The 55,796-nt window shown below is 69.0% G+C and carries 55 protein-coding genes and 2 pseudogenes (2 of these 57 running past the window's edge); 28 read left to right on the plus strand and 29 right to left on the minus strand.

The window, feature by feature from the left end; genetic code table 11:
• Positions 1–249, minus strand: the beginning of a protein-coding gene (locus ABFX36_RS05845; protein WP_222111112.1) for an alkyl hydroperoxide reductase. Its footprint begins 291 nt before the window's first position; only the first 249 of its 540 coding nucleotides appear in the window; its start codon is at positions 247–249; the stop codon falls past the left edge of the window.
• A 55-nt stretch (positions 250–304) separates the two neighbouring features.
• Positions 305–892: a peroxiredoxin gene (locus tag ABFX36_RS05850; protein WP_006896288.1), complete on the minus strand. Its 588-nt coding sequence runs from the start codon at positions 890–892 to the stop codon at positions 305–307.
• Positions 893–1,030: 138 nt separating this feature from the next.
• Between ABFX36_RS05850 and ABFX36_RS05855 the strand changes: the two genes are divergently transcribed.
• Positions 1,031–2,017, plus strand: a complete 987-nt coding sequence (locus ABFX36_RS05855) for a hydrogen peroxide-inducible genes activator (RefSeq protein ID WP_346075371.1) — start codon at positions 1,031–1,033, stop codon at positions 2,015–2,017.
• Here ABFX36_RS05855 and ABFX36_RS05860 read toward each other — a convergent pair.
• Together ABFX36_RS05860 and ABFX36_RS05865 are read right to left on the minus strand one after the other, a co-directional pair.
• Positions 2,001–4,145, minus strand: a complete 2,145-nt coding sequence (locus tag ABFX36_RS05860) for a DEAD/DEAH box helicase (RefSeq protein WP_428832043.1) — start codon at positions 4,143–4,145, stop codon at positions 2,001–2,003. The genes ABFX36_RS05855 and ABFX36_RS05860 overlap by 17 nt on opposite strands.
• Entirely contained in the window at positions 4,142–5,158 is a 1,017-nt protein-coding gene (locus ABFX36_RS05865) for a proteasome assembly chaperone family protein (RefSeq protein ID WP_045540550.1), read from the minus strand. Before ABFX36_RS05865 ends, ABFX36_RS05860 begins: the two co-directional genes overlap by 4 nt.
• A gap of 142 nt (positions 5,159–5,300) precedes the next feature.
• On the opposite strand from ABFX36_RS05865, the gene ABFX36_RS05870 reads away from it, so the two are divergent.
• Positions 5,301–5,933, plus strand: coding sequence for a hypothetical protein (locus ABFX36_RS05870; RefSeq protein ID WP_052692473.1), 633 nt, complete (start codon positions 5,301–5,303; stop codon positions 5,931–5,933).
• Between the two features lie 110 nt (positions 5,934–6,043).
• Positions 6,044–7,156 carry a DUF4192 domain-containing protein gene (locus ABFX36_RS05875; RefSeq protein ID WP_006896293.1) on the plus strand — a complete coding sequence of 371 codons (1,113 nt, stop codon included), beginning with the start codon at positions 6,044–6,046 and terminating at the stop codon, positions 7,154–7,156.
• Positions 7,157–7,167: 11 nt separating this feature from the next.
• On the opposite strand, the gene ABFX36_RS05880 is transcribed toward ABFX36_RS05875, so the two are convergent.
• Positions 7,168–7,848: an iron-dependent transcriptional repressor DtxR gene (locus tag ABFX36_RS05880; protein ID WP_006896294.1), complete on the minus strand. Its 681-nt coding sequence runs from the start codon at positions 7,846–7,848 to the stop codon at positions 7,168–7,170.
• Positions 7,849–7,973: 125 nt separating this feature from the next.
• Here ABFX36_RS05880 and ABFX36_RS05885 point away from each other — a divergent pair, with 125 nt between their 5' ends.
• Positions 7,974–9,218 (plus strand): acetoin utilization protein AcuC, encoded by a 1,245-nt coding sequence (locus ABFX36_RS05885; protein WP_006896295.1) that lies wholly within the window; start codon positions 7,974–7,976, stop codon positions 9,216–9,218.
• Positions 9,211–12,003, plus strand: coding sequence for a bifunctional acetate--CoA ligase family protein/GNAT family N-acetyltransferase (locus tag ABFX36_RS05890; protein ID WP_006896296.1), 2,793 nt, complete (start codon positions 9,211–9,213; stop codon positions 12,001–12,003). Before ABFX36_RS05885 ends, ABFX36_RS05890 begins: the two co-directional genes overlap by 8 nt.
• Positions 12,004–12,067: 64 nt before the next feature.
• Here ABFX36_RS05890 and ABFX36_RS05895 read toward each other — a convergent pair whose 3' ends face one another.
• Together ABFX36_RS05895 and ABFX36_RS05900 are read right to left on the minus strand one after the other, a co-directional pair.
• A complete protein-coding gene (locus ABFX36_RS05895; RefSeq protein ID WP_006896297.1) occupies positions 12,068–13,066 on the minus strand; it encodes a sigma-70 family RNA polymerase sigma factor in 999 nt (332 codons plus the stop codon).
• Between the two features lie 120 nt (positions 13,067–13,186).
• Positions 13,187–13,777 carry a TetR/AcrR family transcriptional regulator gene (locus ABFX36_RS05900; protein WP_006896298.1) on the minus strand — a complete coding sequence of 197 codons (591 nt, stop codon included), beginning with the start codon at positions 13,775–13,777 and terminating at the stop codon, positions 13,187–13,189.
• A gap of 33 nt (positions 13,778–13,810) precedes the next feature.
• Here ABFX36_RS05900 and zapE point away from each other — a divergent pair, with 33 nt between their 5' ends.
• The gene (gene zapE / locus ABFX36_RS05905; RefSeq protein ID WP_233500081.1) at positions 13,811–14,884 is read left to right on the plus strand and encodes an AFG1/ZapE family ATPase; all 1,074 of its coding nucleotides are present in this window, start codon (positions 13,811–13,813) and stop codon (positions 14,882–14,884) included.
• Here zapE and map read toward each other — a convergent pair.
• Positions 14,871–15,656, minus strand: coding sequence for a type I methionyl aminopeptidase (gene map / locus ABFX36_RS05910; protein ID WP_006896300.1), 786 nt, complete (start codon positions 15,654–15,656; stop codon positions 14,871–14,873). The genes zapE and map overlap by 14 nt on opposite strands.
• Positions 15,657–15,734: 78 nt before the next feature.
• Between map and ABFX36_RS05915 the strand changes: the two genes are divergently transcribed.
• A complete protein-coding gene (locus tag ABFX36_RS05915; RefSeq protein WP_006896301.1) occupies positions 15,735–16,046 on the plus strand; it encodes a helix-turn-helix domain-containing protein in 312 nt (103 codons plus the stop codon).
• Positions 16,047–16,049: 3 nt separating this feature from the next.
• Here the strand turns inward: ABFX36_RS05915 and ABFX36_RS05920 are convergent, their stop codons facing one another.
• Positions 16,050–16,466, minus strand: a complete 417-nt coding sequence (locus ABFX36_RS05920; protein ID WP_006896302.1) for a DUF3099 domain-containing protein — start codon at positions 16,464–16,466, stop codon at positions 16,050–16,052.
• A gap of 35 nt (positions 16,467–16,501) precedes the next feature.
• On the opposite strand from ABFX36_RS05920, the gene ABFX36_RS05925 reads away from it, so the two are divergent.
• The gene (locus ABFX36_RS05925) at positions 16,502–16,732 is read left to right on the plus strand and encodes a DUF3039 domain-containing protein (RefSeq protein WP_006896303.1); all 231 of its coding nucleotides are present in this window, start codon (positions 16,502–16,504) and stop codon (positions 16,730–16,732) included.
• Positions 16,733–16,739: 7 nt separating this feature from the next.
• Here ABFX36_RS05925 and ABFX36_RS05930 read toward each other — a convergent pair whose 3' ends face one another.
• Positions 16,740–17,849: a YihY/virulence factor BrkB family protein gene (locus tag ABFX36_RS05930; protein WP_006896304.1), complete on the minus strand. Its 1,110-nt coding sequence runs from the start codon at positions 17,847–17,849 to the stop codon at positions 16,740–16,742.
• A gap of 188 nt (positions 17,850–18,037) precedes the next feature.
• Between ABFX36_RS05930 and ABFX36_RS05935 the strand changes: the two genes are divergently transcribed.
• Positions 18,038–19,786: a DEAD/DEAH box helicase gene (locus tag ABFX36_RS05935; RefSeq protein WP_006896305.1), complete on the plus strand. Its 1,749-nt coding sequence runs from the start codon at positions 18,038–18,040 to the stop codon at positions 19,784–19,786.
• Positions 19,787–19,836: 50 nt separating this feature from the next.
• On the opposite strand, the gene ABFX36_RS05940 is transcribed toward ABFX36_RS05935, so the two are convergent.
• Together ABFX36_RS05940 and ABFX36_RS05945 are read right to left on the minus strand one after the other, a co-directional pair.
• Entirely contained in the window at positions 19,837–20,022 is a 186-nt protein-coding gene (locus ABFX36_RS05940) for a DUF7455 domain-containing protein (protein WP_045538182.1), read from the minus strand.
• A 124-nt stretch (positions 20,023–20,146) separates the two neighbouring features.
• Positions 20,147–20,770, minus strand: a complete 624-nt coding sequence (locus tag ABFX36_RS05945) for a TetR/AcrR family transcriptional regulator (RefSeq protein WP_045538181.1) — start codon at positions 20,768–20,770, stop codon at positions 20,147–20,149.
• 164 nt (positions 20,771–20,934) lie between these two features.
• Between ABFX36_RS05945 and ABFX36_RS05950 the strand changes: the two genes are divergently transcribed.
• From ABFX36_RS05950 to ABFX36_RS06010, 13 genes are all read left to right on the plus strand, one after another.
• Positions 20,935–21,702, plus strand: coding sequence for an SDR family oxidoreductase (locus ABFX36_RS05950; RefSeq protein ID WP_006896309.1), 768 nt, complete (start codon positions 20,935–20,937; stop codon positions 21,700–21,702).
• Positions 21,702–22,532 (plus strand): SDR family NAD(P)-dependent oxidoreductase, encoded by an 831-nt coding sequence (locus tag ABFX36_RS05955; RefSeq protein WP_045538180.1) that lies wholly within the window; start codon positions 21,702–21,704, stop codon positions 22,530–22,532. Before ABFX36_RS05950 ends, ABFX36_RS05955 begins: the two co-directional genes overlap by 1 nt.
• Positions 22,529–23,605 (plus strand): NADPH:quinone oxidoreductase family protein, encoded by a 1,077-nt coding sequence (locus tag ABFX36_RS05960; protein WP_346075383.1) that lies wholly within the window; start codon positions 22,529–22,531, stop codon positions 23,603–23,605. The genes ABFX36_RS05955 and ABFX36_RS05960 overlap by 4 nt, the downstream gene beginning before the upstream one ends.
• On the plus strand, positions 23,602–24,357 hold the full coding sequence (fabG, locus tag ABFX36_RS05965) for a 3-oxoacyl-ACP reductase FabG (RefSeq protein WP_006896312.1): 756 nt from the start codon (positions 23,602–23,604) through the stop codon (positions 24,355–24,357). Before ABFX36_RS05960 ends, fabG begins: the two co-directional genes overlap by 4 nt.
• Before the next feature lie 2 nt (positions 24,358–24,359).
• Positions 24,360–24,812, plus strand: coding sequence for a MaoC family dehydratase (locus tag ABFX36_RS05970; protein ID WP_045538178.1), 453 nt, complete (start codon positions 24,360–24,362; stop codon positions 24,810–24,812).
• Positions 24,812–25,837 carry a phosphotransferase family protein gene (locus tag ABFX36_RS05975; protein WP_346075386.1) on the plus strand — a complete coding sequence of 342 codons (1,026 nt, stop codon included), beginning with the start codon at positions 24,812–24,814 and terminating at the stop codon, positions 25,835–25,837. Before ABFX36_RS05970 ends, ABFX36_RS05975 begins: the two co-directional genes overlap by 1 nt.
• Position 25,838: 1 nt before the next feature.
• Positions 25,839–27,059 (plus strand): acyl-CoA dehydrogenase family protein, encoded by a 1,221-nt coding sequence (locus tag ABFX36_RS05980; protein WP_346075388.1) that lies wholly within the window; start codon positions 25,839–25,841, stop codon positions 27,057–27,059.
• Positions 27,059–28,246, plus strand: coding sequence for an acyl-CoA dehydrogenase family protein (locus ABFX36_RS05985; protein WP_278127234.1), 1,188 nt, complete (start codon positions 27,059–27,061; stop codon positions 28,244–28,246). Before ABFX36_RS05980 ends, ABFX36_RS05985 begins: the two co-directional genes overlap by 1 nt.
• Positions 28,225–29,340, plus strand: coding sequence for an acyl-CoA dehydrogenase family protein (locus tag ABFX36_RS05990; protein WP_346075391.1), 1,116 nt, complete (start codon positions 28,225–28,227; stop codon positions 29,338–29,340). Before ABFX36_RS05985 ends, ABFX36_RS05990 begins: the two co-directional genes overlap by 22 nt.
• Before the next feature lie 186 nt (positions 29,341–29,526).
• The gene (locus tag ABFX36_RS05995; protein WP_045538174.1) at positions 29,527–30,912 is read left to right on the plus strand and encodes an MFS transporter; all 1,386 of its coding nucleotides are present in this window, start codon (positions 29,527–29,529) and stop codon (positions 30,910–30,912) included.
• Positions 30,913–30,963: 51 nt separating this feature from the next.
• On the plus strand, positions 30,964–31,593 hold the full coding sequence (locus tag ABFX36_RS06000) for a TetR/AcrR family transcriptional regulator (RefSeq protein WP_101841579.1): 630 nt from the start codon (positions 30,964–30,966) through the stop codon (positions 31,591–31,593).
• 31 nt (positions 31,594–31,624) lie between these two features.
• Positions 31,625–33,352, plus strand: a complete 1,728-nt coding sequence (locus tag ABFX36_RS06005) for an AMP-binding protein (protein ID WP_197078064.1) — start codon at positions 31,625–31,627, stop codon at positions 33,350–33,352.
• The gene (locus ABFX36_RS06010; protein ID WP_045538173.1) at positions 33,349–36,501 is read left to right on the plus strand and encodes a carboxyl transferase domain-containing protein; all 3,153 of its coding nucleotides are present in this window, start codon (positions 33,349–33,351) and stop codon (positions 36,499–36,501) included. Before ABFX36_RS06005 ends, ABFX36_RS06010 begins: the two co-directional genes overlap by 4 nt.
• Positions 36,502–36,598: 97 nt before the next feature.
• On the opposite strand, the gene ABFX36_RS06015 is transcribed toward ABFX36_RS06010, so the two are convergent.
• Both ABFX36_RS06015 and ppgK read right to left on the minus strand, forming a co-directional pair.
• On the minus strand, positions 36,599–37,996 hold the full coding sequence (locus tag ABFX36_RS06015) for an RNA polymerase sigma factor (RefSeq protein WP_062366856.1): 1,398 nt from the start codon (positions 37,994–37,996) through the stop codon (positions 36,599–36,601).
• Between the two features lie 179 nt (positions 37,997–38,175).
• Positions 38,176–38,982, minus strand: coding sequence for a polyphosphate--glucose phosphotransferase (gene ppgK, locus ABFX36_RS06020; protein WP_006896324.1), 807 nt, complete (start codon positions 38,980–38,982; stop codon positions 38,176–38,178).
• Positions 38,983–39,099: 117 nt separating this feature from the next.
• Between ppgK and ABFX36_RS06025 the strand changes: the two genes are divergently transcribed.
• Positions 39,100–40,002 (plus strand): inositol monophosphatase family protein, encoded by a 903-nt coding sequence (locus ABFX36_RS06025; RefSeq protein ID WP_045538171.1) that lies wholly within the window; start codon positions 39,100–39,102, stop codon positions 40,000–40,002.
• A gap of 24 nt (positions 40,003–40,026) precedes the next feature.
• Here ABFX36_RS06025 and ABFX36_RS06030 read toward each other — a convergent pair whose 3' ends face one another.
• From ABFX36_RS06030 to ABFX36_RS06065, 9 genes and pseudogenes are all read right to left on the minus strand, one after another.
• Positions 40,027–40,944 (minus strand): dioxygenase family protein, encoded by a 918-nt coding sequence (locus ABFX36_RS06030; RefSeq protein ID WP_045538170.1) that lies wholly within the window; start codon positions 40,942–40,944, stop codon positions 40,027–40,029.
• Positions 40,941–42,003, minus strand: a pseudogene (locus tag ABFX36_RS06035) (maleylacetate reductase). Before ABFX36_RS06035 ends, ABFX36_RS06030 begins: the two are co-directional and overlap by 4 nt.
• A gap of 2 nt (positions 42,004–42,005) precedes the next feature.
• Complete coding sequence (locus tag ABFX36_RS19035) at positions 42,006–42,623, minus strand: aromatic-ring hydroxylase C-terminal domain-containing protein (RefSeq protein ID WP_428832044.1); 618 nt, start codon at positions 42,621–42,623, stop codon at positions 42,006–42,008.
• Positions 42,624–42,710: 87 nt separating this feature from the next.
• Positions 42,711–43,795 (minus strand): annotated as a pseudogene (locus ABFX36_RS19040) (FAD-dependent oxidoreductase); the annotation flags it as partial.
• A gap of 65 nt (positions 43,796–43,860) precedes the next feature.
• Entirely contained in the window at positions 43,861–44,931 is a 1,071-nt protein-coding gene (locus tag ABFX36_RS06045) for an MBL fold metallo-hydrolase (RefSeq protein WP_006896330.1), read from the minus strand.
• Positions 44,932–44,977: 46 nt separating this feature from the next.
• Positions 44,978–45,787: an ABC transporter ATP-binding protein gene (locus ABFX36_RS06050; protein ID WP_006896331.1), complete on the minus strand. Its 810-nt coding sequence runs from the start codon at positions 45,785–45,787 to the stop codon at positions 44,978–44,980.
• A gap of 2 nt (positions 45,788–45,789) precedes the next feature.
• Positions 45,790–46,572 carry an ABC transporter permease gene (locus tag ABFX36_RS06055; protein ID WP_006896332.1) on the minus strand — a complete coding sequence of 261 codons (783 nt, stop codon included), beginning with the start codon at positions 46,570–46,572 and terminating at the stop codon, positions 45,790–45,792.
• Positions 46,572–47,438 carry an ABC transporter permease gene (locus ABFX36_RS06060; RefSeq protein ID WP_346075397.1) on the minus strand — a complete coding sequence of 289 codons (867 nt, stop codon included), beginning with the start codon at positions 47,436–47,438 and terminating at the stop codon, positions 46,572–46,574. The genes ABFX36_RS06055 and ABFX36_RS06060 overlap by 1 nt, the downstream gene beginning before the upstream one ends.
• Positions 47,435–48,436 (minus strand): ABC transporter substrate-binding protein, encoded by a 1,002-nt coding sequence (locus ABFX36_RS06065; protein ID WP_222111099.1) that lies wholly within the window; start codon positions 48,434–48,436, stop codon positions 47,435–47,437. Before ABFX36_RS06065 ends, ABFX36_RS06060 begins: the two co-directional genes overlap by 4 nt.
• A 121-nt stretch (positions 48,437–48,557) precedes the next feature.
• Between ABFX36_RS06065 and ABFX36_RS06070 the strand changes: the two genes are divergently transcribed.
• The gene (locus tag ABFX36_RS06070; RefSeq protein ID WP_346075400.1) at positions 48,558–49,460 is read left to right on the plus strand and encodes a LysR family transcriptional regulator; all 903 of its coding nucleotides are present in this window, start codon (positions 48,558–48,560) and stop codon (positions 49,458–49,460) included.
• Between the two features lie 20 nt (positions 49,461–49,480).
• Here ABFX36_RS06070 and cei read toward each other — a convergent pair whose 3' ends face one another.
• Entirely contained in the window at positions 49,481–50,170 is a 690-nt protein-coding gene (gene cei, locus ABFX36_RS06075) for an envelope integrity protein Cei (RefSeq protein ID WP_062366870.1), read from the minus strand.
• A 278-nt stretch (positions 50,171–50,448) separates the two neighbouring features.
• Here cei and ABFX36_RS06080 point away from each other — a divergent pair, with 278 nt between their 5' ends.
• On the plus strand, positions 50,449–50,748 hold the full coding sequence (locus tag ABFX36_RS06080; protein ID WP_006896337.1) for a DUF4193 domain-containing protein: 300 nt from the start codon (positions 50,449–50,451) through the stop codon (positions 50,746–50,748).
• 86 nt (positions 50,749–50,834) lie between these two features.
• On the opposite strand, the gene ABFX36_RS06085 is transcribed toward ABFX36_RS06080, so the two are convergent.
• Positions 50,835–51,413, minus strand: coding sequence for a DUF3093 domain-containing protein (locus ABFX36_RS06085; protein ID WP_346075402.1), 579 nt, complete (start codon positions 51,411–51,413; stop codon positions 50,835–50,837).
• Between the two features lie 42 nt (positions 51,414–51,455).
• Between ABFX36_RS06085 and dut the strand changes: the two genes are divergently transcribed.
• Both dut and ABFX36_RS06095 read left to right on the plus strand, forming a co-directional pair.
• On the plus strand, positions 51,456–51,938 hold the full coding sequence (gene dut, locus ABFX36_RS06090; RefSeq protein ID WP_006896339.1) for a dUTP diphosphatase: 483 nt from the start codon (positions 51,456–51,458) through the stop codon (positions 51,936–51,938).
• A 2-nt stretch (positions 51,939–51,940) separates the two neighbouring features.
• Complete coding sequence (locus tag ABFX36_RS06095; RefSeq protein WP_346075404.1) at positions 51,941–52,831, plus strand: DUF3710 domain-containing protein; 891 nt, start codon at positions 51,941–51,943, stop codon at positions 52,829–52,831.
• Here the strand turns inward: ABFX36_RS06095 and ABFX36_RS06100 are convergent.
• Positions 52,805–53,518 carry a hypothetical protein gene (locus ABFX36_RS06100; RefSeq protein ID WP_006896341.1) on the minus strand — a complete coding sequence of 238 codons (714 nt, stop codon included), beginning with the start codon at positions 53,516–53,518 and terminating at the stop codon, positions 52,805–52,807. The two genes, ABFX36_RS06095 and ABFX36_RS06100, sit on opposite strands and share 27 nt — an antisense overlap.
• Before the next feature lie 72 nt (positions 53,519–53,590).
• On the opposite strand from ABFX36_RS06100, the gene ABFX36_RS06105 reads away from it, so the two are divergent.
• On the plus strand, positions 53,591–53,965 hold the full coding sequence (locus tag ABFX36_RS06105) for an OB-fold nucleic acid binding domain-containing protein (protein ID WP_006896342.1): 375 nt from the start codon (positions 53,591–53,593) through the stop codon (positions 53,963–53,965).
• Positions 53,966–54,031: 66 nt separating this feature from the next.
• Here ABFX36_RS06105 and ABFX36_RS06110 read toward each other — a convergent pair whose 3' ends face one another.
• The 3 genes in view from ABFX36_RS06110 to ABFX36_RS06120 are tightly spaced (at most 10 nt apart) and all read right to left on the minus strand, a layout consistent with a single transcriptional unit that may run on beyond the window.
• Positions 54,032–54,472: a hypothetical protein gene (locus tag ABFX36_RS06110; RefSeq protein WP_006896343.1), complete on the minus strand. Its 441-nt coding sequence runs from the start codon at positions 54,470–54,472 to the stop codon at positions 54,032–54,034.
• Between the two features lie 10 nt (positions 54,473–54,482).
• Positions 54,483–55,643 carry a globin domain-containing protein gene (locus tag ABFX36_RS06115; RefSeq protein ID WP_006896344.1) on the minus strand — a complete coding sequence of 387 codons (1,161 nt, stop codon included), beginning with the start codon at positions 55,641–55,643 and terminating at the stop codon, positions 54,483–54,485.
• A 10-nt stretch (positions 55,644–55,653) separates the two neighbouring features.
• On the minus strand, positions 55,654–55,796 hold the final stretch of the coding sequence (locus tag ABFX36_RS06120; RefSeq protein ID WP_006896345.1) for an RrF2 family transcriptional regulator. Its footprint extends 361 nt past the window's final position; 143 of the gene's 504 nt are visible here — the last part of the coding sequence; its start codon lies beyond the right edge, outside the window; its stop codon occupies positions 55,654–55,656.

Raw genomic sequence — 55,796 nt, forward strand, 5'->3', positions numbered from 1 at the left:
CACGTTGTTCATACCCATGATCGAGGCGGCGCCGAGGGCGGCGTTGTACGCCTCCGCCGACAGGTTGTCGGCGGCTTCGTCGGCGATCTCACGCAGCACGGTGGCGTTGCGGGTCGCCGCGGCGGTGGCCAGCAGCGTGCCCCACAGCTGCTCCTCGTTCAGCACCGTGGTGCGGCTGATCGAGGAGAGGTTCAGCTTGAGATCCTTGGCGTACTCGGGGAGTGCGTTCTTCAGGTTGTCGATGCTCATATCGCTCGATCCCTTCGAGTGTGAGGTGGCGTGGAAGATCCGGGAACGGCCCGAATCAGACGCCCGCGCTCATGAGCTCGCCCGCGTTGATGGTCGGGTCGCCCTTGCGCCAGTTGCAGGCGCACAGCTCGTCGGACTGCAGGGCGTCGAGCACGCGCAGGACCTCGTCGACGTTGCGGCCGACCGAGCCCGCGGTGACCGACACGAACTGGATCTCGTTGTTCGGGTCGATGATGAAGGTGGCGCGATCGGCGACGCCGTCGGCGTTGAGGACGCCGGTGGCCTCGACCAACTCGCGCTTGAGGTCCGAGAGCATCGGGAAGGGGAGGGTCTTGAGGTCCTCGTGCTGGGCGCGCCACTGGAAGTGGACGAACTCCGAGTCGATCGAGGCGCCGAGCACCTGGGTGTCGCGGTCGGCGAACTCGTCGTTCAGCTTGCCGAAGGCGGCGATCTCGGTGGGGCAGACGAAGGTGAAGTCCTTCGGCCAGAAGAAGACGACGCGCCACTTGCCCGCGTGGTCGTCGCTGGTGACCGTGGTGAAGTAGTCGTCCGGCTGCTGCGCGTCGACCTTCGAGAGGTCGCCGCCGATGACGGCGGTGAGGTTGTAGGCCGGGAACTGGTCGCCGATGGTGAGCAGAGCCATGTGTGTACTCCTTCAATTCGGATTCATGTTGCGGGAGAGAAGATTCCGGCGGAGAAACGGTCGGTTTCCCGCCTGGAGTCCATTCTGCCCGAAACCCAGTGAAAAGCAAATGCGATAGTAGTCACTATATTAATAGGCATGACCGATCAAAGTTATCAGCCGCCCATCACCGCACTGAGGGCGTTCGTGTCCGTGGCGAAGCACTTGCACTTCGGCTCCGCCGCAGCCGAACTCGGGGTCAGTCAGCCCTCGCTGTCACAGGCGCTGGCCGGACTGGAGGCGGGGCTCGGACTCCGGCTCGTCGAACGGACCACCCGGCGGGTGATGCTGACGGCGGAGGGCCGCCGGCTGCTCGGGTCGGCGATCGCGGTGTGCGACGCCGTCGACGACTTCCTGCTCGATGCCGCCGGCGACCTCGACCCGCTGTCGGGGACTCTCCGGTTGGGATTGATCCCGACGATCGCGCCCTACATCCTGCCCCGGGTGCTGCACGGGCTCGCCGATCGCCGACCGGCGCTCGATCTGCTGGTGGTGGAGGATCAGACCGACCGTCTGCTCGGACAATTGCGCGACGGAGCCCTCGATGCGGCGGTCCTCGCCCTGCCCGCCGGCGCACCGGGGATCGGCGAGATCCCGATGTACGCCGAGGACTTCGTCCTCGCGCTGCCGCAAGGACATCCGCTCGCCGGACGGAAGCGGCTGTCGCCGAAGATGCTGGAGGATCTTCCGCTGCTGCTGCTCGACGAAGGACACTGCCTGCGCGACCAGGCTCTCGAGGTGTGTCAGCTCGCCGGCGTCTCACCCGATCTGCGTCAGACGCGGGCCGCGTCGCTCACGACCGCCGTGCAGTGTGTCGAAGGCGGTCTGGGAGTGACGCTGATCCCGCAGACCGCGGTGGCCGTCGAGACCGCGGCGGGTGGACTCGCCACGGCCGAGTTCGCGCGTCCGCGGCCCGGCCGCACGATCGGCCTCGTGTACCGGGAGTCGTCGGGCCGGGGCGAGGCCTACCGCGCGCTGGCCGCCGACATCGCTGAACTGGTGGCCGACGGAGGCGCGGTGACCCCGGCGGGCACGCGGTCCGGCGGCACCGACGGCACCGCCGTCGACCTCACATCTGAGCGGTGAGCTGCTCCCACTCGTCGATGAGGCTGGAGTCGACGTCGCGGATCAGATCGCCGAGTTCGTCGGTGATGTCCTCGATCTCGTCGGTGACCGCCGACATCGGCAACCCGCTGTTCAGTGCGCGGTAGCAGTCGGTCAGGTACCGCAGGACGACGCCCTCGCTGCGCGCGAGCCCGAGGTCGGAGATGAGCTCGGTGAAGGTCATCGACCGCTCCCGCATGTACCGCAGGACGGATTTGGGCGACGGGGGAGTGTTCGCCAGCCAGGGATGGCCCCGGCGATAGGTCTCGTATGCGAAACCGATCTCCTCGGCGAGCGGCTGCGGCCACGTGATCTGCTCGAGTCGCTCCATGCGCTCCTCGTACTCGATCCCGTCGGCCTTCATCTCGGCGACGGCGGCGTCGCGCGCCTGCTTGCGCTGCGCGACGAGCACGGGGCGCGGATCGTCGAGGGTGCATTCGAGTATCGAGATCACATCGAGCGCGTAGGTGTCCGAATCGGTGTCGAGGAGTTCGAACGCGGCGACCGCGAACGCCGAGAGCGGATTGGTGAGGGCGAAGTTCTCCGGCAGGTCGATGGAGAGTTCCACGTGCTTCCCGTCCGCCGCGGGCCGGTCGAGCTTCGTCACGATCCCGGTCTCGCACAGGTCGCGGTACAGCGCGATGGTGTGCTTGATGTGGCGCAGTTGCCGCGAGCGCGGTTCGTGGTTGGTCTCGAGCAGATGCCGCAGCGCCGCGAAGCAGTCGCCGGGCCGTTCGAGCACTTCCATCAGCATCGCGGTGGTCATCCGGAAATGCGACTTCAACTCTTCGTCGGGAGCGTCGATCAGCGTTTCGAAGGTCTTCTCGCCCCAGCTGACGAACCCCTCGGGGGCTTTGCGGCGCACCACCTTCCGCAGCTTCTTGGGGTCGTCGCCCGCCTTCGCCACGGCGCGCGCGTTCTCGACGTCGTGTTCGGGTGCCTGGGCCACCACGTAGCCGACGGTGTCGAAACCCGCCCGGCCGGCACGGCCGGCGATCTGGTGGAACTCCCGCGCTCGCAGCCGGCGCACCCGGTGGCCGTCGTACTTGGTCAGGCCCGCGAACAGCACGGTGCGGATCGGTACGTTGATGCCCACGCCGAGGGTGTCGGTTCCGGCGACCACCTTCAGCAGGCCGGCCTGCGCCAGCCGTTCGACGAGCCGCCGGTAGCGGGGGAGCATGCCCGCGTGATGCACGCCGATGCCCGACCGCAGGAGTTTCGACAGGGTGCCACCGAAGCCGGTCTGGAACCGGAAGTCGCCGATCGCCTCGGCGATGGCCGCCTTCTCCTCCTTGTCACAGATCTTCACCGACAGCAGCGCCTGGGCGCGTTCGACGGCCTGTTGCTGCGTGAAATGAACCACGTAGACCGGCGCCCGGCCGGCGTCGATCAGCTCGGCGATCGTCTCGTGGATCGGGGTGATCGCGTATCGGTACTGCAGTGGCACGGGCCGCTGCGCACCGGTCACCGGCACGGTGGTGCGGCCGGTGCGGCGAGTGAGGTCGTCGACGAAGAAGTCCATGCTGCCCAGCGTCGCCGACATTAGCAGGAACTGCGGCTGCCGGTCGACAGCGGTCTCGGGCGACGGATCCGGCAGTTCGATCAGGGGGACCTGCCAGGCCCAGCCGCGGTCGGACTCGCCGTAATAGTGGAATTCGTCGGCCACCAGGACGCCGACGTCGGATCCGGCGCCGTCGCGCAGGGCGATGTTGGCGACGATCTCGGCGGTCGCGCACACGATCGGCGCGTCGGCGTTGACCGACGCGTCGCCGGTGAGCAGACCGACATTGGCGGCACCGAACTGATCGCACAGATCGAAGAACTTCTCGCTGACCAGGGCTTTGATCGGCGCTGTGTAATACGCGCGCCGCCCCCGGCAGAGCGCGAAATAGATGGCGCCGGAGGCGACGAGCGACTTGCCCGATCCGGTTGGCGTCGCCAGGATCACGTTGCTGCCCGAGACGAGCTCGAGAAGCGCCTCCTCCTGATGCGGGTACAGGTCGAGCCCGCGAGACGCCCACCACGTCGTGAACCTCCCGAATGCGAGATCTTCGTCAGTGGTGGGCGTCAGCGGAACGGTGTCGCTCGGTTCCGTGGCCGGCGTCGTCAGCTCGGATCACGTCCTTGTGTGTCGTCGGGCCCGGTGTCGCTCTCGTCGTCCGGCTCCGGGAAGGCGCCGTCGCCGAGTCCGTCGAACTCCGCGGCGTGTTCGGCCAGGAACCGCTCGAACTCCGCACCCAGTTCGTCGCCCGAGGGGACATCCTGGTCGGCGGCCAGCAGCGAGGCCTGCTCGTTCTTCGCGCGCATGTAGGCGTCGTACTGGTTCTCCAGCGACGTGACGACGGCCGCGACCTCCGCATTGGACGCCACCTCGCCGTCGATCTGCTCGCGCATCTGCTCCGCGGCGTTCTCGAGCGCCGCGACCGGCAGTTCGAGACCGGCGACCTTTCCGATCGCCTGGATCAGTGCGGCGGACGCGCCGGGGTAGTTGGCCTGCGCCAGGTAGTGCGGAACGTGCGCGGACAGGCCCGCGGTGCGGTAGCCGGCCTGGCCGAGCCGCAGTTCGAGGAGCATCGACGCGCTGGCGGGCAGCTTCATCGGGTTGCCCCAGCGGTTCAGGTCGCCGAGAGCGTCCGAATCGTTGCCGTGCGCGGTGATCGAGGCAGGCCGCGTGTGCGGAACCGCCATCGGGATCGAGTTCAGACCGACCACCTGCGAGACGCCGAACCGCTCGGCGAGTGCGGTGATCGCGGTGGTGAACTGCTCCCAGCGCAGGTCGGGCTCGGGTCCGTCCAACAGCAGGAACGGAACCCCGGCGTTGTCGCGCACCGCGTGGACGGTGAGCTTGTGCATGTCGATCCCGTCGAACTCCACACCGCTGAAGGAGATCATCGGCCGCCGTGACCGGTAGTCGATCAACTCGTCGGTGTTGAACGTCGCGACCAGTTCGGAGTCGAGGGCCTCGCGCAGGTGCGTCGCGGCCAACGCGACGGCGTGTCCGGCGTCGGCGTAGCCCTCGAGGGCGTGGATCAGCACCGGTCCGTCGCCGTCGGCGCCGTACACGGCGGGAGCCGGGAACTCGAGATCGTAGAGCTTGCGGGGGTCGTCCTGCCGCTCGTCCATGGTCTCTCCCTTCGAATGTGACATCTCATTGTCCCGTACGGGACTCATCGCGTTCAACACGGCTCCGCGGCGGGTCATTCCCGTGTCGCAGCCGCGCGGATGGCACAGTGGTGGTGTGCGACTTGTTGCTGGAGTGAAGTCTGTGGCTGCCGTGTTGATGGTGACCGGGGCGGCGTCGGCGTGCGCCGTGACGGGAGAGGCAGTCCCGTCACTGGATCTCTCGTCGAAGTCGGTACCGAGTTCGGCGTTCCCCTACGGCCCCGGGCAGCCGGTCCCGTCCGCCCAGGTCCCGGGCATCCTGGCGGATATCACGTTCCGTCCGCTCCGCGGTGAGAACACCCCGGCCGACTGCACTCCGGCGCCGGTGGATGCGCCGACGGCGAGGGTGCTCGTGGGGCCGGGAGGGCCCGCGCAGGGGACGCTGACCACGATGGTGGTGCGCGCCACCGACAGCTTCGACGACTTCGTCGCGCGGGTCCGCCGGTGCGGGGAGTTCGCTCTCGGCGGAACGGTCGGCACGTCGGTGGCGACCGAGGTCACTCCCGTCGACGGCGGTGTTCCCGGAGTCCGGCTCGACCGCCGCATCCGAATGGGACCGGCCGATCAGCCCGCGCCGCCGCCGACGAGTTCGGTGACCGAGTTCGTGGCGCAGCAGGGGGACATCCGCATCTACGTGCAGAATCGGCGTCCGGGCGGCGACGATCTCGGCGCCGAGGAACTGGGCGCCACTCGCACGCTGTTCGACGCCGCACGGACACGCGCGTTCGGCGGCTGACGCACCACCGACGGGCAAACGCCCAGGTCGATCTGTGCATCGACGCCTTGTCGGTCAACATCGGCCGGCGGGGTCTTCCCGGCCGGCCGCGTCGAGGCCAGCGTGGGTGCATGACCAATTCACTCAGCATTCCCGCAGGCGGCCACACCGACGGTCGCTCCGATCCCGACAAGTTGCTCGCCGCGGTCCCGGGGCTGCTCGGCTTCGTGCCCGAACAGTCGATCGTGCTGCTGGTGTTCGGTGCCGACCGCACTGTCGTGGCGACCATGCGGCACGATCTGTGCCTGACCAAGAACGGTTCGCCGTCCGCCGGCATGCGGCAGCTGTTCATCCGGTTGGGGACGCTCGCGGCCTCCTACGGGGCCATCGGCACCGTCGCGGTGATCGTCGACGACCGCTACCCGCCCGACGACGACCGCTACCGCGCCGTCGCGGCGGCTGCGAACAAGGGCTTCGGCCCCGCGGGCGGACTGTCCGCGGCGTTCGCGATGGCACAGGCCGCCTCGGGCAGCCGGTGGCACACCGTGTGGCGACCGGCCGGGGGCCGAGCGGCGCCCTATCCGTTCACCGCGGCGGTGCCGGCCACCGGAGTGCTGTCGGACCCCAACGCCTCGCCGACCGCGCTGGAGCGCGCGGTCCACTCCGGCAGACGGATTCTGGCGCGGCGGTCGGAGATGCTTGCGCTGCTGTCGCCGGAACCGCACTGCGCCCGGGCGGGCTGCCGCGGCGTGTCACCGGTTCCGGTGCGGCACGAACCCGGCCGCGTCGACGCGCAGGGGCTCGCATTCGCGCTGGGAACGCTGGCCCGTTTCAGCGCCGGCGACACCGATCTGACGTGCGCGGACGTGAACACCCTCGCCGAAGCGCTGGTGTCGGTACATGTGCGCGACGCGCTGCTCGGACTCTCGCTCACCGAACAGCGCGGCGCGGCGGAGGATCTGTGGCGCACCCTGACCAGACGGCTCGACGGCCATGCCCGCGCGGCGGCGGCCACACTGCTCGGGCATCTGCACTACATGGCCGGGGAGGGCGCGTACGCGGGCGTGGCGTTCGGCGTGGCGCACGACGCCGACCCCGACTACCATCTCGCGAACCTGCTCGACACCGCACTGATCAACGGCATGCGACCGAGGGAACTGCGCGGACTCGCCGAACTCGCATACGAGATCGCCGAGAGCCTCGGCGGCCCTCTGCCCGCCCCGGTGCACGAGCCGGCCGGCTGACCGTGCGGTGATCAGGTCTTGTTGACGAAGATCGCGTGCGAGATCTCCGAGGACAGCGTCAGCCCCTCGTGTCCGGGAGTGTTGATGATGACCGCACGGGGTGTCACGTTCACCGACACGCGTGCGTTCGGCACCACGCCGGCCTGCCGCAGCTCGGAGATCAACTCCGGGTCGGCCTGCGCGTGCTCGGACATACGCGTGATCACGACGGTGCTCTCGCCCTGAGGGAGGTCGACGAGCCGCACCGAGGTGTCCTCGCGCGCACTGGCCTCGACCCCGAGCTGCTCCAGCCCGGGAATCGGATTGCCGTACGGCGACGTCGTCGGGTTGTCGAGGACCTCGACGATGCGCCGCTCGACGTTCTCGCTCATCACGTGTTCCCAGCGGCAGGCCTCGTCGTGCACCTCGTCCCACGGCAGACCGATCACGTCCACCAGCAGCCGCTCGGCCAATCGGTGCTTGCGCATCACTGAGATGGCCAGATTGCGGCCCTTGTCCGTGAGTTCGAGATGCCGATCGCCCGCGACGCGCAGGAGCCCGTCGCGCTCCATGCGGGCCACCGTCTGCGAGACCGTCGGTCCACTCTGTTCCAGGCGCTCGGCGATGCGAGCGCGCAGCGGGATGATCCCCTCCTCCTCAAGGTCGTAGATCGTCCGCAGATACATCTCTGTGGTATCGACAAGATCGTTCACGAAGCCTCAGTCCTTTCGCCTCAGTTCAGGTTACCTGTAAGGCAGGGCGTCAGGGGCACCTGATGCAGTCCCCGAGTGGCGTGAAACCGTTAGCGTGACAGGGTGATGCGAAAAGAGGCGAGGCGATGAGTGCGGCGATCATCTGGAGCGAGCACTTCATGGAGTACAAGTGGGCCTACACCCACCCGATGAGTCCGGTGCGCCTCGCCCTCACGATGTCGCTGGCGCGCAGCCTCGGTGTGCTCGACGACGTGGACACGATCGAGCCGCTGCCGGTGGACGACGGGCTCCTGACCACCGTCCACACGCAGGGTTACGTCGACGCGGTCCGGGCCGTCAGCTACGGCACCGCCTCGCTCAACGGCCCGGTCCTCGAGCGTCTCTTCGGCCTCGGCAGCGCGGACAACCCGATCTTCGAGGGCATGCACGATGCGGGAGCGATGCTGGTCGGCGGCTCGGTGGCCGCGGCCGCGGCGATCGCGTCCGGAAGTGTGCGCCGAGCGGTCAACATCGGCGGCGGCATGCATCACGCGATGAAGGGCCACGCCGCCGGCTTCTGCATCTACAACGACTGTTCGATCGCGATCCGCTGGCTGCTCGAGCACGGCTACGACCGGATCGCCTACATCGACGTCGACGCGCACCACGGAGACGGCGTGCAGGCCGAGTTCATCGGCGACCCGCGGGTGATGACGGTGTCGCTGCATCAGCACCCCGCGACGCTGTGGCCCGGCACCGGCTGGGCCACCGAAGTGGGCGAGGGACCGGCCACGGGCACCGCGGTGAACGTCGGACTGATGCCCGGGCTGCCGGACTCGTTGTGGCTGCGCGCCTTTCACGCCGTCGTTCCGTCGATGGTGGAGGCGTTCAAGCCGCAGATCCTGGTGACGCAGATCGGTGTCGACAGCCACCGCGACGACCCGCTCACCGACCTGGCACTGACCGTCGACGGCCACGCCGCCGCGGTCCGGGCGTTGCGCGAACTCGCCGACCGGTACTGCGAGGGACGCTGGCTGGCCGTCGGCGGCGGGGGATACGGCGTGATCAACGTGGTCCCGCGCAGCTGGACGCATCTGATCGGCGCGGCGCTCGATCGCGACGTGCCCGCGCAGACCCGCATCGGGGACGACTGGCTCGCCGGCGCGCAGGATCTGGCGAAGACGGTTCACCCCGACTACGCGCGGCCGCCGGAGGCCACGATGGGAGACGGCGGCGTCACCGACTTCGTCCGCTGGGACGGCGACGGCAGCGCAGAACCACCCGACGGCGTCTCGGAGACCGCCCAGCGGCAGACCGACAAAGCCATCATCGCCACCCGCCGAGCGGTGTTCCCGCTGCACGGCCTGGACCCGGAGGATCCTCGTGACTGACACGCCCGACACCGGATCGACGGACACCGCGAGCGATACGGAGGACACGCCGACGACCGAGGACGCGCTCCCGCGCGAGTACCCGCGGCAGTGGAGCGCCGACGTCCTCGCCTCGGACGGAGGCGTGGTTCACATCCGGCCCATCATGCCCGCCGACGCCGACCTGCTCGTCGAGTTCCACAACGGTCTCAGCGAACGCACCCGCTACATGCGGTACTTCGGTCCGACGCCGACGCTCCCGCCGCGTGAAGTGGTGCGCATGACGACGGTGGACTACCGCAACCGCGTCGCCCTGCTGGCCTTCCTCGGCGACCGGGTGATCGCGATGGGGCTGTACGAGGGGCTCGCGGCGGACGGTAAACCGACGTCCGCCGAGGTGGCCTTCGTGGTCGCCGACGATCACCAGGGCCGTGGGTTGGGTCCGATCCTGCTCGAGCACCTGGCGGGTGCGGCGGCGGAGAACGGCTTCACCCGGTTCGAGGCGGAGGTGCTGTCGGAGAACCCCAACATGGTGGCCGTCTTTCGTGATGCGGGATATCAGATCAGCCGGGCCTTCGACGGCAGCACCGTGCACGTCGAGTTCCTGATCGATCCCACCGAGGCGCTGACGGCGGTGCGCAACGCCCGCGAGCGTGCCTCGGAGGCACGCAGCATCGCGAATCTGCTGCGTCCTTCGTCGGTGGCCGTCATCGGTGCCTCCGCCGACCCCAAGAAGGTCGGCAACGTGTTGCTGGCGAATGTGCTCGCGGCCGGCTTCACCGGGCCGGTGTTCCCGGTGAACGGTTCGGCGGTGGCGTCCGAACCGGACGACGCTCAGCCGCGCCGCGGTCCCGGACGACCGCCGCGCACCGCACCGCCGTCGGTGCGCGGGATCCGCTCCTATTCGACGGTGCGCGACATCCCCGACCCGGTGGATCTGGCCGTCATCGCGGTGCCTGCCGCCCGCATAGACCAAGTGCTCGACGACTGTCTCGCCAAAGGCGTGCGGACCCTGGTGGTGGTGTCGGCGGGCTTCGGTGAGAAAGGCGAGGCCGGGCTGGAGAACGAGAAGCGGCTCGCCGAACAGGTCCGCGCCCACGGAATGCGCCTGGTGGGGCCCAATGCGCTCGGCGTGGTCAACAACCATCCCGACATCGCGCTGAACGCGTCATTGGCTCCCCGCATTCCGGGGGCGGGCCGCGTCGGATTCTTCTGCCAGTCCGGTGCGCTCGGCATCGCGATCCTCGACACCGCCGCCCACCGCCGGCTCGGCCTGTCGACGTTCGTCTCCGCGGGCAACCGCGCCGATGTGTCCGGGAACGACGTGCTTCAGTACTGGGACACCGACGACGACACAGACGTGGTGCTGCTGTACCTGGAGAGCTTCGGCAATCCGCGCAAGTTCGGGCGGATCGCTCGCCGGGTGGCGTCCAAGAAGCCGATCGTCGCGATCAAGTCGGGCAGCGGGGCGATGTCGCCGGTACACGCCCAGCGCACCGGTCCGGTGCGCGACGACCGCGTGGCACAGATGGTGCTGGAACAGGCCGGGGTGATCCAGGTCGAGACGATCGCGGAGCTCTTCGACTCCGCTACCGTGCTGGCCTACCAGCCGCTGCCCGACGGTCCCCGGACGGCCATCCTCGGAAACTCGTCGGTCATCGCGTCCCTGGCTGCCAACACCGCCCGCAGCTCGGGCCTCGAAGTGGTCTCGATCGTGGATCTGGGGCCGGCCGTGACACACGACGCACTGTCGGCCGCCGTCGCCGAGGCGATGAACGACGACGCGATCGACGCGGTGATCGTGGTGTTCGTCCCGCCGGTGGCCGTCGACTCGTCCGACTACGCGTTGGGCCTGCTGGAAGCGACCCGCCCGGCCGACGGAGGCGACGTTCCGACCAAACCGGTCGTGACGACCTTCCTCGCGGTGGAGGGTGTTCCGCCCGGTCTGTCGCGCACCGGACCGGACGGGCTGCCCGTGCGCGGGTCGATCCCGTCGTACCCGACGCCCGAGCGCGCTGCGAGCGCGCTGGCGCAGGCGTGGCGCTACTCCCGGTGGCGGTCGCGGCCGGCCGCCGCGCCCGCACCCATCCCGGATTCGCGGCCGGAGGACGCGCGCAGCTTCGTGCGAGAGGCGATGGCCGACGGCCCGCGCTCGCTCACTCCGCGCGAGGGGTCGTACGTGCTCGGGCACTTCGGCATCGAAGTGGTTCCGTTCCGGGACGTCCGGACGATGCACGAGGCGTCTGCGGCGGCGCGTGAGCTGGGATTCCCGGTCGTGGTGAAGTCCACCTCGCCGGCCTGGGTCGGTCGGGTGGACCGGGAGGGCGCCCGGCTGGACCTGTCCGACGCGACCGCGGTCATCACCGCGTTCAACGAACTGCAGACCCTCACCGGCGACTCGTCGCTCCAGGTGCAGCGGATGGCGCCGAAAGGCGTCGGGATGTACCTCCGCGTCTCCGACAGTCCGTCGTTCGGTCCGCTGATGTCGTTCGGCCTCTCCGGACGACTGTTCGAGGCGCTCGGTGACCGGAGCTTCCGGTCGATCCCGCTGACTGAGCACGATGCCAGGGAACTGGTCGACGAGCCGAGTGTCCGGACGCTGCTGGCCGAGGACCACACCGATCCGGACGCGCTGGTGGAGTTGCTGCAGCGGGTGTCGGCGCTGATCGACGACGTCCCCGAGATCCGCGAGCTCACGCTCGACCCGATCCTCGCCTCGCCCGACGGGATCTCGGTCCTGGGGTCGCACATAGATGTCGGCCCGGTGCCCACACTCGCGGACACCGGGCCGAGGCGGCTGGGTTGACTCGGGGGATCATCGACCGCAGCCGCCGGTCTGGGGCGGGACCGCGGCGCGGTCCCTCATCGGATCAGCTCGCGTAAGCGCGGAGCTTCTCGGCGCGGTCGCCCTGACGCAGCTTGGTCATGACCTCGCGCTCGATCTGGCGGACACGCTCGCGCGAGAGCCCGAAGGCGCGGCCGATCTGGTCGAGCGTGCGCGGCTGACCGTCTTCGAGGCCGTACCGCATCGTGATGACCTGCATTTCCCGCTCGTCGAGCGTCGAGAGCACCGAGCGGATGTCGGAGTGCAGGAGGTTCGCGATGACGACGGTCTCGGCCGAGGTGGCCTCGGCGTCCTCGATGAAGTCGCCGAGCGGCGCCTCCTCGTCGTTGCCGACGGGCATGTCCAGGCTCACCGGATCGCGGCTGTGGTCCATCAGATCGGCGATCTTCTCAGCCGGGATGCCCGATTCCAGGGCCAGTTCCTCGTCGGTGGCCTCCCGGCCGAGCTGCTGGTGCAGTTCGCGGCGGATACGGGCCAGCTTGTTGACCTGCTCCACGAGGTGGACGGGCAGGCGGATGGTGCGGCTCTGATCAGCCATGCCGCGGCTGATCGCCTGGCGGATCCACCAGGTCGCGTAGGTCGAGAACTTGTAGCCCTTCGCGTAGTCGAACTTCTCGACGGCGCGGATCAGACCGAGGTTGCCCTCCTGGATGAGGTCGAGCAGCGGCATGCCCCGGCCGGTGTAGCGCTTGGCCAGGGAGACCACCAGGCGCAGGTTCGCCTCGAGCAGATGCGCGCGAGCCTGTTCGCCCTCGCGGACGAGAATGGCGTAATCGCGCTTCTTTGCCGGGCTGAGGCGCTTCTTGGTGGCCAGGAGATGCTTCGCATACAGCCCGGCCTCGATGGCCTTGGACAGGTCGACCTCCTGCTCAGCGGTCAGCAGAGCGGTGCGGCCGATGCCGTTGAGGTAGACGCGGACGAGGTCGGCCGAGGGTGACTGCGCATCCAGATCCTGCTCGGTGAGAGCCGGGCGAGTACGGGTGGAACGAGCTTCGGACGGGCGGGCAATCGTCGAGTGAGCCATGCGACCTCCTGGAGATGCGTTTCATCAGTGCGTTCACCAGGTCCAACGTCGCGGGTGCCGGAAAGGTTCCCCGTGGTTGCTGAGAAGTTGCTTAGTCTACCGCTGCGCGGTGGAATCGGCTCATTGGACCAGGTCAGGAAAGTAACGACCGATCGCATCCCGAAGTTCCCGCGCATCGCGCACCGTGCCGGAGAAGTAGGCGAGAGCCGTGACGCCCTCGCAGAACACCATCAGATCCTCGGCCAGATCGTCCGCACCCCGCTCGCGAGAGACACGGGAACGGGCGGCGAAGAGCGCGATGGCTGCGGACCGGGAGAAGAGGCACTCGCTCAGCGCCGTCGCCGTGCCGGCTTCGGCGGCGTCCGGGGCGAGGGCGTAACGGGCACGCACATCGCGCATCCGCACGCCGGTCAGATGGTGAAGATAGTCGGCGATGACCGTGCCCGGTGACGTGCCCGACGACTCGGCGGTCGCCGACACGCGGTGGAAGGCGGCGCGCGAGGTCCGGGTCAGATGCGCGATCGCGCCGCCGAGGAGTGCTGCACGGGTGCGGAAGTAGTAGGACGTCGATCCCTTGGGCAGGTCGAGAGTCCGGTCGACGGCCGAGTGGGTCACCGCGCGGTTGCCGCCGGCGGCGGCGAGGTCGAGCGCGGCCTCGCAGATCGCCTCACGGCGATCGGTCCTGGGAGTGAGATCGGGCACGGCACTCATTGAATCACCCTCTACGAACATAGAGTGTTCGTTATGTGGAAGTGGCGAGAGCAGCGAGCGATGCGTGCGGACCGGGAGCGCCGCGCCGCGGTCCGTGCGGCAGTGCATCAGCGCGCGGCACGGGAAGGGCTGCGTCTCACCGATGGACAACTCGCCGTGCTGCGGTTGCTGTCCGGTGAGGAGAACGTCTACCTCCACGGTCCGCCCGGCCGCGGTAAGAGTTGGCTCGTCGACGCCGTGATCGCGGCACTCGGTGCGCGCCGATGGCATCTGCACGAGTTCTTCCGGGATCTGCACGACGGTATCGGTGCGACCGGCGGGCTCGCCCCGAGCGTGTCCGCACTGGTCGGTTCGGCGCGGGCGGTCTGCCTGGACGAGTTCACCGTCCACGACCCGGCCGACGGAGTGCTGCTCGACCGAGTGCTGCGTGAGTTGCACCGCCGCCGGATCCGTATCATCGTGACCTCGAATCGCGCGCCCGCCGAGCTGATGCCGAACCCGTTGTTCCACTCTGCATTCGAGCCGACCATCGCGACGATCGAAGACATCTTCACCGTCGCGACCCTGGACGACGGCCGCGATCTGCGGGAGGCGGGTGCGGCGGTCGTCCTCGCCGCCGGCGGCTTCCGTCGGGGGCGTTGGACGATCTGCGGTGCGGGATCCGTGCGACGCGCCGGGGGCGGCCGCCCGGTCCCCTCCGGCGAAGAGATGGACGAAGAGGGGACGGTGGAGTTCGGGTTCGGCGAGTTGTGCGAGGTCCCCGCCCATGTATCGGACTACCTGTCGCTGGCCGAGCGCTTTCCGCGCTGGCGGGTGACGATGCCCGACGAGTGCGTCGCCGGCCCCGACGCGCTCGCCCGGTGGGCGGCACTGCTCGACGTCGCCCACGATCGCGACGTGGAGTTGACCGTCGTCGCGAGCTTCGGGCCCGGCGAACTCGCGGACCTGCTGCGTTCTCGGCTGCCCGACGCCGCTCGCGCCGTCAGCCGAATGTCGGCGTGGACGGTCGAGACTGCAGCGACGGTGGAGACTGCAGGCACTGTCGAGACTGCGGACACTGTGGAGACTGCAGACACTGTGGACACGGCGGCTGTCAGCGAGCGGTGAGGACGGTCGGTCCGTCCTCGGTAATCGCCACGGTGTGCTCGGAGTGCGCGGTGTTGCTCCCGTCGGCCGAGCGGATCGTCCAGCCGTCGGCGTCGTAGACGATCTCGTCGGTTCCCGCAGCCCACCACGGTTCGAGAGCCAGTACCATTCCGGGCTTCAATCGGAGGCCGCGGCCGGCGCGTCCGACGTTCGGGACATGTGGATCCTCGTGCATGGTGCGGCCGAGACCGTGGCCGCCGAAGTCGGTGTTCACGCGGTAGCCGTCGGCGGCGGCGACGGCGCCGATGGCGGCGGAGATGTCGCCGAGTCGGCCTCCGGGAAGGGCGGCCGCGATGCCGGCCTCGAGAGCACGGCGAGTGGAGTCGATCAGTCGTGCGTCGGGATCGTCGGTGCGGGACGCGACGTCGTCGTCGAAGCCGACTTGAACGGTGATCGCCGAATCTGCAGTCCAGCCATCGATCGAGACGGCGAAATCCATGGTCAGGAGATCGCCGCGTGCGAGGACGTGCGGGGCGGGCAGGCCGTGCAGCACGGCGTCGTTCACGGACAGGCAGACGACGTTGCGGAACGGTCCTCGGCCGAAGGAGGGGGAGTAGTCCCAATAGCAACTGACCGCGCCGCGATCGGCGATCAGCCGTCGTGCGTGATGTTCCAGATCCATCACGTCGACGCCCGGGCGCGCGAGACGTGAGAGGTCGGTGAGGACCTCGGCGACGAACGCGCCGGTGACCGCCATCTTCCCGATCTCATCCGGCGTTTTGAGCTCCATCATCGTCATCTCCCAGCGTTGGTATTTAAATACCGACACTGTAGCAGCCCCGCGGTATTCGAATACCGCTAAGCTGCGGGTATGGTTCGTCTCCCGTTGACTCCCGAGCAACTCGCCGCAGGCAGACGCCTCGGAGTCCTCTTCCGCTCCGCACGGGCCGACCGCGATCCCGTGCGGGTGGCGGCCGCAGCCGGGATCTCGCCGGAGACATTGCGCAAGCTCGAGTCCGGCCGGATGCCGAGCCCGAGTTTCGGGACCGTCGTCGGGCTGTGCGCGGCGCTGGAGATGCCGGTCGACGATGCGGTCGCGACCTGGCTGGCCGACGGCGTGGACGGCGACCGAGTGGACGGCGACCGTATCGGCGGCGGACGCGACGAACGCGCGGTGGGCTGAGCCCTACTCGCGTTCCGGGCGCTCGGGATCGGGACGTCCCTCCACCTCGGATTCGATGATCCGGTGCGACCGGTCGTCGTAGCGATCGCGATGCGGCTCGGGCGCGATCTCCGGCTGCACGGTGCGGGTGCTGCCGTAGTGATACATCGGGACCTCGCCGTGCTTGCGGGGTTCCCGGTCGTTGGCCTTGAGGACGGCGATCCACGGAATCGGGATGGACGCGACGATGATCGCCAGTGCGATCCAGCCGTTCTGCGTGACGCCGTACACGATCGACGCGATGATCAGTGCGGGGATGCGGATCGACATCATCAGGAAATAGCGGCGCTTGCGGGCGCGGAAGACGGCGTCGCGGTCGGGTTCAGCGCTGGTGATCAGGAAGCTGTCGCCGTCACCATCGCGTCCTCGTCGTTCCGCCATACCTCCATGGTTGCACAGTGGTCCACAATGGAGTCATGGCTACTCAGACGATCGAACGCCCGGACATCGATGAACGCACTGAGGAGGACGATGACACTCCGAAAGTCTTCCACTATGTGAAGAAGGACAAGATCGCCGAGAGCGCGGTCATGGGTACTCACGTGGTCGCCCTGTGCGGTGAGGTCTTCCCGGTCACCAAGTCCGCGAAACCCGGCTCGCCGGTCTGCGAGAAGTGCAAGAAGATCTACCAGAAGATGAAGAAGTAACCGATTCTCAGCGGGCGGTCGGGGCGGGTCCGTCGGGATCGTCCCCGTCCCGGCCGTCGTCTCTGTCCCGGCCGTCGCCCGACCCGCGGCCGTTCAGTGCGCGATTGCGCAGTGTGTCGGTCAGTTCGGTGGTCTGGCTGGTGACCCAGTTGCGCACCACCCCGCCGCCGCGCGGCGCCGGCCACAGTTCCTCGATCGAGGCGTTCAACTCGGCTCCTACGACGATCGCGAAGCCGAGGAAGAAGGTGAACAGGAGGAACGCGATCGGCGTCGCGAGGGCGCCGTAGGTGTAGCCGGCGCGGGTGAGCGCGGTCAGGTAGAAGCGCAGGACGTACGTCGCGACCCAGAAGAAGACACCCGCGAACAGGGCGCCCGGCAGCAGCCGGTGCCAGGGCGCCGGATGCGGCAGCGCGAACCGGTACAGCGTCACCAGCGCGCCGATCAACAGCACCCCCACGAACGGGAAGTAGCCCCAGTCGACCAGATCGGAGATCGCTGGATCCCACGCGTCGGGCAGGATCTGGTGCAGATACGTCGGCCCCAGTGCCACCAGCGGCAGCACCAGGACGCCGGAGACCAGGAAGACCATGTAGATGAGCAGCGCGAAGATGCGTTGCCACACCGGGTGGCGGATCTCGTGCTGTCCGTGTGCGTGCACGATCGAGGAGACGAAGCACGACATCGCCGACGATCCCGCCCACAGCGACATCACGAAGCTCACCGACATGATCGCCACTCGGCCCCGCCCGAGGACGTTCTCGACGGTCGGAGCGATGAGGTCGTCGACCACGTTCGGTGTGAAGGCGTGTTCGGAGAACGAGATGATGCGCTCCGTGATGATCTGCACGGTGTCGGGGCCGAACCAGTCGGCGATGTATCCGAGGCTGCCCAGTACGCCGAGCAGTAGCGGGGGGAGCGACAGAGCCTGCCAGAACGCCGCCTGCGCGGCCCAGCCGATGATCGAGTCGTCCCAGGACTTGACCGTCGTCCGCCACGCCAGACGAGGGATTCCACGTATCACTTCGGGCAGGCTCGCCCGGCTCTGCCGGTCGTCCTGACTCGCGTTCTCCTCGCCGTCGGTGGGCGCGTGGTGCTCGGTGTCGATGCCTACCAGCATGGCGGATGGGCGCCACGCCCGGAGCGAGCGCCCCGCCGGCGGGCGTGGCGCGCAGGCGTGCGGCGGCGACCGCGAGGATGTCCGGCGGCCGGGATAGACTCGTGGAGGTTTTCTCGCGAGGAGGGTGCAGGAGCAGGGTGACCAGCACGGAGACAGAAGTCGGGTCCGGGACGACAATCGGTGACGGGGTGGACGAGGTCGACGGTGAGACTGCTCGGCGCGTGGGATCGGGCGCGCCGCTGCGCGCCTGGCAGCGGCGGGCGCTGACGAAATACCTGACCAGACGGCCGAAGGACTTCCTCGCCGTCGCGACGCCGGGTGCCGGAAAGACGACCTTCGGGCTGCGCGTGGCCTCGGAACTGCTGGCCGACCGGACCGTGGAACGGATCACCGTCGTGGCGCCGACCGAGCATCTCAAGCACCAGTGGGCACAGTCGGCCGCGCGCGTCGGCATCGCGCTGGACTCGAACTTCTCCAACTCGACGGGGTCGACCAGCTCGGACTTCGACGGTGTGGTCCTGACGTACGCACAGGTGGCGGCGCACCCGTCCCGCCACCGCGTCCGCACCGAGCAGTACCGGACGCTGGTGATTCTCGACGAGATCCACCACGGCGGCGACGCGAAATCGTGGGGCGACGGGATCCGGGAGGCGTTCAGCGATGCGGAACGGCGGCTGTCGCTGACCGGAACACCCTTCCGCTCGGACGATTCCCCGATCCCGTTCGTGACCTACGAACCGGAGCCGGGCGGTGGGCAGCGCTCGAAGGCCGATCACTCCTACGGCTACGCCGACGCCCTGCGCGACGGCGTGGTCCGGCCAGTGGTCTTCCTCGCATACTCCGGTCAGGCGAGCTGGCGGACCAGCGCGGGTGAGGAGTTCACCGCCCGGCTCGGTGAGCCGCTCTCGGCCGAGCAGACCTCGCGCGCCTGGCGCACCGCGCTCGACCCCCACGGCGACTGGATCCCCGCGGTCCTCTCGGCAGCCCACCGTCGGCTGATGAAGCTGCGGGACTCGGGTGTGCCGGACGCGGGCGGACTGGTGATCGCGACCGACCAGCAGACCGCGCGCGACTACGCCGAGCTCCTGCTGTCGATGACCGGCAAGAAGCCCGCGCTGATCCTGTCCGACGATCCGAAGTCGTCCTCCCGGATCGCCGAGTTCTCGGCGAGTCAGGACGAGTGGATGGTCGCGGTGCGCATGGTGTCCGAAGGCGTCGACGTGCCGCGGCTGGCGGTCGGGGTGTACGCGACCAATGCGTCGACTCCGCTGTACTTCGCGCAGGCGATCGGCCGATTCGTGCGGTCGCGGCGCCCGGGGGAGACGGCGAGCGTCTTCCTGCCCTCCGTGCCGGTGCTGCTCGACCTGGCGAGCAAGCTCGAGGCGCAGCGCGATCACGTGCTGGGCAAGCCGCATCGTGAGTCGGACGGACTCGAGGACGGGCTCCTGGCTCAGGCCAACAAGCGCGAGGACGAGCCGGGCGAGGACGAGAAGACCTTCGAATCGCTGCACGCCGACGCCGAACTGGATCAGGTGATCTACGACGGTTCCTCGTTCGGCACCACGACACTCGTCGGTTCCGACGAGGAGTCGGACTATCTGGGACTTCCCGGACTGCTGGACGCCGACCAGGTGCGAACGCTGCTGCAGCAGCGGCAGGCCGACCAGGTGACACGACGGTCGGCCGCGGCCAAGGCGCGTCCCGCCGACGACGCTCAGGCGCAGGCCGCTCCGAACGCCGCTGAACGGCAGACGGGGGAGAACCTGCACGCCCTGCGCAAGGAGTTGAACACCCTCGTCGCGCTCCATCACCACCGGACGGGCAAGCCGCACGGCCAGGTCCACAACGAGCTGCGCACTCGCCTGGGCGGTCCGCCGACGGCGATGGCGACCGCCGAACAGTTGCGCGAAAGGATCAAAGCCCTGCGAACCTGGTAGGTTCGCAGGGCTTCGAGCCTGGAGTCAGCCGGCCGTGACCGGCGCGGCGGTCAGTCGACCACCGCCCCGATCTCGACGAGGCGGGCCTCGTGATCGTTGTAGTGGTGGAGGCAGAAGAGCAGCTCTCCACCGGTCGGCAGGGTGGCGCGCACCTTGGCAGCGGCGCTGCAGCGATCGCAGCGGTCTGCGGCAGTCAGCGGCGTCCTCGCGGGTGCGGTCGTGGCGATGTCGCTCATGTCGTCCTCCGTCCCATAGCCGGCGAACCGCGAATCGGTTCGTCGTCCTTCACTCTGTCAGACGAATACCGGCCCCTGAATGTTCCCGGTTGGCCTCGGTGTGTCGCAAATCAATTCATTCGGACTACGGATCGGGCCGATCGGCGCGCACCGGAGCGGCGCCGACCACGCGGAGGGCGATGCCCGCGTAGAAGTCGCCGAGCCGGCTCGGGTCGAGCGGGCCGGACTCGGAGTACCAGCGAGCGATGTCGATCCCCATCGACAGGAGCGAGTTCGTGGTCGTGTGGGGATCGTCGACGTCGAACGCGCCCGAGGCGATCCCGGCGTCGACGATCGCCCGCACGCGCCGAGTGATGTCGCGGCGGAGTTCGACGATCTCGCGGCGGTGTTCGGGAGTCAGACTCGTGAGTTCGTAGTTCACTATCCGTGCGCTGGTGTGTCCCCTCGCGTGCCACTCGGCGAATGCGCGTATCACCGAGGCGAGCCGCTCTGCCGGGTCCGCACCGGGGTCGTCGGCCTGCTCGACGGTCGCGAGGGTGGCCTGGTGGCCGGTGTGCGAGAGCTCGAAGAGCAAGTCTTCCTTGCTGCGGTAGTGGACGTACACCGCCGCCGGACTCATGCCGGCGGCCGACGCGATGTCGCGCGTCGTGGTGCCGTGGAAGCCGCGTTCGGCGAAGGCCTCCAATGCGGCGTCGAGCAGACGCCGCCGGGTGAGCTCGGATCGGGACGGAATGCTCTCGTCGTTCACGCTCGCCTCCTGTGTGCCGGGTCGGTGCCGCACGGTCTCGGATATGAGCCGGGCCGCATCCGGCGAGACCGGTTGACGGATGTCTCACCGTGGTGCAAGGTGGATCGTAACAGCTAAGCAAGCGCTTAGTCAGAGTTCACCGCAGTTCATGACAAGGAGACTCCGTGGCACAGATCGATCCTCAGCGCTTCAAGGGCCAGACGGCCATCGTGACGGGCGCCAGCCGCGGCATCGGGTTCGCGATCGCCGAGCGGCTGATCGCCGAAGGCGCCAAGGTCACGATCACCGCTCGCAAGAAGGAGGCCCTCGACGACGCCGTCGAACGGCTCGGCGGTGCGGACGTGGCGCTCGCGGTACCCGGTCGCGGCGACGACCCCGACCATCAGGCCGATGCGGTGGCGAAGACCGTCGAGCGCTTCGGCAGTGCGGATCTGCTCGTCAACAACACCGGTATCAACCCGGTCTACGGACCGCTGATGGACATCGATCCCGAGGCCGCACGCAAGATCATGGACGTCAACGTCATCTCGGCGCTGCGCTGGGCGCAGGCGGTCAACCGGGCCTGGCAGGGTGAGCACGGCGGTGCGATCGTCAACGTCGCCTCCATCGCGGGTCTGCGCCCCGCACCGGGCATCGCCTTCTACGGGGTGTCGAAGGCCGCGGTCATCCATCTCACCGAAGAGCTCGCGTGGGAGCTCGGACCGAACATCAGGGTCAACGCGGTGGCTCCGGCGGTGGTGAAGACGCGGTTCGCCACCGCCCTCTACGAGGGTCGCGAGGAGCAGGTCGCCTCGGCGTACCCGCTCAAGCGATTGGGGGAGCCGGACGACATCGGTTCGGTGGTGGCCTTCCTGCTGTCGGCCGACGCGGGCTGGATGACCGGACAGACGCTCGTCGTGGACGGCGGCGTGCTCCTCGGCGGCGGCGCCTGATGAGCGGCGCGGACCCGGCGGCCTTCGATCCGGCCGGTAAGACGGTCGTCGTCACCGGAGCGGGCAACGGCATCGGCGCCGGGCTCGCCGTCGCGATGGGTGCGCGGGGCGCTCGGGTGGTGGTGGCCGATCTCGATGCGCAGGGCGCCGAACGCACGGTGGCGTCGATCGCGGGCGCGGGCGGAACCGCGGTGGCCGCACCGGGCGACGCCGCGTCGCAGGACGGTGTGGACGCCCTGATCGCGACGGCCCGCGAAGCCTACGGTCCGATCGACGCGTGGTTCGCCAACGCGGGAGTCGACCGAGGGCGCGGGCTCGAGGCCGACGACGCCGACTGGGAGCTCTCGTGGAATGTCAACGTGCTCGCGCACGTGCACGCGGCGCGCCGGCTCGTCCCGGAGTGGATCGAGCGCGGCGGCGGACGGTTCGTCGTCACCGCTTCGGCGGCCGGGCTGCTGACCATGCTCGGCGCTCCCGCGTATTCGGTGACCAAACACGGCGCCGTCGCCTTCGCCGAATGGCTGTCGGCGACCTATCGGCATCGAGGCGTAGTGGTGCAGGCGATCTGTCCGCAGGGCGTGCGCACCCGGATGCTCGATCAGTCCGGGCCCCTCGAAGAACTGCTCAGCCATGACGTCGCACTCTCCGTAGACGACGTGGCGGCGGCGGTCGAGGCGGCCCTCGACGGCGACGACTTCCTGATCCTGCCGCACCCCGAGGTGTCCGGCTACTACCGGGCGAGGGCCGGCGACACCGACCGCTGGCTCGCGGGCATGAACAAACTGCAGCGCAGGCTCGACTCGGCCCGGTCCGAGGGAGAGCCGCGATGAAGGCGTGGCGGGTGCAACGGCTCGGCGAGCCCTCTGAGGTGCTGCACCTCGCCGACGTCGACCTCCCGGAGCCGGGACCTGGGCAGCTGGTGGTGCGGGTGCTCGCCTCCGCGGCGAACTTCCCGGACGTCCTCATGTGCCGCGGGCTCTATCAGGTGCGGCCGGAACTGCCGTTCACCCCGGGAGTGGAACTGTGCGGCGAGGTGACCGCGCTCGGTGAGGGCGTCGCCGGGCTGTCGGTCGGCGACCGGGTGCTCGGCGGCGCGGTGCTGCCGTACGGCGGTTTCGGCGAGTACGCGGTGATGGCCGCCGCCGAGACCTTCCCGGCGCCGGAGTCCCTGGACGATGCGCAGGCCTCGTCGCTGTTCATCGGGTACCAGACCGGCTGGTTCGGACTGCACCGTCGAGCCCGGCTCCAACCGGGGGAGACCCTGCTGGTGCACGCCGCGGCCGGCGGGGTCGGCAGTGCCGCGATTCAACTGGGCAAGGCCGCCGGCGCGAAGGTGATCGGCGTGGTCGGCGGATCGGCCAAGGCCGGGGTCGCTCGCGAGCTCGGCGCCGATGTCGTGGTGGACCGGCACACGGAAGACTTCGTCGAGGTCGTCAAGTCCGAAACCGGCGGTCGCGGCGCCGACGTGATCTACGATCCCGTCGGCGGCGACACCTACCTGCGGTCCACCAAGTGCATCGCATTCGAGGGGCGGATCCTGGTGATCGGCTTCGCCGGCGGCACCATCACCGAGACGGCGCTGAACCACGCGCTCATCAAGAACTACTCGGTGGTCGGTCTGCACTGGGGTCTGTACAACAGGTACGCGCCCGACCTCGTCCGCGAATGCCACGCCGAGCTCACCGCGCTCGCCGACTCCGGAGCCATCGCGCCCCTCGTCAGTGAGCGGCTGCCACTGGAGGAAATCCCCGACGGCCTGCAACGGCTCGCCGACGGCAATACCGTCGGACGCGTGGCGTATCAGGCCACGCCGAGCGGACTCACCGGCCGCTCCGCCCGATCCCGCACACCCGAATCCCGCACATCCGAATCAAGTACGTCCTCGAAGGAGAGAACACTATGACCACCCAGCGCATTGCGATCGTGACCGGCGCCGCTCGAGGCATCGGTGCCCAGGTGGCGCGCCGTCTGGCCGACGACGGTCACGCCGTGGCCGTTTTCGATCTCGACGAAGCGGCCTGCCAGAGCGTCGCCGACGAGATCACCGCCGCCGGCGGCAGAGCGATCGGTGTGGGCGTCGACGTCTCGGACGAAGTCAAGGTGGAGGCCGGCGTCAGCCGGGTCGCGGCCGAACTCGGGCCGCCGACGATCCTGGTCAACAATGCGGGCATCATCCGCGACAACCTGCTGTTCAAGATGAGCGTCTCCGACTGGGACTCGGTGATGGCGGTGCACCTGCGCGGTGCCTTCCTGATGTCGCGCGAGGTGCAGCAGTACCAGACCAAGGAGGGCTGGGGGCGCATCGTGAACCTGTCGAGCACCTCGGCGCTCGGCAACCGCGGCCAGGCCAACTACTCGGCGGCCAAGGCGGGGATGCAGGGCTTCACCAAGACCCTGGCGCTGGAGCTGGGCCGCTTCGGCGTCACCGCCAACGCGATCGCTCCGGGATTCATCGCGACCGATATGACCGCAGCGACCGCCGAGCGCATCGGCGTCTCCTTCGACGACTTCAAGACCGCCGCGGCCAAGGAGATCCCGGTCCAGCGCGTGGGCGAGCCCGCCGACATCGCGCACACCGTGAGCTTCTTCGCGAGCGAAGGCGCCGGCTTCGTCTCCGGTCAGGTCATCTACGTCGCCGGCGGACCGAAGGCCTGACGATGATCGAGATCAACAGTGCCGAAGACCTCGTCGCCGCCGTCGGAACGCATCTGGGCTACTCCGACTGGTACGAGGTGACTCAGGAGAAGGTGAACCTGTTCGCCGACGCCACCGGTGACCACCAGTGGATCCACGTCGACCCGGAGAGGGCCGCGAAGGGACCCTTCGGCACCACCATCGCACACGGCTATCTGACCCTGTCGTTGATTCCGGTGCTGCGCCAGAGCGCCTGGCGTGCGGTCGGAACCACGATGGGCGTCAACTACGGCACCGACAAGGTGCGGTTCCCCGCGCCCGTCCCGGTCGGATCGAAGGTACGGGCCGGCTTCGAACTCGTCGAGGTGAAGGCGAGTTCGGCCGGTCAGCAGGTGGTCGAGAAGGTCACCATCGAGATCGACGGCGGCGAGAAGCCGGTGTGCATCGCCGAGACCGTCTCGGTGCTGGTGTTCTGATGGCGGCCACCGGTTCACGCGAATTGCCCGGTCTCGATCTGGCCCGGCTGACTCCGTGGTTCATCGAGAACGTCGGCCCGATCGAGGGCGCGCTCGACGCGGAGCTGATCGCCGGCGGCAAGTCGAACCTCACCTACCGCCTCACGGACGGAGACAACCGCTGGATACTGCGCCGCCCGCCCGTCGGCAAGCTGCTGGCGACGGCGCACGACATGGGACGCGAGTACACGATGATGTCGGCGCTGGCGCCGACGGAGGTGCCCGTGCCGCGGATGTACGCGATCTGCGACGACACCGACCTGCTCGGCGCGCGGTTCTATGTCATGGAGGCCGTCGACGGGACTCCTTACCGTAAGGCCGCCGAACTGGCCGAGCTGGGCAGCAGCCGCACCCGTGCGATCTCCGAGCGGCTCGTCGACACGCTGGCCGCGCTGCACCGCGTGGATCCGGCCGAGGTGGGACTGGGCGACTTCGGCCGTCCCGAAGGATTTCTGGCCCGGCAGGTCGCGCGGTGGCGCAAACAGTTCGACGCCGCGCACACCCGCGACCTCCCGGACATGCAGCGACTGCACGGGCTGCTGGCCGAGCGGGTACCCGCCGACGCCGCCCCGGGCATCGTCCACGGCGACTACCGCCTCGACAACGTGCTCGTCGACGACGCCGATCAGGCCCGGGCGGTGCTCGACTGGGAACTGTCGACGATCGGGGACTCGCTCACCGATCTGGCGCTGATGTGCGTCTACCACCGTCTCGGTGCTGCGGGCGGCGGCGTCACCGACGTCTCGCTGGCGCCCGGCTTCCTCACCGAGGACGAGGTCCTCGCGCGCTATTCCGCCGAGTCCGGCCGTGACCTCTCGGACTTCGGGTTCTACCTCGCGTTCGGCTGCTTCAAGCTGGCCGGGATCGTCGAGGGCATTCACTACCGCTACGTCAACGGTCAGACGGTCGGCGAAGGATTCGCCGACGCCGGACAGGCCGTGGGTCCGCTGCTGAACGCGGGCCTGGACGCTCTGAAGGAGAGCTGAGATGGATTTCGAGTTCGACGCGAAGACCGAGGAACTGCGGGAGAACCTCCTGGAGTTCATGGATCAGTTCGTGTACCCGGCCGAGTCGGTGTTCGCCGAGCAGCTGGCCGCGCTCGAGGACCCGTGGGATTGGGACAGCGTGCCGGTCCTCGCCGAACTGCGGGCCGAGGCCCGCAGGCGCGGACTGTGGAATCTGTTCCTGCCGGGCGAACACGGGGCGGGACTGACCAATCTGCAGTACGCGCCGCTGGCGGAGATCACCGGCCGCAGCCCCGGGCTGGCCCCCGCCGCACTCAACTGTGCCGCGCCCGACACCGGCAACATGGAGGTCCTGGCCCAGTACGCGAACGCCGAGCAGCAGCGCAAATGGCTGACCCCGCTGCTCAACGGCGAGATCCGCTCGGCGTTCGCGATGACCGAGCCGGATGTCGCCAGCTCGGACGCGACCAACATCGAACTGTCGATCGTCCGCGACGGTGACGAGTACGTCATCAACGGGCGCAAATGGTGGATCACCGGTGCCATGAGCCCCAACGCGAAGATCTTCATCGTGATGGGGAAGACCGATCCGTCCGCGGAGCGGCACGCGCAGCAGTCGATGATCCTCGTCGAGCGCGACACCCCGGGCTTCGAGGTGGTGCGCGGGATGCACGTGCTCGGCTACGACGACCACGATCACGGCGGCCACGCCGAACTGCGGTTCACCGACGTGCGCGTCCCGGCGGCGAACCTGATCGGGGCGGAGGGCGACGGATTCGCCATCGCTCAGGGCCGGCTCGGACCGGGCCGCATCCACCACTGCATGCGGTCGATCGGCATGGCCGAGCGTGCGCTGGAGATGATGTGCCGGCGAGCCGCGAGCCGCGTCGCCTTCGGCAAACCGCTCGCCGAACAAGGTGTGATCCGCAACTGGATCGCCGAATCGCGGGTCAAGATCGAGCAGTTGCGGCTGTTGGTCCTGAAGACCGCGTGGCTGATGGACACCGTCGGCAACCGCGGCGCCCACACCGAGATCCAGGCCATCAAGATCGCCACCCCGTCGACGGTCGAGTGGATCCTGGACAAGGCGATTCAGACGCACGGCGCCGGCGGACTCTCCCAGGACTTCCCGCTCGCCAACTACATCGCGGGCATCCGGACGCTGCGGTTCGCCGACGGTCCGGACGAGGTGCACAAGAATTCCCTCGCGCGCGCCGAACTCCGCAGGCAAGGGACTCGCTGATGACGGAGGCGACCGCGGCCGATCTCGCGCGGACGGTGGCGGACTTCCTGGCCGCGCACGATCCCGCGACCACCGATCCGCTGGAGTTCCTCCGAGCCCGGTACGACGCGGGTCTGGCCTGGGTGGCGTACCCGGTGGGCCGCGGCGGACTGGGGCTGTCGCGGTCGCTTCAGCCCGAGGTGGACCGACTCTTCGCGGAGGCCGGCGCACCCGGAAACCGGAGCGAGGTCAACGGCATCGGCCTGGGCATGGCCGCGCCGACGATCCTGCGCTACGGCACGCCCGAGCAGCTCGACCGCTACCTGCGCCCGCTCTGGACCGGCGAGGAGGTGTGGTGCCAGCTGTTCAGCGAACCCGGGGCCGGCTCCGACCTGGCGGCCGTGGCCACCCGAGCCGTCCGCGACGGCGACGAGTGGGTGGTGAACGGGCAGAAGGTGTGGACCTCGGGCGCGCACAACGCCCGAATGGCGATCCTCGTCGCCCGCACCGACGGCGATGTGCCCAAGCACCGCGGACTGACGTACTTCCTGTGCGATATGACCGACCCCGGCGTCGACGTCCGGCCGCTGCGCCAGATCACCGGCGAGGCGGAGTTCAACGAGGTCTTCCTCACCGACGTGCGCATCCCGGACAGCCAGCGGCTGGGGGACATCGGTCAGGGCTGGGAAGTCGCCAATGCGACCCTGAACAACGAACGGGTGGCGATCGGGGGCCGGGCCGCCCGGCGTGAGGACGGGATGATCGGCGTGGTCGCGCGGACCTGGCGCGACCGCCCCGACCTGCGTACCCCGGAACTGCACGGCGAACTGCTGAAGCTCTGGGTCGATTCCGAGGTGGCTCGTCTCACCGGCGTCCGGCTCGGCCAGAAGCTCGCCTCCGGGCAGCCCGGTCCGGAGGGAGCGGCGATGAAACTCTCGTTCGCACGCATCAACCAGGAACTGTCCGGGCTGGAGCTGGAGATCCTCGGCGCCGAGGGACTGCGCTACTCGGATTGGACGATGGTCCGGCCGCAGCGCGTCGACTTCTTCGGCCGCGACGCGGGCTACCGGTATCTGCGAGCCAAGGGCAACTCGATCGAGGGCGGGACATCGGAGATCCTGCGCAACATCGTGGCCGAACGCATCCTCGGACTGCCGCCCGAACACCGAGTCGACAAGGACATTCCATGGAAGGACGTGCCGAGATGAGCGTCGCGGCGGACTACGTGCCGCACCTGGTGACCGACGAGGCGGAGGAGGATCTGCGGGCCGCCGTGCGCGATCTGCTGTCCCGGCGAGTCAGCACGGACGCCCTCATCGCCGCCTACGACGGCGCCGCGCCGCCCGACCTCTGGCGGGAGATGGCCGGACTGGGGCTCGCGGGCGTGTTGATCGGTGAGCAGCACGGCGGTGCCGGAGCCACCCCGGCGGTGACGGCGGTGGTCTTCGAGGAACTCGGTGCGATACCGGCGCACACCCCGATGCTCACCAGCGCCGTGATCGCGACCACCGTGCTCGAGGAGGCGGGCGACACCGAACTGCTCCCGGGACTGGCCGACGGATCCGTCGTCGCCGCGCTCGCCGTCCCGTTCTCCGCCGATCCGTATTCGGTCATCGCGACGGTGGCGGCGGCCGACGCGCGCCTGTCCGGGCGGGTGCAGAGCGTGGCCGGCGCCGAGGACGCCCATGTCTTCCTGGTTCCCGGTTCGGACGGCGCCCTGTACGCGGTGCCGTCGGAGTCGGTCGTGGTCACGCCGGTCACGTCGCTCGACATGACCCGACCGGTCAGCGACCTCGAGTTCGACGGGGCCGAGGGGAGGCGTGTGTCGGACGACGGCGCGGCGGCGATCCGCTCCGGTCTCGCGATGGGCGCGGCCCTGCTGGCGTCCGAACAAGCGGGCATCGCGCGGTGGTGTGTCACCGAAACCGTGGCTTACCTGCGGCAGCGACGCCAGTTCGGGCGCGTCGTCGGTGGCTTCCAGGCGATCAAGCACCGGCTGGCGGACCTGTACGCGGACACCGAACAGGCCTCGGCGGCGGCGCGCGCAGCTGCGGTCGTCTCGACCGATCTCGGAGTGGACTCTGACGAGTCGGCGCTGACGACGGCGGTCGCGGCGGCCTACTGCGGCGACCACGCCGTCCGGGCCGCCGAGGAAGCCGTCCAGTTGCACGGCGGCATCGGAATGACCTGGGAGCATCCCGCGCACCTCTACCTCAAGCGGGCGAAGGCCGATCAGATCGCTCTCGGTACTCCCGGACGGCATCGGGCGGCGCTGACGATCCTCGCCGATCTGCCCGCCTGACCTCGGCGAACCGGAGGCGACGAGACGCGCCGTCGGCGGACGTGACCACGTCCGCCGACGGCGCGTTTTAGCTGTGCACGACGGTCGTCTCCTCGGACGCTCGCGCTGGGCGTTCAGGCATTGACGTTGACGTCAATGTAAAGCATGATGAGTGTCACGCATCACACTTCGAGACCGAGGAGGGTCATGAGAAATCCAACTGGTGCGGTGGCAGCGCAGGGGACCGAGGAACTGTCCGCGCACCGCAAACTGCTGGCCGCCGGTCTGTTCGGAAGCTCCATCGAGTGGTACGACTTCTTCGTCTACGGCACCGCAGCGGCGCTCGTCTTTCCGAAGATCTTCTTCCCGGACGCCTCGGCGCTGGTCGGCACCCTGCTCGCGTTCAGCACCTTCGCGGTCGGATTCATCGCCCGCCCGCTGGGCGGCATCCTCGCCGGCCACTTCGGCGACAGGATCGGCCGCAAGCCGATGGTCCTGGCCTGCCTGATCTCGATGGGACTGGCGACCTTCCTGATCGGATGCCTGCCGTCGGCGGCCGCGATCGGCTCGGCCGCGCCGATCCTCCTCGTGACCCTGCGATTCATCCAGGGGCTCGCGTGCGGCGGCCAGTGGGGCGGCATCATCCTGCTGCTCACCGAATCGGCAGGCCCCAAGCGCCGCGGATTCGCCGGGACGTTCGGTCAGATGGGAGTGCCGCTGGGTCTGGTGATGGGCAACCTGGCGATGATCATCGTCAACGCCTCGACGTCGGATGCGGCCTTCCTGAGCTGGGGCTGGCGGATCCCGTTCTGGGCCAGTGCCGCCCTCATCCCGCTGGTGCTGTACATCCACTTCAAGGTCGAGGACTCACCGGAGTTCCGTCGACTGCAGGAGACCGCCGCGGCCAGGCGCGATACCGAACAGATCGCCCAGGCACCGCTGTCGGAGGCCATCCGCTTCCACTGGCGCAAGATCCTGCTCGGCGCGGGGCTGCTGGCAGCGACCAACTCGGCCTTCTATGTGGCGATCGCCGGATTCCTGGCCTACGGCACCAAGTCCGCGGCGGACAACGGCCTCGGCATGGACCGGACCACCGTCCTCGCCGCCATCATGGTGGTCTCCGTCCTGATGCCCGTGGTGATCGCGTGGGCGGGTAAGGCGTCCGATTCGATCGGCCGCCGACCGTTGATCCTGCTCGGCGGCGGCGTGCTGCTCCTGTGGGCGTTCCCGTTCTTCTGGCTCGCGAACTCCGCATCGGGCGTTCTCCTCTTCTTCGCGATGATGATCAGCAGCATCGGGCAGGCGTTGACGTACGGACCGCTCGCCGCCTTCATGGCCGAACTGTTCGAGCCCCGGCTGCGCTACTCCGGCGCCTCACTCGGCTACCAGATCGCCGCCGTCGCCGTCTCCGGCGTCGCCCCGCTCGTCATGACCTGGATCATCGCCGAGACGGCGTCGACCACCGGAGTGTCGATCTATCTGGCGGCGATGGCACTGGTCACCGTGGTCTGCGCCTGGCGGCTGCCGGAGACCAACGGTGCGGCCGTCCGCACCGATCCGGAGGCGGTGCCGGGCGTGCCGGCCGCCGCTTGACGGCGTTCCGGCGTCCTTGAAAGGCCGACCGTGTCACAGCAGACTGTCACAGTGAGCACCACTCAAGAGCGTGCCCGTGCCAGCCGCAAGGACGCCGGAGCAGCCCGCCGCAACCAACTCCTCGCCGCCGCCGCCGAGTGCTTCGACGAGTTCGGCTACTCCGCGGTCACCGTCGAGATGATCGCGAACCGCGCGCACACCTCGCGCCCCACGTTCTACGCCTACTTCCGATCGAAGGACGAGGTCTTCCTGGCCCTGGTGGAGAAGCTGGCAGACGAGCTGAACGTGACGCAGAGCCTCACCGGGCTGGAGGACGCCGGTGCACGCGAGATCCTCGCCGCGACCACTCGCGCGTACCTGGACGCCATCTTCTCGATGGGCGGCATCGTCGGGCTGATCGACGTCACCGCGTCGGTGCGGCCGGAGGTCGCCGAGATCTGGACCTCGGGAGCCGACCGCCGGATCCGCGGCTACGCGCGATTCCTCCGGAACCTTCCCGGCGGAACCCTCGATCCGGCGATCGAGCCGGAACGACTGGTGCAGATCATCGGCGACGCCATCCACCACGGCGCCAAGCGGCTCGCCGGGGCGGATGAGGAGGCCAAGGAGCGGTTCGTCCTCGACATCATCGCGGTCACCGAGCGTCTGCTCGGACTGACCGACGACCACCCGGCCCCGTAGCGGGCCACCCCGAACAGGAGCAGTTCCACCCATGTCCCCACAGAGCACGCCGGCTGACGTCCGGGCCACCGACAGCACACAGACGCCACCGGCAGCGGTTCTCGAGGCGGCGGCCGCGGAGCTCGCGGCCCGGCAGCTGGCGAATTGGCCTGCCGCCGTGCCCCGAGAATTCGAGTACCCGGCCGGACGTCCGACGATGGTCGACCACCTGCGGCATTGGGCCGCACTCCGTCCCGACGCGCCGGCGATCACCTTCTACGACCGCGACGTCTCCTATGCGGAGTACGACGAGTTCTCGGACCGGTTCGCGGGTTGGCTCGAGTCGGTGGGCGTTCGGGCGGGGGACCGGGTCGGAATCCACCTCGCCAACTGCCCGCAGTTCCCCATCGCGATGCTCGGCGTGCTCAAGCTCGGCGCTGTCCATGTTCCGGTGAACCCGCTGTTCAAAGGCTTCGAGCTCGAGCACGAGCTCACGGATGCGAACGTGACGGTGCTGCTCACCTCACCCGAGCAGCGTGACCTCGTCGAGTCGGTGCGTGCCCGCACCCCGGTGCGACTGGTCGCGACGACGGCACTGGACGACATGCGCGCACATCCGTCGTCGACCGCGTCGGACTGGGCCGAGATCATGCGCTCCCCGCGCGCGCAGGCGCGCCCGGCCGATCCGGACGTGCTCGCGGCGTTGAACTACACGGGCGGCACCACCGGTATGCCGAAGGGGTGCGAACACACGCAGCGGCACATGGCGTACACGGCCGCCACGGCCACCCTCGCCGGCGGAACCGGCCTGGGCGATGCGGACGCGGTCTCGATGAACTTCCTGCCCGTCTTCTGGATCGCCGGCGAGGACTTCGGCATCATCAAGCCGCTGATCAACGGCCAGCGGGTGGTGCTGCTGACCCGGTGGGACGCCGCAACGGTCGTCGACCAGGTGGCCGCCTACGGTGTCACCGACCTCGTGGCCACCGTCGACAGTTACCTGGAGATCCTCGACCTGCCCGGCCTGGACCCGGCTGCGCTGCGCTCATTGAGGTCCACTCTCGCCGTGTCGTTCGTGACCCGGCTCGATCCGCCGATCCGGGCCCGATGGCGGGCCGCGGTCGGATCGGTCCTGCGCGAGGCCTCGTACGGCATGACCGAGACGCACACCGCCGACACGTTCACCCTCGGCTTCCAGGACGGCGACCGCGATCTGCTCGCCGATCCGGTGTTCTGCGGTCTGCCGGTTCCCGGAACCGACATCCTGGTCGTCGACGACGACGACCGTCCGCTGCCGGTCGGCGAGGTCGGCCAGATCATCGTCCGGAGTCCGTCGATCCTGAGCGGTTACCTCGACAATCCCCGGGCCACCGCCGACGCGCTCCGCGACGGGTGGCTGTACACGGGCGACCTCGGCCGCTTCGACGAGTGGGGTGCGCTGCACTACCTGGCGCGGACCAAGGAGATGATCAAGATCAACGGCATGAGTGTGTTCCCGTCGGAGGTCGAGGCACTGATGCGCCGCCACGAGGGGATCGAGGCGATCTCGGTGGTTCCTCGGCCGGACCCCGACAGGGGGCAGGTCCCGGTCGCCTTCGTCGTGGTCACCGAGAACGGCCCGGACGAGCGGTCGCTGGTGGCCTGGGCGAGGGAGAACCTCGCGACCTACAAGGTGCCGGAGGTGATCGTCGTCGACGCGCTGCCGATGACGGCCACCGGCAAGGTCCGCAAGGGCGAACTCCTCGAGCGCGCCGCGGCGACGACCGGGGGCGCGGCATGAAGCTGCTGATCGCCAATCGGGGCGAGATCGCCCTGCGCATCATCCGCACCGCCCGCGAGATGGGCGTGTACACCGTCGCGGTGTACGCACCGGACGACGCCGCCACACCGCACGTCGCCGCCGCCGACGAGGCCGTCGGACTGCCCGGTGAGGGCGCGGCCGCGTATCTCGACATCGACGCGGTGTGCAGCGCCGCGATCCGGACGGGTGCCGACACCGTGCATCCGGGTTACGGCTTCCTGTCGGAGAACGCCGACTTCGCGCAGGCGTGCGCGGACGCGGGCATCACGTTCGCGGGCCCGGCACCCGAGGTACTGCGGCGTTTCGGCGACAAGCAAGCCGCGCGCGCGGCCGCCGTCGAATGCGGGCTCGATGTGCTCGCCGCGACCGACGGCGCCGCCGATCTCGCGCGGATCAGGGAGTTCGCGGGACGATGCCCCGGCGGTGTGATGCTCAAGGCGCTCGCCGGCGGCGGAGGGCGCGGGATGCGTCCCGTTACCGGCGACGCAGATCTGGACGCCGCGTTCCGGTCCGCGGTCGCCGAGGCCGAACTCGGATTCGGCGACGGGCGGGTGTTCGCCGAGGAACTCCTCACCGGCGGTCGGCACATCGAGGTGCAGGTGGTCGGCGACGGCGCGGAGGCGGTGGCGGTCGGCGACCGCGACTGCAGCGTCCAGCGCCGTCGACAGAAACTCATCGAGGTGGCGCCCGCACCGGGACTGGGCGACGGCTTGCGCACTCGGTTGCACGACGACGCCGCGCGACTGGTCGCGGCGGCCGGGTACCGCGGGCTCGCGACGGTCGAGTTCCTGGTGCAGGGGTCGCGCGCGGTGTTCCTCGAAGTGAATCCCCGCATCCAGGTGGAACACACGGTCACCGAGGAGGTCACCGGTCTGGATCTGGTGGCGATCGGACTGACCCTGGCCGGCGGGGGCCGGCTCGCCGATTGCGGTCTGGCCACGATCCCGCCCACGACTGCCTGCGCGGTGCAGACGCGCGTCAACCTCGAGACGATGAGCGCCGACGGTTCGGCGATGCCGACAGCGGGCAGGCTCGACGCCTTCACGCCGCCGACCGGACCCGGCGTCCGCGTCGACACCTTCGGCGCGCCCGGACTGGAGACCTCATTGCGGTACGACTCCCTGCTCGCCAAGGTCGTCGTCCGCGCGCCGACTCTCTCGTCGGCCTACGCGAAAGCCGACCGCGCGCTGTCGGAGTTCGTCATCGACGGGCCGCAGACCAACATCGGGCTGCTGCGGGCGATCCTCGCGGACGCCGAGTTCGCTCAGGGGCCGGTCGACACCGGCTTCCTCGACCGCAGGCTCGCCGACCTGCTGCCCGCGTGCGACGACGACGGCGCGCGGCAGACCGTCGACGCCGACCTCGACGAGGACGAACAGGCGGTGGCCGCGCCGCTGACCGCCACCGTCATCCACGTCGCGGAACCGGGCCGCGTGGTCGCCGCCGGCGAGCCCCTCGCGGTACTCGAAGCGATGAAGATGCAGCACGAGGTGATCGCCGAGACCTCGGTGCGGGTGATGCGGGTGCTCGCGGCCGAAGGCGCGACGGTGCTCGCGGGCACCCCTCTGGTGGTCTACCGCCCGGACGCTGCGGCGAGCGTCGCAGCCGACACCGCGGCCGACGACCTCGACCGGAACCGCGCCGACCTCGACGAGGTGAACGCACGGCATCGTCTCACCCGGGACGAGGCCCGCCCCGATGCGATCGCCCGTCGCCATCGGATCGGCAGGCGCTCCGCACGGGAGAACATCGCCGACCTGGTCGATCCCGGCAGCTTCGTCGAGTACGGCGGGCTCGTCATCGCCGCGCAGAAGGCGCGGCGGTCGGAGGACGATCTGATCGCCAACACCCCGGCCGACGGGTTGGTGGGCGGAATCGCGACCATCGCCGCCGACGCCTTCGGTGCCGACCGTGCCGCCGCGGTGGTCATGTCCTACGACTACACCGTCCTCGCGGGCACCCAGGGTTGGCGCAACCACGCCAAGACCGATCGCATGCTCGACATCGCGCTCAAGCGGGAGATCCCCGTCGTCTTCTTCACCGAGGGCGGCGGCGGCCGTCCGGGCGACACCGACCTCGACATCGTCGCGGGCCTGGATGTGTCGACCTTCCGATCGATGGCCCGCGTGCGCGATCGCGCACCGTCGATCGCCGTGGTGTCCGGCCGGTGTTTCGCGGGCAACGCGGCTCTGGCGGGCGCCTGCGACATCCTCATCGCCACCCGCGACGCGAACATCGGCATGGGCGGTCCGGCGATGATCTCCGGCGGCGGGCTCGGCGAGTACCCGCCCGAGGCGATCGGCCCGATCGACGTGCAGCGCCGCAACGGCGTGGTCGACCTCGTCGCCGACGACGAGGCGCACGCCGTCCGGCTCGCTCGGCAGGTGCTGGGCTACTTCCGGGGCGCGGTGGACGAGTGGACCGCCCCCGACGGGCGTCAGGCGCGCCACGCGGTACCGGAGAACCGGCTGCGGGCATACGACGTGCACGCCGCGGTGAGGGCGGTCGCGGACGTCGATTCGGTTCTGGAACTGCGCCCGGATCACGCACCCGGAATCGTCACCGGTTTCCTGCGCGTGGAGGGCCGGCCGTTCGGATTCGTCGCCAACAGCAGCCTTCATCTCGGCGGCGCGATCGACGCCGCCGGAGCCGACAAACTCGCCGAGTTCCTGGAACTGTGTCAGCTGCGCGGACTCCCCGTGGTCTCGTTCTGCGACACCCCGGGTTTCATGGTCGGGCCGGAATCGGAGGAGCAGGCCACCGTGCGCCGCTTCTCCCGCCTCTTCTCGGTCGGCGCCCGACTGACCGTGCCGTTCGGTGCGGTGATCCTGCGCAAGGGCTACGGACTCGGCGCGATGGCGATGGTGGGCGGGAGCTTCCGGGCGCCGCAGTTCACAGTGGCCTGGCCGACCGGTGAGATCGGCGGCATGGGTCTGGAGGGCGCCGTGCGGCTCGGCTTCTCGAAGGAACTCGCCGCGGCCCCGGACGACGGGGCGCGGACCGAACTGTACGACCGACTGGTCGCGACGATGTACGCGCGCGGACGCGCCCTGAGCGCGGCGGCGACCTTCGAACTCGACGACGTGATCGACCCGGCCGACACCAGATCGTGGATCCGCACGCTGTAGGGGAGCCCGACGCAGAACGCCGGCGAGTCGACGCCGCCCGGGACGGGTGGGGGTCGACTCGCCGGCGTTCGTCGATCTGCCGGGCGGGGCCTGCTGCTCAGTCCAGGTAGTCGCGGAGCACCTGGGAGCGGCTCGGATGCCGGAGCTTGCTCATCGTCTTCGACTCGATCTGGCGGATGCGCTCGCGGGTGACTCCGTACACCTGGCCGATCTCGTCGAGGGTGCGGGGCTGACCGTCGGTGAGACCGAAGCGCAGCCGGACGACGCCCGCTTCACGCTCGGACAAGGTGTCGAGCACGTCCTGCAACTGGTCCTGCAGAAGGGTGAAGCTGACCGCGTCGACCGCGACCACCGCTTCGGAGTCCTCGATGAAGTCACCGAGTTGGCTGTCGCCCTCGTCGCCGATGGTCTGGTCCAGCGAGATCGGTTCACGCGCGTACTGCTGGATCTCCAGCACCTTCTCCGGCGTGATGTCCATTTCCTTGGCGAGTTCCTCCGGCGTCGGCTCACGGCCGAGATCCTGAAGGAGTTCGCGCTGGATGCGGCCCAGCTTGTTGATGACCTCGACCATGTGCACCGGGATGCGGATGGTGCGGGCCTGGTCGGCCATGGCGCGGGTGATGGCCTGCCGGATCCACCAGGTGGCGTACGTGGAGAACTTGTAGCCCTTGGTGTAGTCGAACTTCTCGACGGCGCGGATCAGGCCGAGGTTGCCCTCCTGGATCAGATCGAGGAAGGCCATCCCGCGACCGGTGTACCGCTTGGCGAGGGAGACCACGAGCCGCAGGTTGGCCTCGAGGAGGTGGTTCTTGGCACGGTTTCCGTCACGCGAGATCCACGACAGGTCGCGCCGCTGCGCCACCGACAGCTTCTCGCCCGACTCCATCACCCGGCGCAGCCGCTCGGTGGCGAACAGTCCCGCCTCGATGCGCTTGGCGAGCTCGACCTCTTCCTCCGCGTTCAGCAGGGCGACTTTGCCGATCTGCTTGAGGTAGGCGCGAACCGAGTCGGCCGAGGCGGTGAGTTCGGCGTCCTTGCGAGCCTGCCGCAGCGCCTCGGACTCGTCCTCGTCCCAGACGAAGTCCGGCTTGGGCTCGTCGTCCTTCTTCGCGCGGCCGCGGCCCTTCGCGGCCTTGGCCGGCTTCGCGTCGTCGGCCTCGTCGTCATCGTCGACGATCAGTTCGGCGTCGGCGAGATCGATCTGCGAGTCGTCGACGTCGTCGAGGCCCTCGCCGCCGTCGAGTTCGGTCTCGTCCACCTCGACGGTGGGATCGGCGGCCTTGCTGCCCGCGGTCTTCTTCGTCGTCTTCTTGGCGGCGGTCTTCTTCGCAGTCTTCTTGGCTGCAGTCTTCTTCGCGGCGGCCTTCTTGGCGGGCGCCTTCTTCGCGGCGGCCTTCTTGGCCGGTGCCTTCTTGGCGGGCGCCTTCTTGGCTACCGGGGCGTCTTCTGCTCCGGTGGCTTCGGCTGCTGCGTCGGTGGACTTGGTGGTTGCCACGTACAACCTTTCGACATAACTCACGGGCGGCACGGCTGCGCGCGTCCCGAACAGGACGTGACGCCGTGGGCGAAGGGGCTTGAGGGCTCGGTGCGAGACCGACGTGTTCCATTGTAACGACATCGCCGTGACGAGCACATGCGCATGCCGGTCTCACGCCCCCGACGAGCGGCCGACGATCAGAACGAAAGACCCTCGTCGACGGCGATCGCAGCGCCGACGATTCCCGCGGTGTTGCGCAGCTCAGCAGCGACGACGGGGGTCTGGTTGGTCAGCAGCGGAATCCACTGATCGGCTTTGCGGCTGATCCCGCCGCCCGCGATGAACAGGGTGGGGGAGAAGATCGCCTCGTAGTGCCGCAGCACTTTGGAGACCTTCTTGCTCCACTTCTCCAGCGACCACCCGTGGTCCTCGCGCACCTTCGCCGACGCGCGGTGCTCGGCCTCCTTGCCGTCGATCTCAAGATGGCCGAGCTCGGTGTTCGGTACGAGCGTTCCGTTGTACAGGAGCGCCGAACCGATGCCGGTGCCGAAGGTCAGGAGGATCACCGTGCCCTCGGCGTCGCCGACACCGCTGCCGAACCGGTACTCGGCGATTCCGGCGGCGTCGGCGTCATTGAGCACCGTGACGCGGCGCCCGCCCAGCCGGTCGCTGAACAAGGCATACAGGTCGGTGCCCTTCCACGACTCGTCGATGTTGGCGGCGCTGCGCATGATCTGCTGCCGGACCACGCCCGGGACGGTCAGCCCGACCGGGCCGGTCCAGCCGAAGTGCTCGACGATCTCGGCGACCGTGTCGGCGACCGCGGCCGGGGTGGCGGGCTGCGGGGTGGCGATGCGGTGGCGTTCTCCCACGAACTGTCCGGTTCGAAGGTCGACGATCGCCCCCTTGACTCCCGAGCCGCCGATGTCGATGCCGAAGCCGAGGTCGGATGACGGACTCGGCGAACGGTCGGAGGCAAGCACGGTGAATCGCGCGTCGGTCATCGGTACGGTCCGCCCTTCTTGGCAGGTCGAGGCTCGATCGGTGGACGATGGCGGCGGGAGACGGCCTGCGCCGTGCTCCCGTCGGACACTCTAGACTCGCAACTCTAGACTCTAGGTGTGACGTCTCCCGGCTTCTCCACCCCGTCCGATCCCATCGATACGCCCACGGCCGCGCCTGCCGAACTCGCCGAGATCGCCCGGCGGGTGGCCGAACGGGCCGCCGAGCACGTCCGGACGCGGCGGGTGGAACTGTTCGCGCCGACGGGCACGAGGGTCGCCGACGGCTCGGTCGAGTCGAAGTCGACCCCGACGGATCCGGTCACGGTCGCCGACCGGGAGTCCGAGGCACTGATCCGGAACCTGCTGCGCGCCGAGCGGCCCGACGACGAGGTCCTCGGCGAAGAGGACGGCGGGTCTGTCGATGTCCCCACCGGGGTCCGCTGGGTGGTCGACCCGATCGACGGCACGGTGAACTTCCTGTACGGGATACCGGCGTTCGCCGTGTCGGTGGCGGCACAGATCGACGGACGCTCGGTGGCCGGCGCGGTGGTCGACGTCGCCCGCGGGGTGACGTATTGGGCGAGCGCCGGCGGGGGAGCGTGGGCGACGGGACTCGGGCCGGAAGCGATCCGACTGTCGTGCAACCCGATCACCGACGTCGGGCTGGCTCTCGTGGCCACCGGATTCGGGTACTCGCGCGAGCGTCGCGTGCGCCAGGGCGCGCTGATCGCGCAACTGCTGCCCGAAGTGCGCGACATCCGGCGAGTCGGCGCCGCGGCGCTGGACCTGTGCATGGTGGCATCGGGTGCTGCCGATGCCCACATCGAGCACGGACTGAGCCCGTGGGACTGGGCGGCGGGCGGACTGATCGCAGCGGAGGCCGGGGCGACGGTCCTCCTGCCGCCCGCGGACTCGCGATCGAGCGACGGCCACGTGACGGTCGCCGCAGCCGGCGGCATCGCCGACGAGTTCGTCGACGTCCTCGAGCGGATCGGAGCGCTGCGCGCGTTGCCCGACTGAGCCCGCGTACCGCCGGCCGGCCCGTCATTCGTCGGTTGCGGCTCCGGGCGCCAGCACCACGTCGAACCGCACTCGTGACCACGGTCCGTCGATCACTCGGCCGTCCGGAGTCGGTGTGCCCGCCGGCTGCTCGATGAAATCCTTGACCAGCGAATCCTTGACTCCGAACACGCTGTCGCGGTCCAGCAGCTCGTCGCCGCGGACGAAGATGTGCGTCACCAGGCGCCGGCAGCCCGGCGCGGTGACCATGAAGTGCAGGTGCGAGGCGCGGTAGGGCGATCGGCCCACGGCCTGCAGCATCTTGCCTACCGGGCCGTCGTAGGGGATCGGATACGGCGTCGGCTTGATCCCCCAGAACCGGTACCCGCCGTCGTCGTCGGTGAACAGGTGGGCGCGCGCCGCGACGCGCCCGTCGTCGTGCTGAACGTCGTAGAGACCCTCATCGTCGGCCTCCCACACCTCGATCCTGGCGTTGCGGACCGGATCGCCGTCGACGTCGCGGACGGTGCCCTCCACCCAGCACGGCTGTCCCGCAGCGCCGAACGCCATGTCGCCGCCGAGTTCGATGCGGGGGGCTCCGTCGACGAAGAACGGGCCGAAGACGGTCGCCTCGGTCGCATCTCCGTAGGCCTCGTTGTTGATGGCGATGGTCTGCATCGACGCGCCCAGCGTGTCCGACAGCAGCACGAACTCCTGTCGCTTGTCATCGGTGATGTGACCGGCGTCGGTGAGGAAGTCGATGGCGACCTGCCACTCGTCCTCGGTCAGCCGCACATCGCGGAGAAGGGCGTGCAGATGTTCGACGAGCGAGACCATCACCCGTCGCAGACGCGGATCGGCGCAGTCGTCGAAGGAGTGGACGACGCGCTGTACGACGTCCTCTTCGACCGCCCGTTGGCGTTCGGAGATCGGGTGGTTCGAGTGGTCGGGGATGGTGGTCATCGGGGTTCGTCTCCTTCCCACGCCGCGCGGAGCAACGCGGTGAGGTCGTCGGTGCTGACGGGTTTCGGGTTGTTCGTCGGGATGGCTGCCAGAATGGGCGGGACCGCTGCGGCGATACCTTCTTCGGGCATGCCGTAGTCCTTGAGCGCGCGGGGCGCCGACACGGCGCGGCGCAGGGCGGCCAGACCGGCGACCGCGGTCTGGCTGCCGAACGCGCGAGAGATGCGTGCGGCGGCCTCCGGTGCGCCGGGCGCGTTGAAGGCCAGCACGTGAGGCAGGACCACCGCGTGCGTCTGCGCGTGGGGCAGGTCGTACATCCCGCCCAGGACATGACAGATCTTGTGATGCATGCCCGAACCCGCCGAGGCGAACGACACCGCCGCGAGGTACGCACCGTAGAGCGTCTGCTCGATGGCGTCGAGGCCTCCGGCGCCGTCGACCAGCCCGATCATCCCGGCTCGCAGTCCGCGGATCCCCTCCTCGGCCAGCGCTCGCTCGATCGGATCCGCGCGCGGGCCCCACATCGAGTCGACGCAGTGGGCGAGCGCGTTGAGCCCGCTGGCGACGGAGAGATCGGCGGGCAGGGACTGCAGGAGGGTCGCGTCGTACACGATCGACGTGGGCAGGACGCGCCGGTCGGTTCCAGTGGTCTTGACTCCGTTCTCGGTCATCCTCCCAGACGTTCGTGGCTTCGCTGCCCGCGTAGGTCGTCGGCACGGCGACGATCGGCACACCGCTGCGCAGGGCCACGGCTTTGGCCAGGCCGGTGGCCGAGCCGCCGCCCACGCTGACGAGGACGTCGACGTCACCGGTGCGGGCAGCGGCCCGGGCGCGCTCGGCGACCTCGATCGGCACGTGCATGGCGACGTCGTCGTGCCGCACCGCGAGCGGGAGCCGCGCGGCGACGGCCTCCACCTGTTCGGCGCTCGGACCGGAGTGGATCAGCATGGCCCGAGTGCCGCCGACCGCCGCGACCTCCGCGGCCACGGCTCCCGGCGCGTCGCCCCGCGCGAACACCACGCGCTGCGGCAGCGTCTCGTGAATGAAGTCGAAGCTCATCGTCAGCGCCCCAAGACCGTTCGCATCGCCGTCGACAGTTCGCGGGTCGGGTCGTCGGGCAGCTGGTTCGAGCGCCAGGCGATGTGCTTGTCGGGCCGCACGAGGAGCGCCCCGGACTCCGAGACCTCGCGGAGCTTCGCCCAGTCGTAGTACAGATCGGTCACGTCGCGGCCGGGACCGATCACGACTGCTTCCAGAGGTACTCCGAGCTCGCGGGCGACGGCGTCGGCCGCCTGCGTCCACGGACTGCCCGCGACGCCGGTGACGAGGGTCCAGCGATCGTACGGCGCCAGGTCGAGCATCGCTTTGCGCGAGACGTTGTCGCCGACCCAGGCGTGGGGCAGATGTGCACCCGGCGACGTGGACGGGACGTAGTACAGATCGCGATCCTCACGCCCGGCCGGCGGCTGCGGCTCGGTGCCGTCGGAGACGATCGCAGCCGAACGGTAGAACTGGCCGAGTTCCACCCCGTGCGCGTTGAACTCGTAGTTCTTGGTGTTCATGGCTTTGACGAGGGCAGCCCGTTTCGCCTCACCGGCCGGCGAGTCGGCTTTCCGCTCGGCGATCGCGGCGGCCATCTCGTCGCCCTCCAGACCGACGACGCCGAGTGCGGTGAACATGTCGGAGAACTCTCGCGCCGACTTGTTCGCCCGGGTGACGATCTGTTCGGCGACGGGGGCGCGTTCGGCGGTGTAGGAATCGAGCAGCGACGGTGCCGCCTGCCCGCGCAGAACCGCGGCGATCTTCCAGGCCAGATTGTACGAGTCCTGCACCGAGGTGTTGGACCCCAGACCGTTCGACGGCGGGTGCCGATGAATGGCGTCGCCGACGCAGAACACCCGGCCCTTCTGCAGGTCGGTGGCGTACATCTCGTTCACGCCCCACAGGCTGTAGCCGGTGATCTCCGGCTCGAGATCCGGCACCCCCAGCAGGTCGCGAATGATGCCGGTGGCCATCTCGTCGTCCAGATCCGGCGGCGGCTGGTTGATGTCGTAGCCCCATACGATGAGCCACTCGTCCCACGGGCGCACCATGCGCACCAGTCCGGTTCCGATGCCGCCGACATTCGATCCGGGCTGGATCACCCAGTAGAGAACACTCGGTCGATGGTCAACCAGGGAGGCGATGTCGGCTTTGAGATGTTCATCGATCCGGCGATGTCCATCGCGCCTTCGAACGTCAGACCGATGTCCTCGGCCACGCGTGAGCGGGCGCCGTCGGCCCCGATCAGGTACTTCGCGCGGATCCGGTACTCCTGGCCGGTGAGACGGTCCCGCACGTCGACGGTGACGCCGTTCTCGTCCTGCGAGTGGCCGAGATACTCGGTGGAGAAGCGGGTCTGCGTTCCGCGGACGGTCGCGTTGCGGACCAGGATGGGCTCGAGGTAGGTCTGCGGGATGTCCACCGTGAGGCACGGCGAGGCGAGCCGGTAGTCGCCCTCGCGGTCGGGGCGGGTGCCCCAGGTGCGGATCCGTCCGATCTCCTCGCCTGCGATCGACGTGCAGAAGACGGTGTCGCCGATCAACTCGTGGGGAGTGGCCTCGGCGAGGACCTGGTCCTCGATGCCCATGTCCCGGAAGACCTCCATCGAGCGTTGGTTGGTGATGTGCGCTCGGGGCGTGTTCGCGGTCCAGCGGTACTTGGTGATCACGATGTTCGGGATGCCCAGCGTCGACAGGAACAGCGCTGCCGACGCGCCTCCGGGTCCGGAACCGACGATCAGGACATCGGTCTCGACGATGTCCCCCTCGGGCACCTCGGTTGCGGCGATGCCGTCGTTGAAAACAGCCATGATCTGGCCTTCCTGTGAGATTTGATGCCTGTGCGATGTGCTGCGGTCGTGCGCCGGCGGGCGGTTCAGCGGGGCTCGCCGAGACCGAAATGCATGAGGTCTTCTCCCACCACCAGGTGGCCGGAGAACCCCTGCTGCGCCTGCTGCCACTTCTCGACCGGCGTATTGCCCGGCACCAGGTGTGTGAGGACCAGGGTGTCGACGCCCGCGGCCTCGGCTTGAGCGCCGACCTCCTCGATCGCGGTGTGCGCCGCGAGCATGTGCTGCATGAGGTTGGGGTCGGGTCTGGCGGAGTTCGGCCCGAGCAGGGAGTCCACCCAGTCCATGTCGATGCACTCGTGGAGGAGGATGTCCGCGCCGTCCGCGATCGTCACCAGATTGCTGCACACGCCGGTGTCGCCCGAGACGACGATCGAGCCGTCCGGGGTGTCGAAGCGGAAGGCGAAGGCCGGGAAGATCGGCCGGTGGTCGACGAGGATGGCGGTCACCCGGACGTTCTCGTCCGCATAGACCTCGAACGGTTCCATCGCCGGACTCGGGTCGCCGTTGGGGTCGTCGCCGGTCGTTCCCGGGAGCACGATGTCGTGGAACTCGAAGATCTCGCGCAGATCCTGCTTGGCGTTGTCGCGCATCCGGTCGTTGATGTCGAGGGCGTACGCCTGGAGCAGCCTGGCCGTCGACTCCTCGAGACCGGGTGTCGGCGACTCCGGATTGAAGACCTCGGGGATCGGATCCCGATTGGTCTCGTCGAAGATCGGCGGCAGGACGCGACGATCGCCGGGGCCGTAGACCTGCACCGGCTGCCGGAGACCGTCGGAACCGTTGTGCCAGGCGAGGAGCAACAGGTTCGGATAGTCGACCATGTGGTCGGAGTGGTGATGGGTGATGAACACGCCGCGGAGGTCGTCGAGACCCTTCTGGAATCCGGCCGGGCCGAGACCGGCCTTGCGGTACCGGGGACCCCACCCCTCACCGCAGTCGATCAGGTACACCGAGTCGTTCACCGTGATCGCGGTCGAAATGCCGGCGCGGTCCGATCCGTCCCACCACGGCGGTCCGCCGGAGGTGCCGAGCAGGGTGACCCGGGTGCGATAGGCGGTGGCCTGGGCGTTGTCGAGAGGCTGATGAGTTGTCATGGCGGCGTTCTCCTAGAGGGCTTTCTCCTGCTGGCGTTTCGGGTGGTCAGGCGATGCTCGCGTGCGACTGCGCGGCCTGGATGAGCTCGAAGACCTCGGTGCGGTACTTCGCGTACGCGGGCAGCGTCTTGGTCTCGAGTTGGTCCCGTGGCTGCGGTAGATCGACGTCGATGTTCCGCGTCACTCGGGTCGGAGCACCGGAGAGGACGATGACTCGATCACCGAGGTACACGGCCTCGTCGATGTCGTGGGTGACGAAGACGATGGTGGTGTCGAAGTCCTTCCGCACACGCAGCACCAGGTCCTCGAGTTCGATGCGGGTCTGCGCGTCGACGGCGGCGAACGGCTCGTCCATCAGCAGCACATCCGGCTGATATGCGAGACCCCGGGCGATCGCCGCGCGCTGCTGCATGCCGCCCGACATCTGCCAGGGGTACAGGTCGTGCTTGCCCGCCAGGCCCACCGCTGTGAGAACCGAATCGATCCGGACCGCGCGCTCGGCCTTGCGGACCGTGCGGCGCAGCGGAAGTTCGATGTTGTCGGCGACGCTCAGCCACGGGAACAGGGAGCGACTGTAGTCCTGGAAGACGACGGCCAGCTTCGCGGGCGGTCCGGTCACCGTGTCACCCTCGAACAGGCAGGCGCCGTCGGTGGGTGCGAGCAGGCCGGCCATGCACCGCAGCAGGGTGGTCTTGCCCGAGCCCGAGGGGCCGACCACGCAGACGAACTCGCCGCGGCGCACGGTGAAGTCGATTCCGGCCAGGATCTGGACATCGCCGTAGGATTTGCGCAGGTCGCGCAGTTCCATGAGCGTCGTCGGTGCGGTGACATCGGTTTCGGTGGCGTCGACAGACATGATCATCCTTTTGCGTTCAGGGCCCGCATGCCGTACTGCCAGCGCAGCACGTACTTCTCGATGCGGACGAAGACGAGATTGGCGAGGTATCCGAGCAGGCCGAGCAGAACGGTGCCCGCCCAGGTCTCCGGGACCGCGAAGGTCTGCTGGGAGTTCAGGAGGTAGAAGCCGATGCCGTTGGTCGACGCCACCATCTCGGAGACGACGATCAGGATGATCGAGATCTGCAGAGTGGTGCGCAGGCCGGCGAAGATGGCGGGGCCGGCATGCGGGAGCAGAACGTACCGGATGTATTGCGGGAGCGTCAGTCGGTACGACCGCGACATGTCCTTGACGAGCGGGTCGAGGGATCGAACTCCGTCGATGGTGTTGAGCAGGGTCGGCCAGACCGCACCCACGACGATGATCGAGATGTTCATCGCCGGACCGATGCCGAAGACCAGCAGGCCGATCGGCAGCAGAACGGGAGGCGGCAGCGAGCGCAGGAACTGGATGATCGGCTCGCACGCGGCACGCAGGACCGGCGACAGCCCGATCAGCAGTCCGAAGACTATCCCCAGTGCGCCGGCGATGAGGAATCCGATGAGGAACTTCTCCACGCTGGGGACCACGTCGGTCCGCATGCCGTGGACGATCAGGTCGTCCCACATCGTGGTGAGGATGGTCTTCAGGGAGGGAAAGTACAGCGATTCACTCGTCGCCGAGGCGAACCACCAGGTCAGAACCAATGCGGCGGGCAGCCAGGCGCGAAGGAGGATCGCCCGCCAGAGACGACCGGTCTTCATCACTTCGCCTCCTCTCGGTGACTCGGGTGCCAGAACAGCAGCGGCTTCTCGGCTGCCTTGAACACGGTGTTGACCAGGAGCCCGAGCAGGCCCGCGGCGAAGATCAGGGCGTACATCTCCTTGATCGCGCCCGCCGACTGAGCGACCACGATGTCCTGGCCCAGACCTGCGGCGCCGCCGATCATCTCGGTGACGATGGAGATGATGAGTGCGATGGCGGCCGCGATCCGCAAGCCGGTCATCGCGAACGGCGTCATCGACGGAATGACGATCCGGCTCGTGGTGAGCCACCAACCGAGGTGGTAGCTGCGCGCCATGTCGAGACTGGTGGCGTTCACCTCACGGACGCCGTAGACCAGCTGGGTCAGCAGCGGCCAGATCGCGCCGAACACGATCAGGACCATCTTCATTCCCGGCGTCGGGCCCCACAGCAGCAGACCGAGCGGGATCAGGGCCACCGGCGGGATGGGTTTGAGGAACTCCACGACGAGCCAGGTCGATTCCTCGGCGAATCGCGACAGGCCGAGGAGGATGGACAGCGGCGCGGCGATGACGACGATGACCACGAGACCGAGGACCACGATCGACACCGTCGACCAGACGGACGCCCAGAAGGCTCCCGATCCGAGCAGGTCGAGGAAGGCGCCGAGCATCTGGCCTGCGGAGGGCAGTGCGGTGGCCGGCAGGACGCCGAGTGACCAGAGCACCTGCCACACGGCGAAGACGAGGGCGACGGCGCCGGCACCGTAGAGGAATCGTCCGAGACGGGACTCGGCAGATGCGTTGATCGTCCGCATCCATCGCCGGATCGGCCGGTGCATGGTCGTGGCCGAGGTGGAGTCGGTCACGGTGACGAGCTGACTCACGGCCAGATCATCTCCTTCGTATCGACGGGCTTCGAGGTGAAGCCGAGGTGGTTCATGAGGTCCGCGGTGCCCTGGAGAGCGTCGGCGCTGATCTGGTCCGTGTAGACGGGGAGACGCATCTTGGCGAAGACCTGTGGCGGCAGCTTTCCGTACTTCTCCAGCACGGCGCCCACCGCTGCGGGATCCTTCGCTGCGACGAGATCGGCGCGGTTGACCGCCCGGACGAACGCTTTCACCAGCTCCGGGTTGGTTTCGGCGAACGGGCCCGCGGTGAAGACGACAGAATAGGTGCCGCCGCCCGGGATCATGGCGGAGTAGGGGTGCGCGATCACGGTGGCGCCGGCCGCCACCGACTGGAGCTGGAACGGTTCGACCACGGATGCGGCGTCGACGGCGTGACGTCCCAGGGCGGTGATCATGTCGGGGAACGGCATCGGGATGAAGTGGACGCGCGCGGGGTCGCCGCCGTCTGCGCGGATGACCGCGGCCGCCGCGACGTGCACGATCGAGTTGAGCGCGTTGACCGCGACCGTCCGGCCCTCCAGGTCACGCGGGCGCCTCACGTCACTGCCGGGACTCACGACGAGTGCCGACGGGTCGAGATCGGGATCCGCGGTCACGGAGGCGGCATTCGCCACCAGTTCGAGTGGAAGGCCCTTCTCGACGGCGCTGACCAGCGGCGGCGTGGCGGCCGTGCCGAACTGCAGCTGACCGTTGATGACCGAGGGGGCGATGGCCGCGGCGTTCTGCATCACCTTCGTCTCCACCTTCAGACCCTCGTCCGCGAAGAATCCCCGGTCCTGTGCGATGTAGACGCCCGCGAAGTCGGCCACCGGAATGACGCCGACCGTGAGCGTGTCGCCCTTGTCCATCTTCACTTTGCTGCCCATTCCGACGCCGCAGGCCGTGACGAGTGCGAGGACGACGGCCAGTGCGAGGACTGCCGGCAGGTCTGCCGCCCGTCGCCGCCGCGAACGTCCGAACGAGTTGACGGTCATCGATCCTCCTTGGTCGGCGTGTGATGCCGATCACGAGATGCTGGGGCTGGTGACTACGATCCCCTTCAATCCGATAGATGACAAGAATAAGTTTGTCGACACCCCTATATGATTTGCGACTATGAACCTGAAACGACTGGAGTACTTCCTCGTCGTCGTGGAGGAGGGGTCGATCTCGGCGGCCGCGCAGCGGTTGCATCTGACTCAGCCGCCGCTGAGCCAGGCGATTCGAGCACTGGAAACCGAGCTGGGGGCCCGGCTGCTCGAGCGGAGACCGCGTGGCGTCGCACCCACGGAGGCCGGCCGTCAGCTCGCGCGCGACGGTGCTCAGCTGCTTCAGTGGACGGATAAGATCGCTCACCGCATCCGGGAGGTGGGCGAGGGACGCGCCGGGTCGCTGCAAGTGGCGTCGGTGCCGACGTTCGCCTGGACGCACCTGACGCCGCTGCTCCGCGCCTACCGCGGTCTGGCTCCGGACGTGTCGGTCGAACTGTCCGATCCCGACCCGGCCGGAGTCCTCGGCATGGTGGCGGAGGGTCGTGCGGACGTCGGATTCGTCGCCACCGCGGACGTCTCCCGCCTGGCCTCCGCATTCCCCGGACTCCACGTCCGATTCCTGGTGGATCTGCCCCTGGTCCTGGTGGTCTCAAGCGGTCGGCGTGTCGCCGGCCTGCGTGATCTGGAGTCGGAGACGTGGATCGTGCCCGCGGCGATTCAGGGATTCCCCGGGCTCGACGAGCTGACCGAGCAGTTCTGGCGACGGAACGACGTGACCCCCGCCCGTATCCAGCAGGTGTCGACTCTCCAGACGGCGCTGCCGCTCATCGCCGCGGACATGGCCGTGGGGCTGCTGCCGCGTGACGGATTCGAGGTGGTCGGCGGGCAGGTCGCGGCGATCGATCTGGCCCTCGACATCCCGCCGTTGCGCGCCGCGATGGTCTGGTCCGCCGAGATGCAGCCCGCACCCAGTCTCGATCTGTTGTTCCAGGTGATCGATCAGGCGGTCGCCGACGCCGCCATCTGACCGCGGCGGCGCCGTGAACGCTAGCAGGCCTGGTTGTGCACCGCTTCGATGAGTGATCGATCGATCGCCGTCTTCGGGTTCTTCGGGTCCACCGACCGCAGGGCCTCGAGTGCGGCCTGCGAATCCTGAGTCGGACGTCCCTGCGTGTAGTACTCGCCCAGTGCGAGGTCGACGTCGGTACCGGTGCGGCCGTCGTCGACCAACTGAGCGCACGGCGCGGCGAGCCACACCGCCGCCGCGCCCGCCTGACCGGCCTGACCGAATCGGATCTGAGCGACGCAATGCAGATTCTGGTCGGAGTAGACGGTGTCGTCGGCGTACGCGGGATCGCCGGGGGTGAACCCCTCGGCCACGAGATCGTCGCTCACCGAACGCGCCGAACCGCGGGGCGCGGCGGAGTTGAAGACGCGCACCTTGAACGTCGACAGACCCGCCGGCGCGACGCTGAGCATCTCGGTGGAGCTGACCGGCTTCAGATTCGGCGGGGGCGTCGCCGGTGCCCCGGAGCGGTCCGACGGCGACGCGGCCTCGGGCATGTTGCAGTCCGTGGGGCGCGCCTCGTCACCGCCGCCGGTCAGCGCGACCGACCAGGCGGTGATGGCCGCCACGGCGAGGACCGCGACGACGATGAGGGCGGGCATCAGGTGGCGGCGCCGGAACGGACGGCCCTTCACATCGGTGGTGTAGCCGGTGGCGATCTTCGAGACCAAGACGCTCAAGCACCTTCTTCCGGAATCAGGGGTCGCCGACCACTGTAGAGGGCTCCGCGACGACGGTGCGGGAAGGTGTCCGGCGCGCCCTCATAAGTCGAGTTCGGTGCCTCTGACCGGCGCATTCGACGAGTGGTTGACTTCCGGGGTAGGTGCACCTAGAATTCGGGCGCCCAACATCATCGCGCGACGATGTGGGGGCCGGGGGAACGAGGCCACAAGTGTGTTCTCCCACAGCAATCCGCATCCACACCTACAGAACCCAGGTTAGGCACACTATGGCAACCGATTACGACGCTCCGCGCCGCAGCAACGACGACGACATCGCGGAGGACTCGCTGGAGGAGCTGAAGGCTCGCCGCAATGAAGCGAAGTCCGCCGACGTCGATGTCGACGAGGGCGACACCGCCGAATCGTTCGAACTGCCGGGCGCGGACCTGTCGGGCGAGGAGTTGTCGGTGCGCGTGGTCCCGAAGCAGGACGACGAGTTCACATGCTCGAGCTGCTTCCTCGTGTACCACCGCAACCGTCTCGCCGAACAGCACGGCAACGAGATGATCTGCGTCGACTGCGCCTGATGCATCCCTGTGCCGCGAACCGACCGCGGCTCCGGTGATCCCGGACCGCGGTCGGTGAATCGCGACCCCCGTGCGCCGCGTAGGGCTCAGCCCTGCGCGGCGTCGTCCTTTCCGTGACCCTCATCTCCGTGACCCTCATCTCCGGACTCCCGGTCTGCGGGTTCCTGACCGGGGACGCGGCCCGCGTCACCCATGCCCAGGGCGGCCAGCACCCGATCGGGATGGCGGGTCGAGATGAGCCAGTAGGGCGTCGGGTCGTCGGGGTCGTCCAACACCACGAGCACCATCGTCTTGACCCAGGTGCGATGGAGTACGAACGCTGCCGGATCGAGCTGCCTGCCCATGGCCGCGCTGCGCTGCGCCGCCGAGACCGTGGCGCCGCGGGCGATCACCTCGCTGGGCAGCATGGCCTTCCCCGCGTGCAGCGAGCCGTTCGCGTCCACGCGAACGGGCGTCCGCCCCATCGAATACAGTCCCCAGCCGATGAGGGCCGCGATGACGGGATAGGCGACGACGCTCCACGGCTGCCGGTAGGCGGCGAGTTGGACCTCGTAGCCGAAGATCGCGGTGATGGCGAGGCCGGCGAGCCACCACCACCACGGGACGATGAGGCGCTCGCTGTAGCGGTCCTGCTGCGGGGCGGGTGTCGAGGCTGCTTGCGTCACGCGGACAAGCCTAATGCGGTAGCGCCCTAGTAGTCTGCGGGGGTGACCACGCCAGTGACGCCCGATACGTATCCGCCGTTGCGAATCCGCCGACTCGATCCCGACCTGCCGCTTCCCGTGCGCGCCCATCCGGGCGATGCGGGCATCGATCTGTACGCCGCCACCGACCTCGTGCTGGCGCCGGGACGTCGTCAGCTCGTCGGGACCGGTATCGCGATCGGGCTGCCGTACGGCACCGTCGGACTGATCCATCCGCGCTCCGGTCTGGCCGCGCGCGCGGGACTGTCGATCGTCAACGCGCCGGGAACGATCGACGCGGGCTACCGCGGCGAGATCAAGGTGTGCCTGATCAACCTGGATCCGGAGGCTCCGATCACCATCACGCGCGGCGACCGGATCGCCCAGCTGATCGTGCAGCGTGTCGAGTTGCCAGACGTGGTCGAAGTCGATGAACTCGACGACACCGAGCGCGGCGCCGGAGGCTACGGCTCCAGTGGCGGCCACGCGATTCTGACGGAGGGATGACGATGGCACAGCGTGCGACCGGCGCCGCGGGCGACAAGTACTCGATCGGCGACACCGCGGGACCCTACGACATCGCGGATCTGGCGACGCCCCTCGCCGAACTCGCGAACTCCCATCTGGATCTGGGCTCCCTGCTGATGCCGGTGGTGGAGGGCGGGCAGGTGACCGTCGAGATGTCCGCGACGCATGAGCCCGAGGCCGTCTACCTCGTGACGCCGGTCGGCCGCATCGGACTGCACGCCTTCGCCGCCCCGCGCAGCGGGGGACTGTGGCGCGAAGTGGTGCGCGAACTGGCCGAGTCGCTCCGCAGCGACGGAGCGCAGACCTCGATCGAGGACGGTCACTGGGGCCGCGAAGTGGTGGCCCGGGTGCCCGGCGGCAGTCACCGGTTCATCGGTGTCGACGGTCCTCGCTGGATGGTGCGCTGCGTCGCGAGCGGCCCCGAGGAGTCCGAGGTGCAGCTGGCCCAGCTCGCCCGCGCCGTCCTCGCCGAGACGGTGGTGCGTCGAGGCAGTGAACCGTGCCCGCCGCGGGAGTTGCTGCCGATCGTGTTGCCGCCGGTCCTCGCCGAACAGGTCGCGGCCGCCCAGCAGCAACTGGCCGAGCAGGCGGCCGAGCAGGCCGGGATGGACGCCGAGACCGGAGCCTTCCCCTCGCAGCCGCTGCCCGCACAGCCGTCCGGTGACGACTCCGGAGTGCCGGAGGTGATTCCCGGCGGCGCCGTGGAGCAGAGCGCCTCGGCCACCGTCTACTCCGATCAACCGGACGCGGATGCGCCGTCGGCGACAGCGGAGGAGACGTCGGCTCCGCCCGCAGTGGAGCCGGAGGAGGCACCCACCGCGCCGCCGTCGCGCGGTTCGGCGATGTCACGCTTCCGCCGGCGCCGCCGCTGACGCGTCCCTCCAGGCGGCGGCACAGGCGTCGCCGAGCCGATGCGGTGCCGGCCCGAACTCGGTGAGCGGCACGGCGCGCACCGCCGCCCGCGGTGCATACGCGGCCCAGGCCCGTCCCACCTCGACGGGATGCAGCGGGTCGTCGGGGGCGGCGGCGACGCCCAGCGGCACCGTCAGCGCGGACAGTTCGCTCTCGGCGGGCGCGGCGTGCGCGGCCGCGGCACGCAACTGCTCGACCAGTCCGCGGTCGGCGAGCGAGCGCCACGACCGTGACAGCTCCGCCCCGAGCCATGCGGGGCTGGTCCGGACCATCTGCGCCACCGCGGCCGCCAGACCGTCGCGTTCGATCGCGTCGGCGGTCAGCCGCGCCGACAGCGCGGCGAGTGAGTCCGCGGCCGGGCCCGACCACGGCGGCAGGGCGGCAAGCACTCCGCGGCAGTGCTGCGCGAGCGGTGATCGCAGTGCCCATTCGACGGCGATCGCCGCACCTATCGAGATGCCGCCGACGAGTAGGTCATCGCCTTCGGCGGCGACCTGGTCCAGGCGCGTAGAATAGCTGTTGACCAGGTCAGATTCTGGTTCGAGTGACACCAGTCGAGCGCCGATCGAGGCGGCGGCGGGGCCGAAGACCCGTGCGGCGTAATCGGCGTCCGACCCGGTGCCCGGCATCACGATCAGCGTGGTCATACTTCGATCATGCACGGGTAGTATGGTGAGTTTGCAAAGTGAGTTCGATTGCGACACCCCGCGGAGGATGGGATGGCTAATTCGGGTCTGCTCAAGCGGCTCGGACGGATGCTGACCGAAGATCTCGACGAGATCGAAGAGGGTCGCATCCAGCGCGAGTGCCAGGCACATGGTGCGCAGCGCGCGGTCGACTGCGCCCGCGGCGACGAGGCGACGATGGTCGGCGAGCTCCGCGCGGTCGAGACGTGTTCGCGCAACACCAAGACCGGTGTGGTCGCGGAGTTCTTCGACGGCACCGACACGGTGATCCTCAAGTGGATGGGCCGGAACCGGATCCCGGGCATCGAACCCGGTCGACGGGTGACGATCCGCGGCCGGGTGGCGAACTCGGACGGCATGAAGGTGATCTACAACCCCTATTACGAACTGCACGCCACCGACGAGTGAGCGCATGACCGAGTGAGCATGACGACGCCGGCCTCCGTGGAGACCGGCGTCGCGTCGTGCAGTACTTCAGATGCTCAGCAGCAGCGAGGTCCCGAGCGTGATCAGCGCCGCGACCTTGATCAGATCGAATCCGACATACCAGTAGTGCGCCGTGCTGCGGTGTTCGGGAACCGACTCCGGGTGGGCCAGGACCAGATCGGTGCGCTTGGAGAGCACCGGCCTGATCGCCGCCACCTGAACGATCAGCGCCGCGGCCGCCACACCGAGTCCGATCAACGTTCCCGTCGACCAGTCGTCGCCGACGGCGACCGCGACGATCAGTGCGATCGCCCAGAGCGCCTCGACCGCGTTCAGCGCGCGGAACACGAGGCGGCCGATACCCAGGCCGAGCGGGATGGTGATCCCGGGGGCCTGGAACTTGAGCGGCGCCTCGATGAACGAGATGCCGAACACCATGCCGAGCCAGATGAAGGAGCCGGCTGTCGCCAGGGCCTGGGTCACGGTCATCGGATCACGCTCACTTCATCACGCTGAAGGACTCGTAGTGGATGCGGTCCTCGGGCACGTCCCGCTCCAGCAGGGCGTCGCGGATCGCGCCGAGGAACCCGGACGGTCCGCACAGGAGCGCGGTGGTGTCGGGTGCGATGTCGACGCCCTCGAGATCCATATAGCCGATCCGCGTCGCCTCGTCGGTCGCCAGTCCGTGCTCGTACCACTGCAGCAGTTCGGCCTGGGGGAGGCGATCGACGAGCTGTGCGAGGTCGCCTCGGTGCGGCTGCCTGCTGCGCGAGCGGTCGGCGTGCAGGACCGTGACCGGACGGGTGTCGCCGGTGGAGACCAGGTGGTTCAGCAGACCGATCACCGGGGTGCAGCCGATCCCCGCCGAGGCCAGCAGCAGCGGATCGTCTCCCTCGGGGAGGGTGAGGTCGCCGAAGGGCGTGCTCACGGTCATGAGATCGCCCTCGAAGACGTGCTCGTGCAGATGGCTGGACACCTCGCCGTCGAGCTTGACGCTGATGTGCCACGCGGGATCGGAGGTCGACCCGGTGAGGCTGTACTGCCGGATCTGCCGCGCGCCGTCGTCCATTGTCGCCTGGACCGAGATGTACTGACCGGGGACGAATGCGCCGAGCGGCTCGCCGTCGAGGCTCTCGAGCGTGAAGGCCACGGCGTCGGGGGCCACCTGCTCGCGTTCGACGACGCGCGCCGACTTCCACACATCGCCGGGTTCGACGCCGGCAGCCCGGTACAGCTCGGTCTCCCGGCCGATCAGGACGTGTGCCATCTCCCAGTACAGCTCGTCCCATGCGGCCGCGACCTCCGGGGTGACGGCCTCACCGAGGACGTCGACGATCGCGGCGAACAGGTGCTCGTGGACGATCGGGTACTGGTCGGCGACGATGCCGAGGGAGGCGTGCTTATGGGCGATCCGGTCGATGATGAAGCGCATCCGGCCGGCATCGGGCTCGAGCTGCAGTCGGGCGAAGGCCGCGACCGCACCCGCCAGCACCTGCGGCTGACCGCCGGTGGCCTGGTTGGTCCGATTGAACAGATCGCGGAGCAGTTCGGGCCGCGCGGTGAACATCCGGTCGTAGAACCGCGGCGTGATCTCCGGCAACGCGGCTTCGACGACGGGGACAGTGGCTTCGAGCACCAGTTTCGTATCCGACGAGATCATCGATTTATCCTCACTTCGCTGCGATTGAATCGGGAGCCGCCGCATCCACGGTGGTCGTGGTCGGCGGGGTATCGGTGGACCGGAGAGTCGGCAGCAGCGTCAGCAGCTGGGCTCCGGTCGGATCGGCGATCAGGTCTTCGACGCTGAGCCGAT

This window comes from Gordonia cholesterolivorans (genome assembly GCF_039531975.1).
Lineage (GTDB): Bacteria > Actinomycetota > Actinomycetes > Mycobacteriales > Mycobacteriaceae > Gordonia > Gordonia sihwensis.

Coding starts and splice junctions, on each gene's coding strand:
- ABFX36_RS06050 (WP_006896331.1), bottom strand. CDS start 45,787: ATGTCTGTCGACGCCACCGAAACCGATGTCACCGCACCGACGACGCTC.
- ABFX36_RS05940 (WP_045538182.1), bottom strand. CDS start 20,022: ATGAGCGACATCGCCACGACCGCACCCGCGAGGACGCCGCTGACTGCC.
- ABFX36_RS05995 (WP_045538174.1), top strand. CDS start 29,527: ATGAGAAATCCAACTGGTGCGGTGGCAGCGCAGGGGACCGAGGAACTG.
- ABFX36_RS06005 (WP_197078064.1), top strand. CDS start 31,625: ATGTCCCCACAGAGCACGCCGGCTGACGTCCGGGCCACCGACAGCACA.
- ABFX36_RS05975 (WP_346075386.1), top strand. CDS start 24,812: ATGGCGGCCACCGGTTCACGCGAATTGCCCGGTCTCGATCTGGCCCGG.
- ABFX36_RS06010 (WP_045538173.1), top strand. CDS start 33,349: ATGAAGCTGCTGATCGCCAATCGGGGCGAGATCGCCCTGCGCATCATC.
- ABFX36_RS05865 (WP_045540550.1), bottom strand. CDS start 5,158: ATGGACGAGCGGCAGGACGACCCCCGCAAGCTCTACGATCTCGAGTTC.
- ABFX36_RS05960 (WP_346075383.1), top strand. CDS start 22,529: ATGAAGGCGTGGCGGGTGCAACGGCTCGGCGAGCCCTCTGAGGTGCTG.
- ABFX36_RS05970 (WP_045538178.1), top strand. CDS start 24,360: ATGATCGAGATCAACAGTGCCGAAGACCTCGTCGCCGCCGTCGGAACG.
- ABFX36_RS05985 (WP_278127234.1), top strand. CDS start 27,059: ATGACGGAGGCGACCGCGGCCGATCTCGCGCGGACGGTGGCGGACTTC.
- ABFX36_RS05920 (WP_006896302.1), bottom strand. CDS start 16,466: ATGGCGGAACGACGAGGACGCGATGGTGACGGCGACAGCTTCCTGATC.
- ABFX36_RS05850 (WP_006896288.1), bottom strand. CDS start 892: ATGGCTCTGCTCACCATCGGCGACCAGTTCCCGGCCTACAACCTCACC.
- ABFX36_RS05925 (WP_006896303.1), top strand. CDS start 16,502: ATGGCTACTCAGACGATCGAACGCCCGGACATCGATGAACGCACTGAG.
- ABFX36_RS06065 (WP_222111099.1), bottom strand. CDS start 48,436: ATGACCGTCAACTCGTTCGGACGTTCGCGGCGGCGACGGGCGGCAGAC.
- ABFX36_RS19035 (WP_428832044.1), bottom strand. CDS start 42,623: ATGTTCACCGCACTCGGCGTCGTCGGTCTGGAGGGCGACGAGATGGCC.
- ABFX36_RS06045 (WP_006896330.1), bottom strand. CDS start 44,931: ATGACAACTCATCAGCCTCTCGACAACGCCCAGGCCACCGCCTATCGC.
- ABFX36_RS06070 (WP_346075400.1), top strand. CDS start 48,558: ATGAACCTGAAACGACTGGAGTACTTCCTCGTCGTCGTGGAGGAGGGG.
- ABFX36_RS06080 (WP_006896337.1), top strand. CDS start 50,449: ATGGCAACCGATTACGACGCTCCGCGCCGCAGCAACGACGACGACATC.
- ABFX36_RS06115 (WP_006896344.1), bottom strand. CDS start 55,643: ATGATCTCGTCGGATACGAAACTGGTGCTCGAAGCCACTGTCCCCGTC.
- ABFX36_RS05915 (WP_006896301.1), top strand. CDS start 15,735: ATGGTTCGTCTCCCGTTGACTCCCGAGCAACTCGCCGCAGGCAGACGC.
- ABFX36_RS06055 (WP_006896332.1), bottom strand. CDS start 46,572: ATGAAGACCGGTCGTCTCTGGCGGGCGATCCTCCTTCGCGCCTGGCTG.
- fabG (WP_006896312.1), top strand. CDS start 23,602: ATGACCACCCAGCGCATTGCGATCGTGACCGGCGCCGCTCGAGGCATC.
- ABFX36_RS05875 (WP_006896293.1), top strand. CDS start 6,044: ATGACCAATTCACTCAGCATTCCCGCAGGCGGCCACACCGACGGTCGC.
- zapE (WP_233500081.1), top strand. CDS start 13,811: ATGTGGAAGTGGCGAGAGCAGCGAGCGATGCGTGCGGACCGGGAGCGC.
- map (WP_006896300.1), bottom strand. CDS start 15,656: ATGATGGAGCTCAAAACGCCGGATGAGATCGGGAAGATGGCGGTCACC.
- ABFX36_RS06100 (WP_006896341.1), bottom strand. CDS start 53,518: ATGACCACGCTGATCGTGATGCCGGGCACCGGGTCGGACGCCGATTAC.
- ABFX36_RS05990 (WP_346075391.1), top strand. CDS start 28,225: ATGGAAGGACGTGCCGAGATGAGCGTCGCGGCGGACTACGTGCCGCAC.
- ppgK (WP_006896324.1), bottom strand. CDS start 38,982: ATGACCGACGCGCGATTCACCGTGCTTGCCTCCGACCGTTCGCCGAGT.
- ABFX36_RS05900 (WP_006896298.1), bottom strand. CDS start 13,777: ATGAGTGCCGTGCCCGATCTCACTCCCAGGACCGATCGCCGTGAGGCG.
- ABFX36_RS06110 (WP_006896343.1), bottom strand. CDS start 54,472: ATGACCGTGACCCAGGCCCTGGCGACAGCCGGCTCCTTCATCTGGCTC.
- ABFX36_RS05930 (WP_006896304.1), bottom strand. CDS start 17,849: ATGCTGGTAGGCATCGACACCGAGCACCACGCGCCCACCGACGGCGAG.
- ABFX36_RS06105 (WP_006896342.1), top strand. CDS start 53,591: ATGGCTAATTCGGGTCTGCTCAAGCGGCTCGGACGGATGCTGACCGAA.
- ABFX36_RS05980 (WP_346075388.1), top strand. CDS start 25,839: ATGGATTTCGAGTTCGACGCGAAGACCGAGGAACTGCGGGAGAACCTC.
- ABFX36_RS05895 (WP_006896297.1), bottom strand. CDS start 13,066: ATGGCTCACTCGACGATTGCCCGCCCGTCCGAAGCTCGTTCCACCCGT.
- ABFX36_RS05955 (WP_045538180.1), top strand. CDS start 21,702: ATGAGCGGCGCGGACCCGGCGGCCTTCGATCCGGCCGGTAAGACGGTC.
- ABFX36_RS06095 (WP_346075404.1), top strand. CDS start 51,941: ATGGCACAGCGTGCGACCGGCGCCGCGGGCGACAAGTACTCGATCGGC.
- ABFX36_RS06030 (WP_045538170.1), bottom strand. CDS start 40,944: ATGACCACCATCCCCGACCACTCGAACCACCCGATCTCCGAACGCCAA.
- ABFX36_RS05855 (WP_346075371.1), top strand. CDS start 1,031: ATGACCGATCAAAGTTATCAGCCGCCCATCACCGCACTGAGGGCGTTC.
- ABFX36_RS05885 (WP_006896295.1), top strand. CDS start 7,974: ATGAGTGCGGCGATCATCTGGAGCGAGCACTTCATGGAGTACAAGTGG.